Genomic DNA, 57,671 nt, shown 5'->3' with positions numbered 1-57,671 from the left:
TCCCGCAAGGACCACGCATTTGAAACGGCGGACCAGCTATCCGGTAAGCTCGTCGGGGCGCAGCTCGGCTCGATTCAAGATCTGTTCGCGGAGACGATCGCCGGAGCCAAGCTGAAGAAGCTCAATAAAATCGCGGACCTCATTCAAGAGCTGAACTCCGGGCGGATAGACGCCGCCATTGTCGAGGATGCCGTCGCGATCGAAATGGTAGGCGCGAACCCCGGCCTCGTCATGAACTTCCTGCCTGCCGAAGGGAATGATAACGGTTATGCGATCGCTTTCCCGAAGCAGAGCGGACTCGTGGGCGATTTCAACCGCGTGCTCGGACAGATGAAGGCAAACGGACAGCTGCAGCAGATCGTGGATAAATGGTTCGAACGTAAAGAAGCCGCCCCTGCGGAGCAAGCCGACGGTCTGAATATCGATCTTCGCGTGTTGCAAGGGTATGTGCCTTATATTCTCAAGGGCGTCTATGTGACGCTGCTGTTCACCCTCGTCTCCGCCTTGCTGGGACTATGCTGGGGAGTCGTCCTCTCCCTGTTCAAAATATCCGGCATCAAGCCGCTGCAATGGTTCGCCACCGCCTATACTTCGGTATTCCGCGGAACGCCGCTGCTCGTCCAGCTGACCATTATCTATTATGCGACTCCGCAGTTGACCGGCTTCGATATTCCCGCTTTGCTCGCGGCAGGGCTAGCCTTCGGGTTGAATTCGGCAGCTTACTTATCGGAGACGATTCGCGGTGGCATTATGGCGGTGGACAAAGGTCAGCGGGAGGCTGCGATCGCCCTCGGCATTCCGTACCGCAAAATGATGGTGCGCATTATTTTCCCGCAGGCGCTTCGCCATATTTTGCCGGCGCTGGTGAATGAATTTGTCGCGTTGCTGAAGGAGTCCTCGCTCGTGTCCGTCATCGGGGTGACCGAATTGATGCGCCGTGCCGATGTCGTCCGAGCCAGCACCTTCCGCGCCTTCGAAGCGCTGCTGCTCGTAGCCGCGATCTATTACGTGCTCGTACTCGTCCTCACATCTCTTGCTCGCATGCTGGAAGGGAGACTGCGCCGCAGTGATTAAAGTAACGGATTTAACGAAATCGTTTGGCAAACATCAGGTGCTCCAGGGCATCTCGACCGAGGTGGAGAAAGGAGAAGTCGTCGCTCTAATCGGGCCATCCGGCTCCGGCAAATCGACCTTCCTGCGCTGCCTGAACTTGCTGGAGACTCCGACCTCCGGTACGATCGCCATAGACGGAGTGGAGCTGACGAATCCGAAGACGGATATCGCTAGCATTCGTCAGCGGATCGGCATGGTGTTCCAGCACTTTCACCTGTTCCCGCACATGACCGTGCTGGATAATATTACTTTCGCCCCTATCGAGGTCAAAGGGATGTCTGCCGAAGCCGCGCGAACCAAAGCGCATGAGCTGCTCGCACAAGTCGGTCTTGCCGAAAAAGCGGACAGCTATCCTTCGCGGCTGTCGGGCGGACAGAAGCAGCGTGTCGCGATTGCCCGAAGCCTCGCCATGGAGCCCGATATTATGCTCTTCGACGAACCGACCTCGGCGCTCGATCCCGAGATGGTCAAAGAGGTGCTGAATGTCATTCGCAGCCTTGCGAACAGCGGCATGACGATGCTGATCGTCACCCATGAGATGAAATTCGCCAGAGAAGCCGCGAATACGGTTTATTTCCTCGATCACGGGAAGCTCGTCGAACGGGCGACGCCGGAGCAATTTTTCACCCGGCCGCAGAGCGAGCGTGCCGTCCGTTTTCTGGAGCAGGTGTTATAAGAACGCGTACAACCCACCTCTAGGTTAGCAGCCGAAGGTGGGTTTTTGCTATACCGCTATTCACAGCCGTGCGCTTGGACCGATTGGAATCATCAGACGATAAGATACAAGATGGCCTGGCGTATACCGGTTGAGAGCTCGACCCAACGGAGTGAACCCGTACCGTTCCAGCATCCGCAGAAGCCTGAAGCACTCGGTACTATCTTCCGCCGTACTTTCCATGGCCGCAAATAAGGTCGGTTCCGTCATTTCGGTGACCGCTCCGGCTGGAATACGTTCGATAGCGCCCCGATGGAACCGGAAACCGACTTCGCCGACCATCCGGTTCCCTCTTGCTTGCCTGACCCTGACGAAGCATTCCGTCACAGGTCCGACCCCCCATTCGGCTACAGTCGCGGCATCTTGCTCGATACATTTTGCGAATGGATGGATACACCTCTCGACCGTATGCTCAAACCACACGACGACCCCCGGCTCATCCCAGCTAACCAAGTATATAACCGGCCCCGCCGATTGGAGGCCACCTAAATATTGCGAAGCCGAGCGCATGAGTGCAAGGCGGTTTTCCAAATCCCGCTGCCACCCTGCAAGCAATCCCGCTTGTTCTTGCTTGTCCGCGCTCATAAACCGGCGAATCTCTTGCAAGCTTACTCCCGTTCGACGGAGGGAATGAATCATTAGCGCCTGGGCAATTTGATCATCCGTGTAGACGCGGTATCCATTGTCCATTCGGCCGCCAGGGGGAAGCAAATTTTTGCGATCGTAGAAACGCAATGTAGTTGGCGGCAGCCCGGTACGGATAGAGAATTCCTGGACAGTCATGCCCACAGGCAGGCCCCCCTGCTTTTCTTCAAAATATCCATACATTGATGCGATTACCGTCCGGATCGAACACATAATACGAAGCCCAGCTTGACGGATCGCCGTTTATCTCCGAAGTTGTTGCGCCCAGTTCGATAAATCGGCTGTGTGAACGAATGAAATTGTCCGCCCCTCGCACGAGGAAGTACAAGCGCGCCGCCGGATTCGTCTCCCGGTAAGGCTCATCTTCGGGGATTTGCTCCAACCATGCCAAGTCGATACAGCCCTCGTAGGAATGATGAGCTTGAAGCAGAGCGAACTGTTCTCCGACAGCGAATGCCGAACGCTCCATGCCCATATGATCCCGGTACCATCGTACAGCACGATCTATGTTTCGTACGCCAAGGCGGATCGGTGTCGAATCGAACGAAATAATCCGCGAATCCGGGAATTTGCCGTTCCATTCCGGGTGGACGATCAAGGTTAATCTCAAACCGCCGCCTGCTTGGATATCGAATGTCTCGCGGCCGTCCGGAAGCGTCGTTCGTTCTCCGTAACGAATACCATGTTTCTCGAAGTATTCGAGATTTTTATCCAGATCCGCAATTCGGAAGCACACTCGGCAATGTCCGTCATAACGGCTCTGGTGCTCCTCATTCGCCCAAGTCGTAAAGTTGGCATGTCCGCCGCCCGGCATGACGAAAGCCGCCCTTTTCGAACGATCATTCAAATTTTCGTGCAGAAAAGTCCAGCCCATGTGCCGATCGAACCATTGTATCGCTTCTTCATATTCGTCCCATTGCAGCATCATGTCGCCGCCGTCAAACTCGAATTTTACCGACTCCACCTGCACCATCCCCCATCATTCGTTGTAAGCCCAGTATAAGGGTTACACTTGGTGCAAGGTCAATCCGGAATTCCGGATGAACTTCAACGACCAAAAAAGCCCAGCGAGTCCCCTTGCTGCGGCTAAATTTTGCACGCTCTAATTCAATTCTCATTGATATAGTCGACCCAGACATGACCTTCCGGAAATTGCTTGTTTAACGAAGCTTTAAGCCATTCCTTCGCCTGCGGTGTTAGTAACGGATAAACCGTGAGAAAGTCTTGATGATCTTTTTCTCTGATTTCCGAACTGCCGCCCTTGTACAGAAGCTGAATCTCTGGTTTTAAATACGGGATACCTTCTTTGGTCCGTGCTATTACATCCGTTCGCGGTCTGCGGATAGATTTTTCCCTGCCGTAAACCCAGGAATCTTGATTCACATCTACCAGCATGATTTGGAAAGCCCATGGAGAGCTATTGTCTTTAGTGACCCATATATCCTTAGTAACGGTGAGAAACTCCCCTTCTTCCCAACGAGCTAGCTTTCCTTTTTCGGCTTTGTATAGCTGCCATTCCTTCGATATATATTGGAGTGCGGTTAATTGTTCATCGCGCAATAGGGTTACGTCTATATCCTCGTGTTTCCTCGACTGCTTGCCGCAATACAAGTCCAATGCCCAGCCTCCGGCGATATACCATGTTACCGGGATTTCTGCGAAAATCGCGACTATTTCAGGCACGGATAAAGGCGTCCAGTTATAGATGTCCGTCCTCAACGTCTTCCCCCTTATCATTTCAGCCTGTTTGTTTCCAGAATCGGAACCAAAATGTCGGCACTATATTTGCTCTCTTCTTCCCCGAATCGAAAACTTTCAAGAGCAAACAAATTCGGATTGCTCTCCATTCCGTTCTCGCTTAAATAGGTATGTATAAGTCTGTAAGGGTCTTCGTCCTTGGATCTTGCTTTTGCATATCGGCTGCTTGGCACCGTAAACCCGATCATGCCGCTTGGAATCGTATCCAGTACAGAAACTTCCATGCAATACAAATATGTGAACACAACTTCGTTAGCGAAATGAAGACATACATACTCATCCGCCTTCACCACGTGTTGAATCTCGTTTCGGCTTTCCTCGAAAAATCGTTTGGCCTCGCCAATACCCGCTACGTTTTGAAAGGAACAGGTTATGGGTACTCCGACAAATTTTCTCTCTTCCAGCCTCACTAACTGAACCGGAGCATTGCTCGTCTTCCTATTCTCCATATTCCGATCATCCTCCTTATATCCTTTAATTACTTGTAAAGCTTTGGGGATGACGCTGGGCTTATACCCATCGAAATTTCGATCATGCTTCGTATTTGGATTCAAGTAAAAACCTCCTTGCCCTGAAGTCCCTATGTCATAAATTTACCATACTCTTTCTGAAGCGGTGTGTCATTTTTTATCATTATAAGCTCTGATCGATCAATGCACGCGCTTGTTTTACCCTATCTATTGTTTTCTCTTCTACTGCCCAAAACCGATTCCCATACGGATCGCAAAACATCATTATAGGTTCACCTCCACCTCCATAGGGAATAATCTCACCGACGGCTACACCGCTTTTAATTAACTCTGAACGTAATTCCTCGATATTATCTGTAGAAAATTGCATGCTGTAATGCGGACAAAACTCTTCTTAAGCATGGGCGACGACGTGGCATTTTTACAATGTTGATTCCGCGTGGTTGTTGCAACTGTTTTCAACCAATTCTTGTTTGCAAGCTGTTGAATGAAAAGCCCAAAATGGGCCGCAACAGGTCACCTACTCACCACCTGTCACAGCCCTCCGACCCGCGTCCGACGCGGCCTTTCAGCTCTTACTCTTCTCCAGTCGCAATCGGATTCCCCTCAAAACTAATCCAATCGCTCCAACCATACAGCTTGACGTTTGGGATGCCCGCTTCCACCAACGCGAGGAGATGTGGGAGAGGATTGCTCTACATTTTTTTGAGCATCAGCATGCGTACAATAGACGAGGCAGCCTCCGCGCGTGTCGATAGCGCTTGCGGCGCGAATTTTTCGATCGGCTTGCCTCCGACGATGATGATACCGGTTTCTTCGGCCGTGTTGGCCGCGGCTCTCGCCCAGTTCGGAATTTCGCCGTCGTCCGCGTAACCGGTCTGTTTCGCCTCGTTCGTCCCCATACCGTATGCCCGCATGACCATCGTAATCATTTCCGCGCGGGTAATATTCGCGTTCGGTCGGAAAGTGCCGTCGTCGTAACCGCTGATAATGCCTAGGTCTACCGCTTGTGCTACCTGCTGAACCGCCCACGTTCCGATGCTGTTCTTATCCGTAAAGTGAAGATCGCCGCCATCCGATTCCGGCTTCAATCCGTTCATAAGCATAACCGTAAATTCGGCGCGTGTTATCGTACCGTCCGGTTTGAACGATTGGTCCGGATATCCATTGACGATGCCTTGCGCCCTCGCCAGCGATAGCTCCGCATTCGCTTGGTGACCGTCAATATCCGTCAAACCGGACACGACGGTTACGACGCATGCATTCGTATACCCGCCATCCTGCGTAGTTACGGTAATGGTCGCCTTACCTGGCGATTTGGCCGTAATGTTTCCGGTTCTGTCGACGTCGGCCACTTGCGGATTGTCGCTGCTCCAGGTAACGTTCTGATTCGTCGCGTCGACGGGAGCGACGATCGCCGTAAGCTTCCGGCTTGTTCCCGTGACTAACGTCACGTCCTCATCGCTGATATAAACAAAACTTACAGCGATTTTATCCGGGCCGCCACCTGTGTTGCCGCTGATTTGTTTGGCGCCGTTTTCCTGCTCCAGCTGCAATTTCTTCGCAAGGTTCAATGCCGTTTCGCGCTGTAAGATGAGTTGCTGCAGTTTCCCTAGGTCGAGCTCGGACTGTTCGTCCGGATGAACCCGGACAATCGTGGGATCGATAATACGGATATCTGCTCCGAGATTGGGCTGGACCAGCTCCATATCGGAAAATCCGCTCACCGTTACGACACAAACGGCGGTAAATTGCCCGTTATCCGTCTTCACGGTTATTCGCGCGGTGCCGGGCGATTTGCCGGCTACGCGGCCGTTGTTGTCAACATCGGCTACTTCTTTGTTGTCGCTGCTCCACGTCACTTTCTGATTGGCCGCGTTGGTTGGCGAAATCTTCGCTGTGAGTGTCCCGGTCGCGCCAACTCGCAAGGACATGGCGGTTGTGTTCATCTTTACGCCAGATACGGCTATCTGAATAAGGTCGCTGACGTTGTTCGCGTAAGATTTCAGGAAATTATAATCGGCTCCAATGGTCGAAATCGGTGCGGTGAGATCGACTCCGAGCAAAGCGGACGGTTTGAGCGGCACCGTCGTAATCGCGATGACATTTAAGGTTCCAGGCCGAAGGTATTCCGGCAAGTCATTGTTCTCGATAATCGGCGCAACGGAATAATGGTATATCGTGCTTTTATTAGGATTCGTTTGCGTATCGAGGTAACGAAGAGGGCCGATTCGCTCCATCGTATCTTTTATCGTAAAGACTTTGGTTCCGTCCGGACCGGAACGGGTGATTTGGTAGTAGGACTCCATGTTCGAACGATCGTTCCAGGTCAACGTGACGGAACCATCCTTGTTCGGTACGGCAACCAAATCGGTCGGGTCGCCCGGCTGCAAAACTTTATAAGGCCCGATTATTTTCTCGGAGTAGGTCTTCGACCCGATCAACGGCGAGAAGTAGGCGCTGGCGCGAATTTTGACCGATACCAGTCCCGGATCGATCGGCAGTACAAAATACTTGTACCATAATGCACCCGTTGTGACGGTAATCGGCAGGTCGATCCAGGTTGCGCCGTTATCGGCGCTGTACTCATATTTGACATACTCGACCGAAGTTGTGAACGCTTTGTCTGATTCAATGACAGGGTAGTATTCTTTGCCCGCGATTAAAGTGGAACCGGCATCCAAAATGTAGAAGCGTGTAATCTGGGCGGCAAAAGCGTTTTGCGCCGGCCAAATGGCCATCAATAGCAACATCATGGCGAGAAACAATCCGGTTTTTTTGGCTGTCACCATAACGGCACCCTCCTCTCGGATTTCAAATAAACTATCGTGACCAAAGCCTCCCATTAATGCTCGAAAGATGGACCAACCCGTAGATAAAACATCGGTCGGATTCGCCTGGTGCAATCTGGATCATCTGGGGATTTCTCATACATTAACCTTAAATTATTTCACCATTCAGTCAATAGCCGAGTGGATCTATAGCCGAAAGACCCGATTTTGTCGTCATTTGGTGATTTATGTAAATCCCCGGCAATCCGCTTGGCAAAAAAACACTCTATGTCCGGCATCTGCGGCGGAACCTTACTGCTTTCTTCGACTTGGGTTTGCGAGTCATTGAACGGAAGTCAAAAAGGCTGCTACAGCCTGCCTCCCGGCAACCCGTCACAGCCCCCAAGCCCGCGTCCCACGTGGGGTTCCTCCGTTTTTACTCTTCCCCCGTAACGATCGATTGTCCTTATAGCTGATCCAATCGCTCCAGCTTCTTTTGCCGCAAAATCGGTAGCCTGTTCCGTAATTATAATAGCGAGGTTACGAACTTCACCTCCGGAAAGCGGCTATCGGGTCCTTTCATTAAGATTCCGCCTTGATTTTTTAAATACATATCGAAGAAATCCAGCATATAGGCATTGATAACGGAGTTCGCTCTTTCGGGCGCAATCTTTCCTGTAATGCCGAGCATTTTGAAAATCGGAGAAATGAACTGTACGTCGGAAAAATTCAAATGCTCCGTATTGTCGATATAGAGGAATTGTCCCCCTGCGGCAACCGTTTCGCGCATCCGTTCAAGCTCTAACTTTTTGTCTTCCGTTACTTGATCCATCCACTCTCTTGTGTTGCCCATACGGTTAAGCTCTGCATCCGTGTAGACCCGGTTATCCATCACCATTTTTAAGTTTTCGAATCCGCTTTCCGAGTTCATGAACAAAAACGGCTTTCGCAGACCCTCTCTGTCACGCAGTCGATAAAGCCCTCCATCAATGTCTATTCCAACCGCGATACGCGGGTCGTAAGAAGCGTCATAGGCCGTCGCTCCGCCGATGGAATGACCGAACACCCCGACATGGCCGAGATCAATCCTCCCTTTTAGCTGACTTGGAATGTGCCCCGATTGGATCAGCTCGAATTGGTCCAGCGCAAACGCCACATCGTCGGTTAACACTTTTCCCAACTTGTCGCGGTTTCCGCTTTCCGTCCGGTAATCATGGTCGGGCGAGAATAAGTCGTTGGTTGTGCTGGTCGTGATTCGACCGTCCGGAAACTCGGTTGCAAATGTATTGTAGGTGTGGTCGATCACTGCCACGATATATCCGTGACTCGCGAGATTTTCGGCTTGCGACGTGTGGAGGAACCTGGAGGAACCGAAGCCGGGATTCGCAAGGATCAGCGGGTATGAAGTCTGTGCCGAAGAGAGTTCGGCCCCCGAATAAGCATGACTGGATACGTACTTCAGGTGTTGAAAAGTAAACCCGGGAAGGCCGTAGTTCGCCGCCATATAACGTAAAATCCGGGTATCGGGGATAATGGGAGCGTACTTGCCGGTGCCAGCTTGAGCCGGATACCATACCTGAACCATCAATTCCCTCTTGCCTGTCGCGGTTTTGCCAAATGTCTCCTCCCGGCTTGGATCGACGAAATGAAAGACTTGCGTGCCTACCTTCAACTCGCCGACTGGCGCCGGAGGGTCGAATACGGGAAACACATAGAGGAAGCATGCCGTTGCGATTAGCCCAATCACGATAAAAAGGCGGCCCAGCACCCTACGGATTCGCGAGGCAGGCCGAACGGCTTTCTGCGTTATGAAAACGTCTGTAAGCGAAAGCATAAGCATCAGGATCGTAAATCCGTATAAAAATAAAAGCTGAACCCTGTATCCTTCGACAAGCAAATGTATCAATAAAAAAATGGAGCCGGCTCCGCTTGTCAGGAGCAAAGCTGATCTTCGGATACGTTGATTGAAAATGAACAGGAGTGCCAACAAACAAGCACTTGAAAAGAATAGCAGCATTTCAAAAAGCCTCACGCCAACTCCCCCTAAAAAATAATCCTATCAATGAATTAGTTTATAGGGGCAACTAGGTTGATACCATTGATCTAGATGACAATTTCTTACACTCTTGTAAGGTTGCGCGACATCACCGTTAAATGTCGAACACAGCATGTCATCCACCTGTGGCCATAGTACGGTCTGAAGGCGACCGCCTAGTATCATGCGAACGGCGATCAGTTGCTTCCCACCCTCATCCAAAAAGTCCAGCAAGCAGCATATGACATTTCGATAGGCTGTTTTGAGACTGTCGATTACTTACTTAGTAGCGAGCCTACAACAAACAGGGCCGTCTCGATCCTCATCTAAAATAACTTGGAGACGGCCCTGTTTATACGATTATTCCACCGGTACGACGGTTGTGCGATATATTTTGCTGAACGAAAGGTTCATACAATCGATATCGAATATTTGCAGCGGGATCGCCGCAAGATTTTTCGGCAGCCAAACCTTGCGAATCTCCTCGCACAATCGCGTAGGTTTGTTCTTTTCGACGAAGAAATCAAGCAAATCTTATCGAATATAAATCCGCGTCGCGCATCCGCGCGGTCAATACTACTTCTTTGTCTGCAAATTTTGCAAGCTCACCCTTATCAAAGGTTATTACTCGGTCAATGGAATCACCGAAAATCTCGCAGCTTTCAAGTGTTTCTCCCGTGGACGACCGCAAAGTGAAGTATATATAACCCCGTGCCGATGTCGAAAAGTTAATCCGCATCTCACCGCTTGTAAAGGTAAACGGCTTGGTGGTTATTACTTTTTCGGTATAACCAGCGTGCAGCGAAACGAACCCATCGCAGCGTATGGTATACCGCCACAATTGTGCCGGCACACCCATCCAATGATTGTCATAACTGTATAACGACAACTCGGGCGGTTCGCCTTCTACAAGGGGAGGCGTTTCGATAAGCCCGCGTGCCGGAAAGCAGTCGCCGTAAACCCAATTCGAACCGTTTTCCTTACCGGGGCGCATAAAAGCCTCATCATACCGCGTAAAATTTAAACCGTCGCGGGAAACCATAAATACGCAGTCCGTAACCGCAAGTCCGTAGCGCTTGTGTATCTTCATGCGTTCAAGACGTTTTTCTTTTCCGCAAAGCTGCTCAAAACTGCCGCTCCATTCGGGGCGTTCCACATATCTCGACGGAAAACCTATATACATATGCGGTGCGCGGACATACGGCGAAACGCAGTTTGTATAAAGCGGATAATCCTCCGAGTCTCCAAAACAAATCGGTTCGGAGTCGCTCCATTTTTTGCCGTCTTCTGACCAAATGTAACGTATATCGCGTATTCCGGCGTTCCAGTCGTCGCCTATGATATTGTGGAACCCGCGTATATATCCGCGATATATCCCCGCAAGCTCGTCCCAGAAAACAACGTTGAGAGAATCCATATATCCTTGTGTAGTGATAATATCCCCCATTGTAAAGTGAAGTCCGTCGGGGCTTGTGAACATTCGCAGCTCAATTCGCTGCCCAAACTGCGGATTATTATATTTTCCAACGCCTTTATATTTCTCGGACGCGGGAACGGCAGGGTTATCATCGCGGAAGACCATAAAGTTATCAAAATTGTTGGTATTTTTGTCCAAAATAATATTGTTCTCGCGCGAGCCTTCCCATTCGCAGATTCCGAGCGCAGGCTTTGTCCATGTAATTCCGTCGCGGCTTTCGGCATAACAAACACGAATACCATTCGTCGTGTGATCCTTTTTGTCGGGGCTAAACATCTGCCAGGCAAGATAGTACATCCTGTATATTCCGTTGTCATGTAAAATATTGTGGTAATTGCAACCGTCGCCCTCCCACGGTGCATCATGGTTTATTGCGATATCGCGGCGAGTCGGTTCATGCAAGCGGAATTCTGCTGTCGTTTTGGCATTGTCAATCAAATAGTCGTCGAAAAAGCATTCGCGTTTTGATGAAATGTTTATCATGTTATACTCCTTTATTGTCCTATATTTTAATTTTACCCATGAAGCTTTGTTTCTGCCGCAGAGCCATTTTCGGCCCACCATGTCGCATGAAAAAAACGCCGCTGTTCGTCCCTTACCGTTAGACCGATGTTTTTCTTTGAGATGGGTCCCGTACCGGTCAAGCAGATCACAACGGAATCATTGTAAAACGTCTCTTCATTCTCATCGGACCATCTCCCCTTATTGCTTCCCTTCATCATATCGATCCCGGCCCCGGACGCCGGAACAATTTCAACCTACCCCATCATCGGCAATCTTTTCAATCACAATATATTAAAATCGTTGCAGCGAGCGGCTTCCGGCCCCAAGTTCAACGAGTTGAATATTGTGATACAAAAAAATATCCCCCCTGCTTCATCATTTTCACGGGAAGTGAAAAAGCCGACAGTGTTTCCTGTCGGCATGCGAGTATGGACTGATCGTTCAGCTATCGGCGAGTTGCGGCTTTTTCTCCATGTTCCGCGTAACAACAGCTCTCTGTACTCGGAAGCAGTGATGCCGGTGTGCATTTTGAATACTTTGGCAAAAATAACTGTTGCTGTTGAAGCCTCTCGACTCTTACTCTTCTCCCGTCGCAATCGGGTTCTCACTGTAAGAGATCCAATCGCTCCAGCTGCCCCCGTATAGCTTCACATTGGTGAAGCCCGCTTCCGTCAAAGCCAGCACGTTCGGGCAGGCGGTTACGCCGGAGCCGCAATAGACGACGATCTCTTCATCCGGATTCAGCCCGGCGAAGCGCTCGCGCTGTCCTTCCGCTCGCTTCCAACGGCCCGCCTCGTCGAGTGATTGCTTCCAGAAATGGTTAACTGCTCCGGGAATATGGCCGGCCACCGGATCGATCGGCTCCTCGAGCCCCAAATACCGTCTCGGCTCCCGCGAATCGATAATCGTCGTGCCGGCTGCGCCGAGTCGCGACTTCACGTCCTCCATCGACAGCAGCATGTCCGGCTGTGGTACTGCGCGGAATACGGTCTCCGCCACTTTCGGCGTTTCCGTCGAGACCGGATGGCCGGCCGTTTGCCACGAGCCGAACCCGCCGTCCAGCAGCTTCACCTTGTCGTGCCCGACATAGCGCAGCATCCACCATAATCTCGAAGCCATCGCACCGCCTTGATCGTCGTATACGACGACCGTTTTCGACGAGTCGATGCCCGCTTGTCCGAGCGCTCTGGCAAACAAAGCGACGTCGGGAAGCGGATGCCGCCCCCCGTGCTCGCCGATCGGCGCCGACAAATCCCGCTCCAGATCGAAATAGACGGCGCCCGGTATATGCCCGCTCTCATAGGCCGTCCTTCCGGTATTCGGCTGGCCCAGCGCAAACCGGCAATCGGCGATGATGACGTTCGAGTCGTTCAAATGCTCCAGCAGCCAGCTAAAATCTACTATAGTTCCCATCCGAGATCGCTCCTCGCTATTTTTATTAGGCGGTCCGCTCTCGATTCCCGAAACGCCGACCGCTCCTTAATTGCAAAAGACCCCACATCCGTGGAGCCCCGTGGCGAAGCGGTATTCGGTACCTCTTAAGGTACCCAAGATTGCTTCCAAAAACGCCGGGGAACGTTCCCCGGCGTCTTCCGATCGTTTATACTTTAATGTCCAGAAAGCTGCTCAATCCGGACGGCTGCTGCATTTCCCGCATATTTTTGGCCGGATCGTTCTTGACTTCATTGATCTGCTGCTGCACAACTTGCTGGGCCGTGGATTTTCCCGACGAAATCGCCTGAACAATGATCCCTTCCACGCGGTTTCCGGCGATATTGAAGCTCATCCGACTATCCCTCCGTGAATTAAGCATTTTCCTTATCATACCATGCCGAGCCGCGCTTTTCTACGGGTATGGATAGGTCCAAAGCATCAAAAGAAAATGGCGGATAGCCATTTTTCCCCTCTTCTTCAATAGCTGATTAATGCCGCCATCAGAAGCCCGGTCGCCACGCTCAGACGGGATGCGAAAATACCGACGCTTACGTTGCCCTTCGGAATTTCCGACACGACGCGGAACGGCGTAACGAGCTCGAAAATATAAAACACGACGACTTGGAATATAATGCCCAGTATGCCCCACATCGCCAAGTCGAGCAAAGAAACCGAATGGAACACCGCCGACGCCAGCACCAAAGAGAGCCCGATCACTTTGCCTCCCAAATCGTGGGCGGCCGCCTTGGCCGCGTTGATTTTGCGCGGATCGTCCGTGTCGGCCCCTTCCCGGATCAGCTTGTATTCGTTATAAGGAGTCGTCACCATAAACGCCAAAATGCCGAAAAGCAGTATCGGCAGCGTCACTCCCAAATACGTAATAAAATTCAACAAGTTGGCCAACTGCTCGTTCATGTAAATCCTCCCCGCATCTACCCTGTAAATTCGCTGAATCTACAGTTATTCCGCATGCCCAGCGGACATAAGCATCTTGCGTTCCATTTGCCCCGTGTCCCGCCGTTCAGGATCGCTCCATTCCGACAGGGACGAAATAAGCGAGGTTGCCGGTTATGCGTCCCCCGGCGCGAGCCACGATGGCCGAAGCGCGACCCCCGATCCAGAACGAGCCCCAGAGCAGCCTTGCACCAGCCGTACCTCCCTCGCGGCGAACCGTTACGGTCGGCAGCTCGACGCGCTGCTGGTAAATCATCGGCTGCTCCCAGTACAGCGCCTCACCATCGCGCTCCAGAAACGTTCCGTCGGCTTCATACAGCGTGACCCCGCCGCCCTCGCGGCCCAGAATCGGCTTCGTCACATAAGCGCATCGTCCCTCGAAACGGTTCTCCATATAGGTCGGCAGCATATAGGACCGAATCGCTTCCCGCTCCGCTTCGTCGTAAAATTCGCCGGCTTCATACAAGTTCCAGATGAGCGCCTGCAGCGCTTTCGTCTGGGCGATCAGCGCGGACGGCGGGTTCAACACGGCCAGCTTGCGCTCCGCGATGAGGTCGAGCACATGAGACCCGGTCGGGTAACCGTCGGTATCCCGGTCTTCGGCCAGCTTCTCCATGGCGTGGAGCCGGTACAGCAGATCGATCGGCTCATGCTTGCCGTCCCGCAGCAGACACAGCCGGCCTTCGTATAGGCGCAAGTCGGCAAGCGCGGCGAACCTCGCTCCTTCAAGCCCCGACTGCCGCATGAGATAACGGGTTGTTCCCGCGTCTTCTTCATGCCAGTCCAAGGCGCTGAAGACGATGCTCCCGGTCCGGTATCCGTCAAGCCGGTATGCCTCCACCGCTTCACGGAAAGCTTCCCCGATATGCGCCGCCATCCCCTCATTCGGATCGGCCATTCCGTACTCCGCGGATATGCGGCCATTCACATGGTACGCTTCGACGATGCTGGTAGGCGTATCGGCATTGAATTCGAGCATCTTCAGCCCTTCATCCGTCCAAGCAAAATCGAATCGCCCGATTACCGTCGGCAATTGCTCGGATACCGCGATACGGACCGCACCCCAGGTAGCCTCCGGCAGCCCGAGCTCTTCGAACAGCTCTTCCCCGCTTTGCCTGACGATCCGAACCGTCCGCGTAAATACCGCTCCGAGCCGCTCCGTCGCCTCCGCAATTTCCCGGCGTTCCCGTTCGGAGATCGGCAAAATGGTCGCGAGCGCGTATTCTTCGTCGTACATCCGGTCCCACGTGAACAGCCCTTCTTCGCGAAGCGGCCCGTACAGCCGCTCCCTCCACGCTTCGTAACCCAACAGGCTTCCTCCCTTTCCTTGCGGCATCAGCTGCTGCTGGACCCCGATGAGCTGCCGATGCCGCCCTTCGACACCCCGCTGGATATGCCGGATGAAGCTTTATAACTCCCGTCGGACTTCGACACGCCGCTTCTCGGGTATACTTTGCTTCCGTTCACATAATAATAGCCGCTTCCGCCTCCGCCGCCTGCCACACTGCCGTCGTCATCGCAATACCCGTCGTCGTTTCTGTCCCAGCAGTCCCCGGCGGACGCCTGGCGGCTGCCGCATCCGGGCGCGGCGATCAAAGCCGCCGCAACGAACAAACTGACAAGCTTGCGGGTTTTACCGCTCTCCCCGCCCAAAGCCACTCCTCCTTGCCGTTTCGTGTTGAACATCAGGACACCGGCTCCGCATAATATACGTACACCTTCCGGTCTTCGTCGACTTCCGCCGACGTCTTCTCCCATTCGACTCCGTCCCACATCAAAAAGTCGCTTTGCAGGTGAAGCAGCGCGTCGTCATCGTCTTGGAACTGGTACACGTGAATGACCGGGTAGTGGGAAGTCCCTTCCCTATATTCCCTGAGCTCGATCCGAATTCCTCCCCGGAAGCCCGGAAGCCCCGTCCCGACCGTCGACGCCTGTTCGTCCTCCGCCACCTTCACATAAATGACGTACGTCCTCGGCTCGATCGCGCATGACGTCTTCTCGTATACGACACGGTCCTTTACCAAATAGTCGCATGCGAAACGCAGCGAGATTTCGTCCTTATCGATAAAATCGTAGTAGTACAATACCGGAAATCCGCGTTGCTCATCGAACAGCCTATACTCGAGTCTGGCCATCGAAGCCCTCCTTTTCATACCCAAGCTAACGATATATACGCACTTAATTGAAAAATGGTTCCCATTTTCCGTAAACTTTTCGGTACAATGGGAATACATGAAAAGGAGGCGGTAGCCAAATGGAACAATCCGAGCCAAAGTGGCTGTTCGTTCCGATGGAGGAGGAGCACGGCAAACAAATCTGCTTATGGCGGTATCCCGAACCCTACTCCGTCTTCAATTGGTCCCCTTGGAAGGAGCTCGAAGCGCGTTCCGAGGAATTCGGGGATCCCGGGATCCGCAAGGAACAGTTCGAAGCGGTTCTGGACGATACCGGGGAATTGTGCGGGTTCGCTCAGTTTTTTCCGCTGGTCGGATGGACGCGTCTCGGCCTCGGACTGCGTCCCGATTTATGCGGACAAGGACTCGGACCTTCCTTCACGGGCGCTATCGTCGGCCGGGCCATGCAGCGGCAGCCGCAGAACAGAATCGATCTGGAGGTATTAACCGCCAATGTCAGGGCGAAGCGTGCGTATCTCAAGGCAGGCTTCGCGATCCGCGACACCTATGTCCGGAATACGCCTACAGGACCCGACGAGTTCCACTGCATGGTTTATGAAGGCGGCCCAAGGCCGACTGTGGTATAATAAAAGCTTACAATAATCATTTTTCGAACGATAATAACGGGATTTTCGAATCGGAGCTGATGGAAGCCTATGCTGAAAACGCAAATTACCCGTGAAGAGCTCGAACGGCTCGGCGAAGAAATACGCCGCCACTTCGAGCTGCATACCGTCGAACGCGGGCTCGAATTCCAGCAGAAAGGGTACGTGTACAATACCGAGGTGCTGCCTGGCCGGGCCATCGTGTCCAAGGTTCAAGGCGGCGAGGTATACGACGTCAAGCTGGATCTCGACTTCTTCGGGTTGAGCGAATGCAGCTGTCCTTATGAAGGGTGCTGCGAGCATATGGCTGCCGTGTTTTTTTACGCCTATTCGGCATACGCCAGGCCGGATTTTTTCGTAAAAGATTGGAAGCTGAGGCAGGAAGAACCCCGCGTCGCCCGAAGCGGTTCGAAGCTTCACCGGCAAACCGCACTGCTCCCTTCCGCTCAGCCCGCCACCGTCTCCTTGAAGGAAAGCGCCGCGCCGGAGGAATGGTTCGCCCATATTGAGCGCGAGTTCGCCGCCTTCTCCGAACGGCATAACCAGTGGAAGTACGATATCGAGGAGTATTACAGCGCGGCCGTGCAGACGGCTATCCGGCCGTCTACCTGGTGGCTGCCGGGGACGAAGAAGCTGCTGACGGCCATGGGCCTGTTATATGCGCTGCAGAAGCTCGAGCGAGACTACGATGCAGGAGGACAGGGAACCGCTCCCCGCCTTCTGAACTATAGAGAAACGGCCGAAATGCTGGAACGCCGGCTGGAGGAAACCGCGGACGAGATCGATGCCGTGGAGACGGCCCGCCGCTGGCCCGACCATCTTCACAGCTTGGGCGCCTTCGCTTCCGAGGCGATGACGGCCAAACCGGCCGTTCCGTATGTCCGCTGGCTGGACGTATACCGGCTGCTGTGGACCCGGCTGCTCCGGCAGGAAGCGTGGATGGAGCAAGAAGCCGCCCGCCTCGAGCGGATTCTCGCCGATTTCGCCCCTTTAACCGAATCGGCAAGAGACGACTTGCTGAAAGCGAGAGCCCACTTTGACGTGTTGACCGGACTGGACAAGGAAGCTTGGAGCCGGTTAGGCAAAACGGCGTCCTTCCATCCGGAGGAAGGCCTGTTCTATGCGGGCGAGTTCCGCCGTACCGGACAATGGGAGCGGCTGTGGCTATGGCTCCAATGGCTCCTGCCGCAGTGCAGGAAGACCGATCGGGATTTGTTCCAGAAGCTGTGCTCGTATGCGGCGGAGGCGTCCAAACCTCTCGGGCGCGAGGACGAATGGGCGCGTGCGCTCGTGTCGATGCTGCCGGCAAGCTACTACGTATACACCGAATTTCTCGTGAAAACGGGAAGATTCCGGGATTGGGCCGAGTATCATCTGGCCGAGCGTGTCGCCGTATTCGAGCTGTACCCGTCCGACCTGCGCGCCGCCGAGACGCACGATCCGACGCTCGTCTTCCCGCTGTACCATCAGAGCATCGAACGGTGCATCCTGCAAAAAAACCGCACCGCCTACAAGGAAGCGATCCGGCTCATGAAGAAGCTGGCCTCGCTGTATACTCAAGCCGGCCAACCGGAGCGCTACGAGCTGTTTTTGCGGAAGCTGTCGCAGCAATACTCGCGGCTGCGCGCTTTCCGGGAGGAACTGACGAAAGGAAAGTTGCTTCGATGACGATGACGAAAGCGCCGATCACGGTTCACTGCAGATGGATGACGTCCGGTTCTTTTTGGCTGCGGGCCGAGCAGGGAGGCCGCCCGCTGGATGCGTTCGCCCTTAAGTCTTTGCTGTTCGCTTGGCACGAGCCGTCCTTCTATGGGACGTTCATCGACAGTCTGGAGCTGGACGGCAAGGAAGGCGTGCTGCTTCCGGCCGCCGAAGCGCCCGGCTACATCGTCTCCCCATCCTGGAACGGCCATGCGACGGTGATATGGAGCGAAGACGCACAGTCGCTCTCCGAGCTGTCGCTCGTCATAGCGGAAGCGCTCCGGGACGGCACCCTCATCCCCGACTTTGCCAAATGGAAAGCCGGGAGCTGGGGCTGGCGGCTGAAAGGCGCCGACTACGGCATGACCGGGTCGGGGGAACCGCTGCCGCCTTTCTGGGACGATTGGATTCAGCTAATCATGGAAGAGCGGTACCCGGACAAAGATATCGTGCTGCGCGGCGAGGAACGAAGGCGGCGTGCGGCCAGGTCCGGGGCGGCTTTCGCCGATGCGGACGACGCTGCGGACCGGCTTGCCGAGGGTTCTCCCGACGTCCAAGCCGGAAGCGATCGCGAACCGGAAGACGACTCTTCCGCCACACTCCAGCCATGGTCCGACGTGCTGTGGACGGATGAGGACGATTGGCTCGTCTCTATCGGCTGGAATCCGGACGACGCCCCGTTCCGGCCCGCTCTGCGCTTGTCCGAACCCGATCAGGGAGAAACTTGGTCGCTCGCGATCGTGCTGCAGGACCGGGAAGAGCCGAACCGGATCGTCGAGTGCGACGCGTCCGGCTATCCGGACAGCGACTGCCCTGCTGGATGGCTACCTTACGTATCCCGCATCCGACAGTCTGTCGCACGATGGGTCGCGGTCATTCCGTGGCTACGTTCCGCCGGGCCGGACGAGGCGCCGACCATCCGGACGGAGATCGACTATGCCGAGGCTTGGGATTTCCTTACCGACAAGAGCATCATGCTGGCCGAATTCGGCCAAACGGTGCTGCTCCCGGCATGGTGGGAGCAATTGCGCCGGACGAAGCCCCGCCTGAAGGCGAAAATCCGCCCGGGCTTCGGCTCCTCCGGCGAATCGCTGTTCGGACTGAACGGTATCGTCCAATTCGACTGGCGGATGGCAATCGGCGATGCCGAGCTCGCCGAGACCGAATTCCGCAGTCTGGTCGAGAATAATCGTCAGCTCGTGCGCATCCGTGGCCGCTGGGTGCTGCTGGACCCGGAAGTGCTGCAGCAAGTGCAGCAGTGGATCAAGCAAGTGCGCAAGAAAAAAGGGCTCTCGTTCCGCGACGTGCTCGAAATGCATCTGCTCGGCGCGCGCGACGGCGAGGACGAGGCGGAAGCGGACGCGGAGTCCCGCGACTACGCGGAAATGCTGCGCGTCGAAGTCGAGTTGAACGAGCATTTGCGCGGCTTCATCCGGCAGCTGAAGAACGCCCAGACCGTTCCTATGCTGGAGCCGCCTGCAGGATTCCGCGGCTCGCTGCGGCATTACCAGGTGCTCGGCTCGTCCTGGCTGCTCTTTCTGCGCCGGTTCGGCCTGGGCGGCTGTCTCGCCGACGATATGGGCCTCGGCAAAACGATCCAGTGGATTACGTATTTGCTCGCGGTCAAGGAGAAGGAGCCGCCGCAAACGCCTTCCCTGCTCATCTGTCCGACATCGGTGCTCGGCAATTGGCAGAAGGAGCTGAAGCGGTTCGCCCCTGAATTGAATATACGGCTGCATTACGGACCGAACCGGGTGAAGGGAGACGCTTTTCCCGATGCGCTGCAAGGCTGCGATCTCGTGCTCACCTCTTACGCTTTGGCGCATCTGGACGAAGCCGAGCTGAGCCGGGTCCGCTGGAGCTCGATTTGCTTGGACGAAGCGCAAAATATCAAGAACGCTTATACGAAGCAGTCCACTTCCATCCGCAAGCTGGAAGCGGATCACCGGATCGCCATGACCGGCACGCCGATCGAGAACCGGCTCACCGAGTTGTGGTCGATCTTCGACTTCATCAATCCGGGATACTTGGGCAATCTGCGCGCGTTCAACCAGCGTTATGCGAGCCGGATCGAGAAGTCGCAGGACAAGGAGCTGATCGATCAGGTGCAGCGGCTGGCGCAGCCGTTTCTGCTCCGCCGGGTCAAGAACGATCCGGCGATCGAGCTCGATTTGCCGGAAAAGATGGAGTCGAAGACTTACGTGTCGTTGACGGTGGAACAGGCGACACTGTACGAGAACGTCATCGCCGATCTGTTCGACCGGCTGGACCGGCTGCCCCCGATGGAGCGGCGCGGGCTTATTCTCGCCGTCCTGACGAAGCTGAAGCAAATATGCAATCACCCGGCCACCTATTCGAAGGAAACATCCGCTTCGGCCGACCGGGGCAGCCGCTCGCAGAAGCTCGAACGTCTGCTCGACATGGTGAAGGAGCTGCGTCAGGAAGGCGACCGGTGCCTCATATTCACCCAGTTTGTTGAAATGGGACGTTTGCTGCAGCGGGCAGCAGCGAAGGAACTCGGCGAAGAGGTCATGTTTCTGCACGGCGGGACGACGAAAGAGCAGCGTGACCGGATGATCGCCCGGTTCCAGGGCGAGGACGACTGCGGCATCTTCCTGCTGTCGCTTAAGGCGGGCGGGATCGGTCTGAACTTGACCGCCGCCAATCACGTCTTCCATTTCGACCGCTGGTGGAATCCCGCCGTCGAGAATCAGGCGACCGACCGCGCCTTCCGAATCGGCCAGACGAAACGGGTGCAGGTGCATAAGTTCGTTACGCTCGGGACGCTGGAAGAGAAGATCGACGAAATGATCGAGCGCAAGTCGCTGCTGAGCCGCCAAATTATCGGCAGCGGAGAACAGTGGATTACCGAGCTGTCGACCGACCAGCTGAAAGATTTGTTCGCCCTTCGCCGGGAGTGGATTGAAGTTTGACCTTCCCGCGCTGCGCGGTGAAGCCGTCCGTATGTTCTCCGGAACGATGCGGACGGCTTTTTCGGCATGTCGTTGAACGTTCGTTCGCGTTATTTTACAATAAGGATGTAAGCGGTCTCCTAAGGGACCGACTCGCCGACTGGCGTGAGAGGAGCATACCGGATGGAGCACCACTATTCGTTGCTCGACATATTTGCCTACCGCAAAGATTACAAGATGGCTTCGAAGTTCCACAGTCATCCCGAGTATGAAATTTATTACGTGCACGACGGAGGCTGTACGTATTTGGTCGGCGAAACGTTCATGGAGCTTGCGCCCGGCGATCTTCTCATCATGAACGGCATGAGCCAGCACGGCCCGATCGGCATGCAATCGTGCGAGCGCACGATGATCCGGTTCGACGAAGTCAGTACACTGCCGTTCGTCCAATCCCCGGGCTCCATCGATTTGCTGCTGCCCTTCCGCACGATCCGCAACCGCCGTTGGCGGCTCGCGGGCGACCGCAGAGCCGAGGTGGAGCACATTTTGATGAAGCTGGACCGGTTTACGCAGCAGCCCGGCCCTCTCGGCTTCAACCGGCTGCGCAATGCGTTCTGTGAGCTGCTGCTGTTCATCTGGGAGTGCAGCGAGGCGGATCTGGCCGAGCAGTCGCCCCTCTTGATCAAAGAAGCCAACGTCCGCAACGTCCTCTCCTACATCGAGCAGCATTACATGGAGGAGCTGAGTCTGGAGCGGGTCGCCGACAACGTCCACCTGAGCAAGTTTTATATGGTGAAAATTTTCAAGGAACTGACCGGCATGACCGTATTCGAATATATCAACAAACGGAGAATCAGCCAGGCGAAGCTGCTCTTCCTGTTCGATAAGAAACGGACCGTAACGGAGGTCAGCTTCCAGGTCGGATTCAAGCAGTTGACCCATTTCTCCCGCAATTTCAAACGTCTCGTCGGGATGACGCCCGAGCAATTCCGCAAGTTCGTCTGACAGGCAGCACTCGCGCAAAAAAGAAAACAATTTCGGATAAACGGCACGGCGATGTCGACACGCACGAAGCAAGACGCGTATCGGCGGCCGTGCTATATTTTTTGTGAAAGCGCTTTTAAATAAGAGTATAGATCGGGAGGGATTTTAATGGACATGAACAAACGGTCCGAGAAGGGCCAAGCAGCGGAATTCGGAGGAGACGAGGGGAACGGCGACGCCGTGCGGATTCCGCAAGAGACGGGCCGCAAGCTGATCGGCCGCAGAAAGCTGCTCGCTTCCGTAGGAATCGCGGGAGTAGCCGCGGTAACCGGAGGGCTGTTCAATCTGACGAAGGTGGATGCCGTCGAGGCGACGATCCCCTCTACGGACGTCACCTACCAACATTCCACCGGGCCGGTCCGCACCCTCACTGCCAAATTGGCCGAATGGGTCAGCGTCAAAGATTTCGGCGCCGTCGGCGACGGAACGACCGACGATACGGCGGCCATCCAGCTGGCGTTCAATCAGACGCCTACGGGCGGGGCCGTGTTTTTTCCGGCCGGTACCTATCTAGTATCTCCTGCAAGCCCCTCCGCGTATATTCTTTCTATTACCAACAAGTCAACCTTCTCCATATGCGGCCAGGGTGTTTCCTCCGTCATCAAGGTCAAGAACGGCGCGGGAAATTACAGAGGCATCATCGGCCTTGCCAATACTACCGTCGAACTGGCCGGCTTTCACGCCGACTCGCTGTCGTTCGACCACAACCGCCAGAACAACGTGCTTGCTTCCGTTGCGGAGTATGAAGGCAAGCTTAGAGCCACGATCAGCAACTACTCGTCTACGGCGGGATATAACCAGATCGTCATCACTGATTGCACGATCCGCAATGCCGACGGCGTGGTCAGCTTCTATTTTCCGAAAGGGACGAGTAACGGCAAGCATGTCAAAATAACGAACTGCACTTGGCTGTCCGGCGGCAATGGCAACGGGAGCGATTTCGACCAGTCGTTTATTAACTCGACGTGCGACTCCTTGATTATAACCGGCTGCCACTTCGAAGGCGCCAGTTGGGCTTTCGCCCCGAGAACGGCCATAGAAACCCATTCTTCCAGCTGCGTACTGACGGGGAACACGATTTCCAACTTTCAGATCGGCGCGAATTTGACCGGAATTTCCCAATCCGGGACGAACGTGAACCAGATTTGCGCCAACAATACATTCGATGTATCGAGAGAGGCGATTTTGATCTGGTCGCAGTCGTTGAGCCCCGCCAATGCGACGGTTGGCTTCAAAAATATGATCGTCACGGGAAATACGATAAACATGAACCCGAATCAGTATAATTTCAGTTCGGTTGTCGGCGCCTGCAGGGCGATCTCGATCTACGGCGGCGCCACTTCGATTTCTTACGAGAATCTGGCGATCACGAACAATACGATCCGGTATGAAAGAGAAGTCGATACGTCGTACATCAGCAAATTTCCTTTAAAATCGTTCGGCGCAATCTCGAGCTACGAGAACGGCAACCAGACGAATCTTGCCGTCAATTTCTCGATCGTAGGCAATAAAATCGTCAATTGTCCGTCATCGGGCATCTTCTTCGATCTGGGCAAAGTGAAAGGGCTGACGATCTCGAACAACGAGCTGGTCGACTGCGGGACAACGATCAGCAGCACGGCCCAGTTCAGCAACAAGGTTCCGCTTTATCTCTCCCCTTCCTTGGAGAGCGACTGCACGATCCAGAACAATGTCATCATGCAGACGGACGCGGCTCCGACCATTACCGATTTCATCTTTATACGGGACAGGGCGAGCAGCAACTATTCTTATAAATGCTTCCACAATACGTTCGCTCTGAAGGACGGGGTCAATCCGGCCGCTATTACCGATTATGTAGGGGTCTACAATGCCTCGCAAAAGCTGCTGTTCGAAGGGTCCGTGCCTCTTGAAGCGATCCGGCTGCCCGTCATGGCCGGCGGTATCGGCTCCAGAGTATCGATTGCGGACAGTGGAAGGGTCGCGGTCAAGACGAATGCATCCGGCTTTTGGAAAAAAGAGGGTTATGGCGCTTCGGCTCCCGCTTCCGGTACTTGGAATATCGGCGATGTCATCTATAACGAGGCTCCGGCGGCCGCCGGTCATCTCGGCTGGATATGCGTCGCAGCCGGTACTCCGGGAACCTGGAAAGCGTTCGGGGCGATCGAGGCGTAAACGGGGACGCCCGCATAACCGCAATATGGGATAAACGGCGCGGCCATGTCGACACGTTGGTGGCAAGACGCTTATATCCTCCCATGCTATGCTTTGTGTATGCAAGCCATGAACATAAGGGGGTCACTGCAATGAAACGTAGTAGAAACATAATAATGTCCTGTACGATCGCCGCGCTTCTGCTCGCAAGCGCTTGCGGAAGCCAATCCTCCTCCGCGCCGGACGGCACCGCGAAACCGAAGGACGACGCCAAGGCGGCCGCCCCGGCGAAGCCGATCGACCTCGTCTTCTATCATCCGAGCGCAGACTGGGATGAGGCCCGATTCATGAAGGAGTTCGGGGACCCGATCAAGGCCAAATACCCGCACGTTACGCCGAAATTCATCAAGTATAACGGAAAAGCCGATCAAATCACCGAACTCGTGACGACCGGAACGCAAGTCGATATCATGTTCATGTCGATCGGCCAAATCTACAACTTCCTGCTGAAGTCCAAGATGGAACGGGACATTACGCCGCTCATCCAGAAAAACGGCTTCGATCTGAACCGGTTCGAGGCGACCAGCGTCGACATGCTGAAGCAGATCGGAGGCGGCAAAATATACGGCGTTCCGATGTATACGCTTCCGGCCACGATCTATTACAACAAAGACCTGTTCGACAAATTCGGGGTTCCGTATCCGAAAGACGGCATGACCTGGGACGATACGTACGAGCTTTCGCGCAAGCTGACGCGGCAGGACGGCGGAATCCAGTACTACGGAACCGTCATGTCCCCTTCCCACCTGGCGATGCGCAACCAGCTGTCCTTGAACATGATCGACCCGAAAACCGGCAAGGCCACCCTCAACAACGACCAATGGAACAAGTTTATGTCGGACGTCTCGCGCTTCTACACGCTGCCGGGATACGATTGGACCAATGCGGAAATGCAGGTGGGCAAGCAGCGCGACATGTTTACGAAGGATAAGAGAGCGGCCATGTGGATGCCGGTGAGCACGATGCATACCGAAGCGGAGCTGCAGGGCATGAACTGGGACATCGCCTCCTTCCCTACCTTGAAGGAAGCTCCCGGCATAGGACCGCAAGCGTATCCGTTCTACTTCTTCATTACCGCGACGAGCAAAGTGCCGGACGAAGCGTTCGAGGTGCTGTCCTACTTGTCCACCGAGCCGTTCCATTTGGAGAAATCGAAGCAGGGCTTGTTCCTCAGCCTGCTGAAAAGCGACGCCGTCCGCAAGGCGTTCGGCCAAGAGTCGGCCATGTACAAAGGCAAAAACACGAAGGCGATGCTGCCCGAGAAGTTCGCCGCCCCTTCGTTCGTCAGCACGTACACGAGTACCGCCGCAGGCAAAATATTCAGCTCTCTCGTCAACGTCACGACCGGCAAGCAGGATGTGAACACGGCGCTCCGCGAAGCCGAGGAATCGATGAACAAGACGATCGAGGCGGATGCGGCGAAGTAAGTCTAAGAAAACGAAAGCCCCTGCTCCTTCACGGACGGGGCTTTCGCGCGTTTTTATTTCGCTTTCTCGGCCGCAAGCATTTTGTTGATTTCATCTTCCCCTTTGCTTAGAGCCGTATTCACGTCGATTGTTCCGGCCAAATACTCCTTGAAATATTTGACCGCGATCGCCTCGGATTTGGACCGGTACGGAGACGAGTTCGGATAAGGAACCGGCTTGCTCTTGAAAATGCTCTGGATGCGCTTGCCCTTCAAAATGTCGAGGCTTTTACCGTACTCCGCCTGAATTTCCGGCTTAAGCAGCGGGGAAATACGCCCTTGCCGCGAGCTTTCCAGCTGCACCTCGTCGGATGTCGCCACGCTGATGACCTGAAGCGCCTGATCTTTATATTTGCTCTGCTTCGTAATCGTCATAATGTTGACGCTGGCGTTTCCGTAAATGTTCGGCCGCTCCGGATAGCTCGGGTATTGAGCGACGTCCCAGTTGAACCCTTCCTTCGTCGGGACTTCCAATTGGGAGAACATGTTCGTGTACATGATCATCGCCAAGTTTTTTTCCTTCAGGAAGTTGTCTATGGCGGTCCCTTTCTGCTCGTTGCCGGGAATCGTGTACATCGCCTTGACAAGCTCGAACACTTTCTTCCACTTGTCGTTATTGAGCGTCGCCTTGCCCGTCTTATAGTCGTCCGCCTCGATCCCGAGCGGCTGGTAGATCCACGATATGCCGCTACCCGGATCGATACCCCGATATTGCGTTCCGCCTTCGTTGCGCGTTACTTTTTTGGCCAGATCGAGAATTTGGTCCCAGTTCATCCCGTCCTGCGGATACGCCACCCCGAATTTATCGAAAATGTCTTTGTTATAATAGAACGCGTGAAAGTTGCGGCTGTAAGGGATGCCGTACAGCTCGCCGTTCGCCGAACCGACCTTCGTGTCGGTTATCATCTGCGGCTCGAAGCGGCTTAAGTCGAACTTATGGGTCTTCAGCAATTCGTTCATATCGTACAGGATGCCTTTGTCTTGATAGGACGTCAGTCTGCCGCTGTAAGTGAACACGATGTCGGGAACCGTCCCGGTAGCGATCAACTCGTCCAAAGTCGATCCTTTCGCCGGCTGAACAATATTCAGCGTAATGTTCGGATGCTTCTTCTTCAGTTGATCCTTGATCAACGCCTCCAGCGCACTGTCGATAATAACCGCGTCGATGGCGGCGGTCAGCGTGACGGGCGCATCGCTTACTTTGCCCGCAGCTCCGTTCTCCTTGCCTGCTTCAGCGCTCCCCGCCGGGTCATTCGTCTTGCCGCACCCCGCGATAAAGACGGCGAAAACCGACAGCAGTGCGATTCCGTAGATGAAACCTTGTTTCCGTCTCATGCCAATCCCCCCGATTGTTCATTGATTAGGAACTTTAACGGAATTACCGCCCTGACTTACGACAGGGGCTCTGCGGATCGGCAAGTCCCGGTCGTCAGAGAGCGGAAACGTTATTCCGTTAAAGTTCCTTACCCCGCAAAACGTTGCTTACTCGCAGCGGATTTCCATGATCCGCGCATGGTCCAGCCCGTTAGTCGCGATCACCTCCAATCGCAGGCAATCGATCCCCGTCAAGCTCACGTCGAACTCCAGCTGCCGGCGGTAATTGTCGTGAACGACGGCTGCTTCCTCGAAACGCCCCGAGGACCGGGCAAGGATACGGAAGTCTTTCAACGTCTCCGGTTGAGGCCCCCACTCCATTCTTGAATGGTGGCCGTCCGAATGCGTTAACGCCAAATGGCGGTGAAGCCCTGTATCGAGTACGATGACGATGCGCGAAACGTCCACCGGCCGGTCCCAGCGCAGCTCCAGCCACGGCGCCTTATCCGCCGTGTCGGACATCCACCGGTGCGTCCCCGGTACGGTCAAATCCGGCCTTACGCCCCTGGGGCCGTGAACGGAGCGGGTATGTCCGTCGACAACCTGGGACGCGCTGCCCCTCTCCTGCTCGGACGAAGCGACAATCGCCGCCTCTGCCGAAAGATTTCGGTCCGCAAGCCGTTTTGCCGGCAAATAGGCACCCTGCCGGATGAGCTGCTGCTGCGCCCTCTCCACAAGCTCCGCATCCCGCCAGCCGTCGTGCGGCTTGCCTTCCCGGATCGCGATCGCGGCATACGTGCCGAGCCCTTCTCCCATCAGAGCGCACGTAGCCATAACTCTTGTGCTCGAGAAAGCCACATGCGTGGCCGATATGTTGCGTCCGGCAAACAGCAGATTGACGATATTGAGGCTGACGAGGGACCGCAGTGGAATCCCATACATGTACGGCGTATAAGGATGAATATTCGGCTTTTCTCCCGTCGCCTCGATTCCCCCCGGGTGGTGAATATCCATCGACCATCCGCCATAAGCGATGACATCGGCGAAATCGACCGCTTGCTCCAGATCGCTCTGCCTCAGCACATGCTGGCCGATAAACCGGCGCGATTCGCGCTTCCCGGGCAGAAACCCGAACCAGTCCAGCGCCCAGTTGGCCGATTCGGGATGATGCCCGCTGTTCTTGATATGGTCCCAAACCCCGAGCATGATCGCGAGCAGCTCGTCGCGAATCGACTCGTTATCCTTGATCGTATCCCTCATGCCGCCGTATTCGACCCACCAATAGCCGTATTCCCAGGTCGGATGGGAACGGAAGCGCAGATCCTCCTCGGAAAACCGCCGTATCCATTTCGGCGGGACGAACGGCATCGGGCGCCCCATGTCTTTGGAGGTGAACAGCAGCGACGAGCCTAACCGGTAAGCGTCCCGGTCGTCGGAAGCGAACGATTCCCCGTATTCGGCGGTAGACTCCCGGCCTGTCGTATACTTGGCGCCAGCCTCGTACCCGAGCCGCCCGTCGCCCGTGCAATCCGCGAATAGCTCCGCCTCGATTTCGTAAAAATCTTCGGTGCTTTCCCGGTTCACGTAGGCCGATACGATCCGGTCGCCTTCCATCCGGACCCCGACTACGCAAGAATTTAGCATAAGCGTCAAATTCGGCTCCTCCCTGCATTTCTCATACAGGATCAGATCGAGCATATTGGCGCATCGCTGCGGGTTGCGCACGGCACATTCCAGCATGATCTCTTCGACAATGCCGCTCTCCCTCGATTCCGTCTCCAGCTCCCTCCCGCGGACCGAGGAGCCGCTCACGTTCATGCGGATCTCCGAAGAGGCGTTACCTCCCAGCACCGGGCGATCCTGGCACAGCACCGTCCGCACTCCGTTTCTTGCGGCGGCGAGAGCGGCGGCCACCCCGGACATTCCTCCTCCGGCGACGAATAGCTGCGTTCGGATCGTTTGTCTGTCCGCATTCCGGTTTCCATTCATTTCGAATCTCTCCTTCGTATTCCGAAAATCGTCTCTTTTTTTTCGCGCGGTATTCCGCTATTGTAATATCAAAGAAAATTCCGAACAGGCGGTGCACGCGCATGCCGGTATATCGTCCGAAAGAGCTCGCTCCCACCATTCATACCGTTACCTGGTGGAGCAATAAAGCGCAGTTCGAGAAAAGCGAGGATCAAAGCCCTCACTGGGTGCTGTTCGTCGTCGAGAGCGGCAGCTTCCGTTTCGAAATCGGGAAGCGCGAAGGCATCGCCGAGAAGGGCGACCTTCTGCTCTGTCCGCCGAATGTCGTACTCAAGCGGGAAATGCTGCGGCCTTCCACCTTTCTCGTGATCTACTTCTCCTGGACGGACGGCTCGGAAGAGATTCGCGCCGAAGACCAGCTGTCGCCCAATCCGGTAGGAAAAAGCTCGATCCGGGACAAGTACCGGTTCTCCTCCACCTACGGGTATATCGCCATGCTCAAGCGGCGAAACGATCCGCCCGCAGTTGCCCGCAGACAGTTTCTATTCCGGGACCTGTGGGAGCAGTTCGATTGGGAATGGGAGACGCATCGGCGCGAAACCCGCCCGGTTCTCGAAGACCCGCTGATGAGAAAGGTCGGCGACATTCTCAAAGAAAACGCTTTCGAAACAATCAGCCTAAATCAGCTTGCTTCGTCGATGGGACTCAGCACGGTTCAGTTCAGCCGCCGCTTTCGCAAAATGTACGGCGTCAACCCGAGCGACTACTTGAGCGAACTCCGGCTGGACAAAGCCCGTTCCCTGCTGCTGGAAAACCGTCTCACCTTGGACGAAATCGCCGTACTGTGCGGATACAGCAACGGCTTTTATTTCAGCCGGGTATTCTCACAAAAAATGCATATCAGCCCTTCCGAGTACCGCCAAGCGTACCGAATATGACTCCGTCCGGATCGGTCCGTTATCGTTCGCGCATGGCTGCAGCCGGTTGGTCCTTGTCTTCTTCTTCATCGTATCACGCGGTTCCGAACGGATACATACAGGAATCGCTCATCTTCCATATACTTTTCTTCACGCTGCAACAATTTCCCATTCCGTCGCGTTATATACGTACAAACCAAATCGATCCAAAGGCAGGAGGAATGAAGATTGAAAAAAGCGATGCTCACCGCCATGCTGCTGCTGGCCATGTCCACGACTGTAACACCCGGACAAGTAGCCACATCTGAGGTGCACGCGGCGGCGGCGGAAGTCGGCGGCGATATCCGGATTACCTTGTACGGCGAGCCTTTCACCGCCGAGAGAAGCCCTATTCTCGCGGACGGGGTTACCCTTGTCCCGCTGCGCGATATCGCCGAGGCGCTCGGGGCGGCGGTCAGTTGGGATGAAGGGGCCCAGTCGGTCAAGCTGCACAAGGGCGCCTCGGAAATTCGTCTTGCAATCGGTTCCACGGAAGCGGTGAAAAACGGCCAGCCGATCCGCCTGGAAGCGGCTCCGCGCTTAATGGGCAATGTGACGATGGTGCCGCTGAGATTTATCGGGGAGTCTTTCGACGCATTGGTTACTTGGAACGGGGATACTCGCACTGCCGCGATCGATCATCTGCAGAGTTTGCCGACGATCGGCAGCTACGAGAACTTGAAGGCGATGCTGGAGAAAACGAGACAACCTCTTTACGGGGCCGCCGTATCTGCCGGCTCGTCAGCAGGCGTTGGTGCCACAGTCGATGTCCAGTTGAACGCGAAAGTAGAAAAGCAGGCAAGCTCGACGGCCCCGATCGCCCCGCAAGCGGACTCCTCCGCGACGATGAAGTCGAATGCGTCGGCGGCGTCCGCCGACTTCTCCGCGACGAACACGCAGGTCGAAGGCGTAGACGAGTCGGATGTCGTCAAGACGGACGGGGCCTACTTGTATCAGGTCAATAAAGAACGGGTCGTCATTACCCAAGCCGTCCCTGCAACGGAAATGAAAGTAGCCAGCATCATCGGCTTCGACGGCAAATCGTTCCGGCCGAAAGAGCTGTATGTCGATTCCAAATATTTGATCGTTATCGGCTCGACGAGCCGGAACCTTGACGGCTCCGCTCCCGTACCGATGGCCGAAGCGGCGGACAACTCCGCTTTGACCAAAAAATTGGTCGTGCCGATACGCCCCGTGCTCACTACGGTCAAAGCGATCATTTACGACATCGCCGACAAAACGGCGCCGAAGCAGCTTCGCGAGGTCGAGCTCGACGGCAATTACGTATCGTCGCGCAAAATCGGCTCCGCCTTCTATTTGATCGCGAATAAAGGCGCAGGCTTGTACACCGTCAAACCGGCCGACGGGTCGACGGTCGACGAGGCCAAATCGAACGCTCCCGCTTACCGGGATTCGGCGGTATCGGGCGAATCGATTCCGCTCGACTACAGGGACATCCGTTATTTCCCGGATTCGCGCGAATCGAACTATATGCTCATAGGCGGCATCAATCTGGACCGGGCCGACCAGCCGATGGACGTCTCCGCTTACTTGGGCTCCGGGCAGAACGTATTCGCCTCGGAAAACAATCTGTACGCATCCGTCAGCAAATACGTGCCTCTTCGGGCAGAGCCGGCGAACGCGCCGCAAACCGATACGGGAGCTGCCGCCACTCCGGGTGCAGACGCGCTGACGAGCAAGATCGCAGCGCCAAGCTATGAGACGAAAACGGTCGTCTACAAGTTCCGACTGGAGCAAGGGAAGACGAAATTCGTGACGCAGGGCGACGTGCCCGGCACAATCCTGAACCAATTCTCGATGGATGAGCATAACGGCATTTTCCGGATCGCTACCACGAAGGGCGACATGTGGAGAATGGACGAGAACACGTCCAAAAACAACCTGTATACGCTCGATGAAGCGATGAAGCCGCTCGGCAAGCTGGAAGGCATCGCTCCCGGGGAACGAATTTATTCCGTCCGGTTTATGGGGAACCGCGCATACATGGTTACGTTCAAAAATACCGACCCGCTCTTCGCGATCGATTTGACGAACCCGGCCGCGCCGACCGTGCTGGGCGCGCTGAAAATCCCCGGATACAGCGACTATTTGCACCCGTACGACGAGAACCATCTGATCGGCTTCGGCAAAGAAACGGTGGAAATTCCGGTTAAAGGCGATACGTCCAACCCGGGGCGAACGATCGCTTATTATCAGGGCATGAAAATTTCGCTGTTCGATGTGACCGATGTGACGAATCCGGTAGAGAAGTTCAAAGAAATCATCGGCGACCGGGGTACGGAGTCGGAGCTGCTGCGCAACCACAAGGCGCTGCTGTTCTCCAAAGAGCGCAATCTGCTGGCGTTTCCGGTTACGGTCATGCAGGTTCCGAACAAAACGCCCGGCAGCCCGGACTCCGCGACTGCATATGGCCAGTTCTCTTTCCAAGGCGCATACGTTTACGGGCTCGATTTGACGAACGGCTTCAAGCTGAAGACGACCATTACGCATTTGACCGGAGAAGATAAACAAAAAGCCGGCGGCAACTGGTACAACAGCAACCGCAATGTCGAGCGGATTCTGTATATCGGCGATACGCTGTACACGCTCTCCAAGGGGCTGATCCAAGCGAACGATATGGCGTCGCTGAACGAAAAGGGCAAGTTGGCCATTCCTTGAGAAGCGGCTTGCTCGCCAAAGCGGTAAAAAGCCCGGGGACTTGGTCCGCCGGGCTTTTTACCGCTTTGGCTTAAGATGCTTTAAACGGCTCGTGTCCGCCGGCTACCGAAGTAGCGGCTTTCTTCGCACGGTCCTTCTTGATGGCCATACCGATAGCCATTACGATGACGACGATGACGGCAACGATCGTCCACTTCAAAAATCCTTCGCCGATGAACGCCTTTATGAACTTCTCGTCGACGATCATCTTGGCGGCCGTAAAAGCAAGTACGGCGGCTCCGATATACATCGTAGCCGGATATTTCTCGATCAGCTTGAGTACCAGCGTGCTCCCCCATACCATGACCGGAACGCTGATAGCTAGTCCGACAACTACTAGTGCGAAGCTGCCATGAGCGGCGCCCGCTACGGCGAGAATGTTATCGATGCCCATTACGGCGTCGGCGATGACGATCGTCCGGATCGCGGCCGCGAGCGTAGTTCCCGCTTTGACGTTGTCATGGTTTTTCTCTTCGGTAAGCAGCTTGATCGCAATCCAGACCAGGAACAATCCGCCGACAAGCAGCAATCCCGGAATGGCCAGCAGCCAAACGACGGCCAGCGTCGCGACGGCCCGGATTACGACGGCTCCGACGGTCCCCCAGATGACGGCTTTCTTCTGCTGCTCCTTGGGCAAGTTTCGTGCGGCCATACCGATCACGATCGCGTTATCACCCGCCAGCACCAAGTCGATTACGATGATCATTAAAAGTGCGGACAGCATTTCCCCGGTAAACCAATCCATCCTGATTCCTCCTTTGGTTTGTCGGACAAGCGCCGTTTGTTATATTGTGCGCAACACAGCCGGTTTTCATCTGATTTGCACAAGCAAAATAAAAACGACCTTACCCTGGCTGGTAAAGGCCGTTTTATACAAAACGGAAAAGACCTTTACCTATTCGGCAAAGGTCTTGCTAACAACGGTGACGTTGCCAACAAAGCCGAGGACGTGGTTAGTCCCGTAATGACGACTTTGCTGTAGTAGCTACTCCCCTTTGATTCGATTGACTTTATTGTATCCGATCATTGCGAATTTAGTCAAGGGAGTCCTGTTAACCCGTTAATCATTATTTCCACTGTGCGGAGCTGTAGCCGGATTCTTTCAACGCGTCATTCACTTCCTTCAGCACTTGCGAACCGCCTTTATCCATCCAATCCTTCACCATTTTGTCCCAATCGGAAACCGGTTTTTCGCCGAATATCATTTTGGTTTGCTCGGTGTACAGGAATTTGCTGAGCTCCGAATCTTTAGTTGCTCTTGTCTCGGAGAAGACGGCGTTGACCGGATTCACATAATGCTTCAAGCCTTTGTGCATCGTCTCGAATTGGGCGGCAACGTCGCGCAGCAGCGGAACCGTGTATTCCTTCGAGTAGCCGTTCGCATCGTCGCTGGGCGCCCACATGGTCCTTTCCGGCAAGTAGTTCATAGGTGCCATTCCTTTTTCTTCAAGCTCTCTTTGGACGGACCCGTTTACGATTTTGTAACCTTGGTTCTCATTGCCGTTCAGCCAGTCGAAATCCAAGTTTTTCGAATTGCGCTGATCGAGCGGGTAACATCCATCTCCCCGATCAAATAGGCGAACAACCCGAGCACCGTCTCCGAATTTTGCACATATTGCGGAACTTCCCGCATCATCTCCGCCAGTTCGGCGTCGGCTCCTTCCAGATCGCCTTGGGCGATGCAGGAGACGATTTTTTTCAGGCGCTTGACGATCGCGGTGCGGGACTGCTGCACCGACGGCTTGAGCTCATCGCTCGTAATGAACTGGTTATGGCCAAGCAGCAGCCGGTAGCTTAACAGCTCGAGCGCTTGCTGGTACGATTCGCTGATGCTGCGGTAATTTTTGCCCGGGCGGCTTAAGGCGACCGTGACGGTAAATTGGAAATAATGGCGCACCTTGCCGTTGATTTGGGCCGCCATTTCCTTGACCTTGCGTTCGGCGTCGTCGTCGATCCGGTCCAGACCGATGACGATCGCGACCTGCCCGGGAAGAGGAGCGGCGGTAATGCACGAAAAGTCGGGCTCCTGCTCGCACAGCTCTTCGCACATTTTGCGCAGCGCATACAGCATGAGCGACCGGTCCTTCTCGCGGTACGTTTCACGGAAACGGCCGAATTCATCGACGTCGACGAGGCAGACGCAAAACCAGTTTCCTTTCAGCGGGAAGCCGTATTGCTCCGTTTTGTCGTGGATATCGCGGTCGTCCATCTCGCCTCTCAGCAGCTGCTGGTACACCGTTTCTTTCAAATAAGGCAGCTGCTCGTTCAGACGATGCTGCAGCCGGTCGTTCGTCATGACGACATGGTGGATGAACGAATCGAGCGCCTCCAGACCGTCGCGCGGCGGCGTATTGCTGCGGGCTGCGCCCGAAAATTTATTGGATAGCCGCTGAATCGGGTTGTACAGCCGATTCGTCCCGAGCAGCGCTATGCTGACCCAGACCGCGACGAGCGCGGCCACGATCGTCCAGGTGAGCGTTTGAATACGCTTCGCTTTGCCCGTAAGCAGAGAGCTTTCCGTCAAGGCCAAATACGTCCAATTGTTAAAGGCGGAACGTTCCATCGATACTTGATACGATACCCCGTCCAGCTCGACTTGTCCGGATGACCCATCCGGGTCGCTCCAATACCGGTACAGCTCGGACGAATTGATTCGCGTGCCGATTTCTTCCGGGTTATGACTCGTCACGACCGTACCCTTGTCATCGAGAACGAGCAGCCGCCGGCGTTCGCCCAGTTGTACCGATTGCACGAATGAACTCAGCTTGTTCGACTTGATGTGCAGCATGACAAACCCGTCGGCCTTGTCGGTAATAAACAGCGGCACGGACCGGATGACGAGCAGCTCGTCCTGGTTCGGATACGTACGCGGCGAGATGACGACGGGACCGTTATATTTGGCGATAAGCTGCCGGGCGATGTCCGCGTAGGCGAAGTCGTTTTGACCGATCAGGCCGTCCCTGTTCGAATACACTTTGCCGTAGTGGCTATATATAATCGATATATCGTAAGGAATTTCGGAGAAATTGCGCTGCCGCTGAACGAGGTCGATCATTTCCAAAGAGATGTCCAGATGCTGCATCGAAGGTCCCGCTTGGACCGATTTCTCGACGATCGAATTGTTGGCCAAGTCGATGGACGATTTCTCCAGCGTCTGCAGGAAACGGTCGACTTGGAACTGGATTTGCCGCAGGATGATCTGATGATTGTGGTCCACTTCCTCCTGCACCATCCGGGAAGCGATCGTCGAAGATAACGTCCCGAGAACGAGCACCGGTACGAGGCACAAGAGGAGCGAGTACAAGTACAGCTTCCGCTTGAACGTCGTGTTCTTGAACAGCCGCGTGAACTTGCCTGCCACCGTACCCACCCCCGAAAAATAATCCGCTTGCAAAAAAAGAAGCAGTCCCCATTCGTAACTTGAGCGGAGCTGCGTCGTTTCTTGTCGAAATTGTAGTATAGGCTCGGCTTCGTGTCAATGTCAGGAACCGGAAAAGCAGAGAACGGAGTGAGGCAGGAAATATTATCCTATTTTCAGTCATGAAAAGGGAGATATGCTCCATTCGCTGTATCTTCATTGTAGTTTCTTTTCCCGCTTATTTCAAGCGATGCCGGTGTGTGGATGAATTTTTCCTTCATAATATTATTATGAAAGGGAACTTTTCTCCAAAGTATGTTATACTCAAGGTAGTTCATTTCTTAATATGGATAGGATGACTTCAAACGTGAGGAGAAATTTCCTATGGAGCAAATCCCTTCGCTTGCCGGGAAATTGAAAGCGTATTTGGACGGCTTGCTGCGGCATGACGAAGCCGGGCGGCTATACGTATTGGACGACGAGCTCGGCGACCGCGCGAGCTGCTGCACGACGGCGCAAACCGCCTGCCTGTACGTGCTGGAATCCAAGCTTGCCGGCGCTGCCGGCTCGGATACCGCCGCCCGGTTAATAGACGATGTCATGCGGCGGCAGCTGCCGTCAGGCGCGTTCGGCCAGCCTTATTATGTCAAGAAAGGCGAGTCCGGAACCGTGGATATCGCCGAGATCGGGGCTTCGGCCAACAGCCTGTACCACGTGTATAAGGCTACGGGCAACGAATCGGCCAAGACGAGTCTGATCCGCTCCGCCGACTATTTGCTGACCCAGGTGGCGGAAGAAAATCCCGGCGCCATCTATAAAAACCCGAACGCCCGCATGCACGACGTGCTGAACGGCGACATTTACGCCGCGCATACGCTCGGAAGGGCTTATGAGCTGACCGGAAACCCAGTCTACCTCGAGCAGATCGAGCGAACAGTGGCCCACGTGGCCGACCGGTTCGGACGCCACACCCCCGGCTGGTGGCCGTACACGGAAAATTGGGACGGCAGCGTCGGAATGGGGAACAGCGTGGCGTACCAAGTGACGATTATCGCGTTCGCTTCCCCGCTGCTTCCGCTGTTGTCCGAGCCGCTTCGGGAAAGGTGGAAGCACATCGAGGAAGAAGCGGTGCAAACCGTGCTCCAGGCGCTCGTCGACGGACCGAACGACAGCAACGAGGCGCCATGGTGGTGCCGCGACTGGGCGAACGTGCCGGAAATCACGCTCGCGCTCTCCCGCGTCCCTCATATCGAGCAGGCGCAGGCTTATGTTGCAAGGCGACTTGCGGAAGTCGAGGACGGCCTGACCCGCGACGGCATCTCCTACTTCCGGCCCAAAGTCAAAAACGATGACCCCGAGCGTTCTCCGGTTACGACTACGTTCCGCAAGGCGGCCACGTTTGCCGGCCTTCTGTGCGCAATCGGTCTGGACCACTCGCAGGCGTAACCGTTCATTACTCATCCAGATAATCAAGGAGTGTTCATCCCATGAAACCGATATTTGCCCAAAGAGGATTGATTGTGTCCTGCCAGGCATTGCCGGGCGAGCCACTGTACTGGCAAGGAACGATGGCGCGCATGGCGCTTGCCGCCGAGCAGGGCGGAGCGATCGGCATCCGCGCCAACGGACCGGACGATATACGCGAGATCAAGGCTGCGGTGAAGCTGCCCGTTATCGGACTGCTGAAGCGCGACATTCCCGGCTCGGACATCTACATTACGCCGGAGCTTGTCGACGTGCAGGCGATTATCGACGCAGGCGCCGACGTCGTCGCCATGGATATGACGAACCGGGAAGACCGCGCCGAGCGGGTCGTCGAGCTGATTCGCCATTGCCATGAGGCGGGCGTGGCGGTCATGGCCGATATTTCGACTTTGGAGGAAGGGCTGCTCGCGGAATCGCTCGGAGCGGATCTCATCTCCACGACGATGTCCGGATATACACCGTACAGCCCGAAGCAGGAAGGTCCCGATCTGGAGCTGGTCCGGCAGCTGGCGAAGCAATTGAAGAAGCCGCTGGTCGCGGAAGGTCGGATCTGGAGCCCTGCCGAAGCGGTCGAGGCGCTCGAGGCCGGAGCCGAATACGTTGTCGTCGGCGGCGCCATTACACGGCCTCAGTTCATTACCCAAAAATATGCGGACCGACTCGGCCAATGGCTGAAGCAATCCAATTAGGAAGTGATCCGATGTCACAGGTGATGAATAGCGACATCCTCATTATCGGCGGAGGGCTCGGCGGCTGCGCGGCGGCCATGGCGGCGGCCAAAGCCGGCAAGCGCGTCATCCTGACCGAAGAAACCGATTGGATCGGAGGCCAGGTGACGAGCCAGGCCGTCCCTCCCGACGAGCACCGCTGGATCGAGCAATTCGGCTGCACCCGCACATACCGCGCTTTCCGCGATAAGGTGCGGGACTATTACAAGCGCAACTTCCCGCTGACACCTGAAGCGACGGCCAACCCCCGCCTTAACCCGGGCAACGCTATCGTCAGCCGCTTATGCGTCGAGCCGCGCGTTGCGCTGGCCGTGCTGAACGAGATGATGGCGCCTTATGTGCACAGCGGGGCCGTCACGATTTTGCTGAACCGCAAGCCGGTCGCCGCGCAGACGGACGGCAATCGGGTCGTTAGCGTAACGGTGCGGCACACGCCGGACGGCGAAGAACAGATTTTGCATGCCCCCTATGTGCTGGATGCAACGGAATGCGGCGACCTGCTGCCGCTGGCCGGCATCGAATACGTGACAGGCGCGGAATCGAAGGCCGAAACCGGCGAGCCGAGCGCGCTCGAGGGAGATGCGGAGCCGGACGACATCCAGTCGTTCACGGTCGTATTCGCCATGGACTACCGCGAAGGCGAAGACCATACGATCGCGAAGCCGGACGAGTATGAGTTTTGGCTCACCTACCAGGCTCCGTTCATGAAGGATCGCCTGCTCAGCTGGGCTACCTCCAGCTTCAGCCCGTTCAAATCGTACAGCCTGTTCAAGACCGGAGAACCCGGCATATTCCCGCTGTGGGACTACCGCCGCTCGACCGATAAGTCCAATTTCGTGCCGGGGACGTTCGATAGCGATATTACGCTCGTCAATTGGCCGCAGAACGATTACTGGCTCGGCAGCATTATCGACGTGGACGAGACGGAGCGGGAGCGGCAAATCAAGCGGGCGAAAAATTTGAGCCGCAGCCTGCTCTACTGGCTGCAGACGGAAGCTCCCCGGCCGGATGGCGGCAAAGGATATCCCGGCCTGCGGCTGCGCAAGGATGTGCTGGGCACGGAGGACGGGATGGCCAAAGCGCCGTATATTCGCGAATCGCGGCGGATTCGCGCCGAATTCACCGTGTTGGAGCAGCATGTCAGCCCAGCCGCCAGAGGACGGGATGATGCCGAGAAGTTCGTCGATTCGGTCGGCGTCGGCTGCTACCGCATCGACCTTCACCCGACGACCGGCGGGCGGGAAGGCTGCTACGTTCCGGTCAGCCCGTTCCAAATTCCGCTGGGCAGCCTTATTCCGGTGAGGGTCGACAACTTGTTGCCGGCCTGCAAAAATATCGGCGTGACGCATCTGACCAACGGCTGCTACCGGCTCCATCCGGTGGAGTGGAACATCGGCGAAGCGGCTGGATATTTGGCCGCCTACTGCCTCGACAACGGACTCACGCCCCGCGAGGTGCGCAATACCGAGCCGCATCTTCGCGATTTCCAAGCCCGGCTTGTCCGGGCCGGCGTGGAATTGGATTGGCCGGTTATCTCTCCGGTGTAAGAGACGGACAGTAAGTAACTATGCAGAAGAACCTCCAAAACCGCTTCGCAGGCGGGTTGGAGGTTCTTCCTTGTAAACTCGATTAAACCTATTCATCCTGGAACAGCGCCGTCGACAAGTAACGCTCACCGGTATCCGGCAGAAGAGCGACGATCGTTTTGCCTTTGTTCTCCGGACGTTTGGCGATCTCCGTTGCGGCATGAGCGGCGGCGCCCGACGAAATGCCAACGAGCAGCCCTTCCGTCTTGGCCAGCTTGCGTGCGGTTTCGAAAGCGTCCTCGTTGTATACTTTGATAATTTCATCGACGACTGCCGCATTGTACACGTCCGGCACGAAGCCGGAGCCGATGCCTTGAATTTTGTGGAAGCCCGGCTTGCCGCCCGACAGCACTGGGGAATCGAACGGTTCGACCGCAACGATTCGGACGGACGGTTTCTTCCGCTTCAACGCTTCCCCGACTCCCGATACGGTGCCTCCCGTTCCGACCCCGGCAACGAATATGTCGACTTCCCCGTCGGTATCCCGCCATATTTCCTCGGCTGTCGTCCTTCGATGAATGTCGGGATTCGCCGGATTGCCGAATTGCTGCGGAATGAACGCATGCGGGATTTCGGCGGCCAGCTCCTCCGCCTTGCGTATCGCCCCCTGCATGCCTTCCGAAGCCGGTGTCAGCACGAGCTCCGCGCCCAGCGCCTTCAGCAGCTTCCTTCGTTCGACGCTGAACGCCTCGGGCAGCGTAATGATAAGCCGGTACCCGAGCGCCGCCGCCACGAACGCCAAAGCGATGCCGGTATTGCCGCTCGTCGGCTCGATGATGACCGAATCCGGACGGAGCACGCCTTTCTCCTCCGCGTCTCTGATCAAAGCATACCCGATCCGGTCTTTGACGCTTCCCGCCGGGTTGAAATATTCCAGCTTGGCGATCAGCTTCGCCCCGAGCCTCTCTCGGCCGGCATAATTGTTCAATGCCAGTAAAGGCGTATTTCCGATCAAGTCGGTCAAATTGTCGGCAATGTTGGCCATGTTCCATCATCCTTTCGAATCTGTCCCTCTATCATAACTCATAAGAGATCCTATTGGAAAACCCGGTTATTGCCAGCGACGCCTCCAAAACAAGTAAAGGCGGAACGCCCGGGAGCAGTTCCGCCTTAGTTTCTTGAAAATGCGATCAGTGGCTAGGCGAGGCCGCCTGCCACGCCAGCTTAGCGGCGCCTGCCAAGCCCGCTTGCTCGCCGAGCGCGGCGGGCACGATACGGACCGGCGCGTAGGCCGGCATCATTTGCCGTTCCGCTTGGGCGCGAATCCGGTCGAACAGGAAATCTCCCTGCGCCGTAACCGCCCCGCCGACGACGATCGACTCGGGATTTAAGATATGAATCAGATTGGTCATGCCGATCGCCACGTATTCCGCATATCGGTCTATCACGTCAAGCGCCGTCCGGTGTCCTTCGCGGGCGAGCTCGAACAGCTTCTTGGCCGAGCCGCCGGTAAGCGTCTCGTCGACGCCGGCTTCGGCGGCAAGCCGCATGAGCGCCCGTACCGAAGCGTACTGCTCCCAGCAGCCGCTCAAGCCGCAGTTGCACGGCTGACCGCCGTGGCGGATCACGATATGGCCGTAGCCGCCCGCATAACCGTCGCGGCCGAAATACGTCCCGCCGTGCTTCGTCACCCAGCTTCCGCCGACGCCCGTACCGAGCGTTACGCACAGAAAGCCCTCGAGCGATTTGCCCGCACCGATCCACGCCTCCCCGATCGCGAACGCATGGGCGTCATTGACGAGCGCTACCGGGAGGCCGGTCTCGCGCGACATATTGTCCCGCAGCGGTACGCCCGTCCAGCCCGGCAAGTTGGAGGTCGCGTAGCCGATACGCCCTTCCCGCGCATGAACATACCCGGCCGTCGCCACGCCCATGCCGCGCGCGTCCCAGCCTTCAGCCGCAGCCCGCTCCTTGTAGCGGCGGGCGATGTCGTACAGCTTGTCGAGCAGCGAATCCCGCCCGGCTTGAGCATCCGTCGGCGTATTGTCGGCGTGCAGGATGACTCCCTCTTGGTCGACGATCCCCGACTTGATGTTCGTTCCTCCGATATCGACTCCGAATACGACTTGTCGTTTCATCGATTCCGCTCCGTCCCGGCTTGCCCCGCAGCGTCAACGCCCCACAAGCCGTTGTCGCGCAGGAAAGCCATATAGTCTTCGTACAGCCGCACCGACGTTTCGTGACCGGCGTGAACCGGGCTGCCCGGCTTGTTCATCATGCCCAAGTATTGATAGCACAGCACTTTATCCGAATATTTCGATAAAATCTCCAATTGGCGCCGCACCCGCTCGAACGGCCCGGGATGCAGCACCTTTCCGGCGAACTTGAACAGCTCGAGGTCCGACCAGAGCGGCTTGCCCGCACGGTCATGAGCTTCGCGCAGCCGGGCGAACGTCGCATCCACCGCTTCGAATGTCGTCCGGTCGACGCCGATCTCGTCCTGATAAGCGATGTAGTCGACCTCGAGCGAGCGAAGCTGGGCGACGAAACGGTCATCCCCCGTAACCGAGCGTGTGCCGTACGGCGCGATAAGCACCTTCTGCGGCCCGATCTTGCGCAGGAAGTCGGCCATTTCGTTGGCGTAGGCGATATAATGGTCCGGAAAGTGGGTGAAAATCGCCGCTTCCACCGGCAAATACCAGCCTGCGAACGAAGCATGGTGCCCATACCGGGCCGCCAATTCCTTGGCGAAATCGAACCGCAGCGACGATGTATCGCCGGTCGTCGACAAGCTGCCCATAATCGGCGTCGTGTAGAAGCCGTTGCCCACATAGATCGTCATTCCGAGCCGATCGCCGGCCGCAAGGACCGCCTCCAGCGGGTCCAGACAGACCGTATCCCAACGGTACGACCAAATGTCCGACGGGTAGAAGGCTTTACCGTGCAGCGCCACGTTCAGCAGCACCAGCGTATCGAGCCCGGCTTCGGCCATTTCCGCCAGCTTCGAATCCCAGTCCGCCTCGGTAAAGCGCTGCGTCGTGGAATTCCAACAATCTCCTTCATACGGATTCGGGTGATAGAAATCGAACCACGATCCCGTTATGCGCATGAGTGCCATACAGGTTCCTCCGATTCGTCTGAGTTAACGGCACGATCGGAATAGAGGAACTTGGTTCCGCTATTCCGTGATTTCCCGGTATTTCCCGAAGATTAGAGGAACTGGCTTCCGTTAACCGACCGTGAATCGGGCGGCTTTGCCCCGACAAGATCAAATAGCGGAATGCAGTTCCTTTATTGGCATCGCGCCACGGCTTTTAACAGGGAATAAGGTACTGCAGTTCCGCTATTGCAAATTACGGTTCAGCCCCGCAGAGCCTCCCGCACGATTCCCCCGGCCCCCTCGAGCCGCCGGAACGCCTCTTCGGCGGATACGCCCGCCAGCAGCATAACGATGCTCGCCTTCATCTGCTCGCCCGTGGCGGTCATCGCCGCCTCCACTGCCGCCTCGTCGGCACCGGTCGCCATCGCGACGATCCCTCTCGCCCGCTGGCGAAGCTTGTCGTTGCTCGGCTGCATGTCTACCATGAAGTTGCCGTACGCCTTGCCGAGCTTCACCATCGTCGCGGTGCTGATCATGTTCAGCACGAGCTTCTGCGCCGTGCCCGCCTTGAGACGCGTCGAGCCGGTCAGCGCCTCCGGCCCGACCGCCACCTCGATCGCCCGGTCGGCGAGCGCGCCGATCACGGAGCCGCGGCTGCACGCCAAGGCGACCGTCGACGCTCCCGCCGAGCGAGCGTATTCGAGCGCGCCGACGACGTACGGCGTGCGGCCGCTCGCGGCGATGCCGACGACGACGTCGGCCGCCGTGAGCCCGCGGCCGGCCAAGTCGGCGGCGCCCAGCGCGGGATCGTCCTCGGCCGATTCGTCGGCCCGGTCCCGCGCCACGCCGCCCGCCACGAGCGCCTGTACGAGCTCGGGTGGGGTGCCGAACGTCGGCGGGCACTCATATGCGTCGAGCACGCCGAGACGTCCGCTCGTGCCGGCGCCTACATAGAACAGCCGGCCGCCGCCGCGGAGCGCCCCGGCGATCAATTCCACCGCCGCCACCACGGCGGGAAGCGCCTCCGCCACGGCTGCCGGAACGCGCCAGTCCTCCTCGTTCATCAGCGTCAGCAGCTCGAGGGTCGAGCATTGGTCCAGATTCCGGGTGCGCGGGTTGACCTGCTCCGTATCGAGACCGCGTATATTCGCGTCCGCTTGCATCCTTGTATCTCCTCTCGAATCGGAACCGGCATCGGTTCCCCTTCGAAGTATTTTTCCATAATAACAAATAAAAAAAGGAACTCGTCTCCACAAGCTTATTATAGAAGACCTTTCCGCTCCCTGTAAAGCTTAAAAGTGATTCGGGCGACGGGGACGTCCGTTCGACCGAAAAGAGGAGAACGAATGAGAAATCGGGAGCTTTCGTTTTCTGAAAATGTCCTTGTCCGGCATCAGAATCGTCTATTCGCTTTCGGCGAAAAAGGCGAACACTTGTTTTTACCGTTTGACCCTTGCGAAATTCGACTGCTACGATAATGGCACTTTCCAATTTCCGGGACGGTGAATGTACGTTGAAGCTGATGCAGTTGCAGTTGCGTTTTCCCGAATGGTTTGTTTTTTTCGCGAAACAGTTCGCCCGTTCCAAACGGTCGGTCGTGCTCGTCGCGCTCTTGACCGCTGCTGCCTCCGCGTGCGGTGCGGCAGCTCCGCTGCTCATCGGCAGGCTGATGGACGCGATCACCTTCTATGACGGGGACGGAATGGCCGGGATCGCCGCTCTCCTGTTGGCCGCGCTTCTGACGATGGAGCTGTGCATCGCCTTCCGCGCTTACGTTTCGGCCAAAACGATGATCCGGCTGTCGTACGAGCTGACCGAGCATACGCTATCCGCCGTGCTGCGGACTTCCTCGTCCTTCTTTGCCCGGACGGCCAGAGGCGAGCTGCTGCAGCGTTTGACACAGGATACGCGGGTTATCCAGCAGTTCGGCTTGTCCACGATTCCGGGCTTCGTCCAGGAGCTGCTGCTTGCCTGCTTGGCTATTGCGGTCATCAGCCGCTGGAATTGGCCGTTTGCGGTCGTGCTTGTTGCCGCCTATGTCATTCTGTTCATTCCGGTTCACATCTTCGGGCGTAAGCGGGGACAGGCGCGCAAGGAGCTGGCGGCCCACGACTCCCGGCTCCGGCAAAGCCTGCTGGAGAAGCTGGAGACGGTCAAGCAGATCAAGCTGTACGGAACCGAGCGCCGGGAGTACGAGTCGGTCGCAGCCGAACAAAGCCGATGGGCCGACTTGAAGTTTCAAGAGAGCATCGTCGACAGCCTGTACCGCACGTTTCCGCGCATTCCGGATTCGCTCGCGCCCGCGCTCGTCTTTCTGTTCGCCGGGTGGCAAATGGTCGCGGGAGAGTCCACCGTAGGCCAATTGGTGACGATTATCGCTTATATCCCGGCACTCAATGCGCCTGTCCGTTCTTTCTTCGGGCTGTATGTAAACTTCGCGGATATTAAAGTGAGGGTTCACGGCATCCTGGAATATTCGCGGCTGCCTGTCGAGCCGGGACTGCAGGACGGATTGCGCCCGCTCCCCGATTACCGCGGGCTTCCGATCTCGTTCCACGGCGTACGGGTTGCCGGAGAACGAGGCGACTTGCTGCGCGGCCTCGACTTCACGATCCATCCCGGCGAGCACGTCGCGATCGTAGGGCCGAGCGGAGCCGGCAAAAGCACGCTGCTGCAGCTAATCGTGCGGCTGCGGGAGCCTACCGGCGGCGACATCCAGATCGGCGGCGTTCCGCTCTGCGAGCTGGATGCCGCGCACCTGCGCTCCCGCGTCGGATATGTGATGCAGGATGGAGCCTGGTTCAGTGGAAGCTTATCGCGCAATTTGACTTATTTGGCCGACTCGGACCGGGATACGCTGGATCGATGGATGCAAGCTTTCGGCGCCTCGGACATCGTATCGACGCTTCCCGAGGGGTACGATTCCGAGATCGGTCAAGGGGGCGGGCAGCTATCCGGCGGACAGCGTCAATTGCTCTCGCTCGTGCGGACAATGGTCAAGAAGCCGGATATGCTGCTGCTTGACGAGGCCGTCTCGTCGCTGGATCAAGCTGCCGAGACCGGCGTATACGAGGCGCTGCACGCTTATGCCGGCGGCATCACGCGGATCAGCGTCACCCACCGTCTGCGCGGGGCTGCCATGGCCGACCGTATACTCGTCTTGGATCGGGGAGAGCTGGTCGAGCAAGGCACGCATGAGGAGCTGCTGCTTCGGCAAGGCTTATACGCCGAGCTGTGGCGCCGGGAACGCGAACTGGATTCGGACGGGCTTTCCGGACAAAACCTTGACTACGGATCGGAAGGAGGTCCCGATCTTGCGCGCAAACTTGCCGCTGCCCGCTAACCGGACAACCGTCCTCGCTTACATAAGAAAGCACCTTGGGCCGCGCTGGCTGAATCTGCTCCTGATCTTCATGAAAAATGTGATCGGCAGCCTGCTCTATATGGTCCCCCCGCTCATGTCCAAGTACGTGCTGGAGAGCGTGCTTCCCGCCCGCGACTGGAATTGGCTCGTCCTTGTGGCCATCTGCATGGTGGCCGCCCCGATTACGGGAAGTGCGATGATTATCGCCGAGGATTATTTCGGCCGATTCATGATCCGCTTGTCGGGACAAGGACGGGCGGAGCTGTACGACGGCCTTCAACGCCGGCCGCTTGCGGAGCTGCGCCGCCGCCGGGCGGGCGATCTGATTACCCGCATCCTCGACGACACCCGTTCCATCGGCGATCTGGCGAACGGGAACATCGGATTCATGTGCTTCCATGTCGTCACTATCGCCGTCGGTTCGGCGCTCCTGCTCTATCTGCACCCCGGCTTGGCGGCTGTCGTGCTGCTTTTGTGGGCCGGACAAGCCGCTCTTATGACCGTACTCGGCGGACGCGTCAAGCGGAGATCGGCGGAGACGGCGAGGCACAACTCGCAAGTCGCCGAAACCGTGCGCGAGATCGTATCCGCCGCCGCCTTCCTTAAAGCGGCCGGTCAGGAAGCCCGCGCGCTCGGTACGATGCGGGACTGCTTGCGCCGGGAGTGGAGCCATACCCGGCTCGGGACGCTCACCGAACACCGCATTCAAATCGCGAATGCCGCTTTGAACGGGAGCTTTCTCGTAGTGATGTATGCGATAGGCGGATCGTTCGTATTGAGGGGGCATATGACCGTCGGATCTTTGGTCGCCTTCGTGGCCGTCTATAACTGGCTGCGGCCGTTCGGCGTATCGCTGATCGGAATGGCAATGGCGGCCATGAAAGTGCTGCCCGCCATCGACCGGGTGGCGGATATCGCTTATCCGGCAGGCGGGGAAGGCGGCACAGCCGTACCGGAAGGACCGGCCGTGCTGGAGGCGGACCGCTTGTCTTTCCGGTACGCCGAGAGCGAAAGCGGCAGGCTCTCGCTGCACGACGTCAGCTTCCGGATCGCCCCGGGCTCCGTCGTGTCCATCGTAGGACACCGCGGATCGGGAAAGTCGACGCTCGCCGACCTGCTTCTCGGACTGCGCGAGCCTTCCTCCGGAATCGTAAGCTTGGGCGGCATCCCGTTCCCGCTCATCGATCCCGCCTGGCTGCGCCGACATATGCTTTGCGTTACGCAGGACGTGATGCTGCGAAGCGGCACGATTCTGGACAATCTCGTCTACGGCAGCGAAGAGGCCGATCTGGAATCCGTCCGCGAAGCGGTTCGGCGAGCCGAACTGGAGGAGTGGATATCCCGGCTGCCCGAAGGCTGGTTCACCCGAGTCGGGGAACAAGGGCTGCAGTTGTCCGGCGGAGAGCGCCAGCGGATCAGCATCGCCCGCGCGCTGCTGCGCAAGCCGTCCATCCTGATCTTGGATGAAGCGACTTCGGCGCTTGATATGGGAACCGAGCATCGGCTGCTGCGCAGCTTGACGGCAAGCCTGAAAGGCTGCACCCTGATCTTTATCACGCACCGACTCTCGATCGCAAAACGATCCGACCACATCCTGGTCATGCACGACGGCGTCATCGCGGAGAGCGGAACGTACGAGGAACTGGTGGCCGGTCCGACGCTGTTCCGCAGCTTTTGCGAGCATGCGGCAGACGGAGCGTCGCATCGGAGCGGTCATTTTAGATGAAATAAAATCGGCAATACTTGCTCTACGCCGTAACGCTCGTGGATTCGCTGCTCTCTCTCGGCTCCGTCTCTTGTTTTCGCCGGTACGTGGCGAACAGCACTCCCCCGATGATGAGCAGCGAGCCGATCCCTTGCCGGATCGTCACCGGAGTGCCTAATACGGCATAGCCGAGCGCCATCGCGACGAACGGCTGCAGGTTAAGAAATACGGCGGCACGTCCGGCACCTACTCGCAGCATTTGCCGGTTCCAAATAAGTCCGCAGACGACCTGCATGACAAGCGCGGTGACGACGAGCATCACCCACGCCCATGGATCGGTACTCATGTCCGACACCCGGTCCCGGGCGAATGCTACCGGGACGAGCATAACGGTTCCGATGATAGTAGAGTAGGCGGTTACGAAGAACGCATCCCGGCGCTCCAGCAGCTTCCGCGTCAAAACCGTTGCGATCGTGAATGACAGCATCGCGCCGAATATCCACAGCTCGCTGACGGACAAATGGATAGAGCCGCCCTTGCTCACGACGAAAAAAACGCCGGAGACCGCCACGACGGACCCGGCCGCCATACGGAGCGTCAGCCGCTCCCCCAAGAAGGCGGCGGCCAACAGCCCGATCACGATAGGCGACAAGGACAGCAGCAGCGAAGAGGACGTCGGATCCGCGTCCTGCATGCCGATATAGAAGCACGATTGATTGATGAGAACGCCCATCAAGCCGATCGGCACGAGCAGCTTCCAGTCTTGCCGGGTCGGCATCTCGAACCGCCGCGATGCGGCCGCCATCACGACGTATACGGAACAAGTCAGAAACAGCCGGGTAACGGCCAGCAGCATCGGCGGGAAGTTGTCGACGAGAATCGCGCCGAACACGAAGTTGCTCCCCCACACGGTCACGCAAAACAGCAGCAGCAAATACGAACGAACCATGAGCCAGTCCTTTCTTCCATCCGGGGAACATCTTTCTCTCCCATCTTACTCCCCGGAGCCGGGAAAAGCGATGCAGCTTAAGCCCGATGCCGTCCTTTCTCCCGCGGAAACCCCGGTCTTTTCCCGGGATTGCTGCCCGTACCGTACCCGCACGTTCCTCTAAAGATTACCCCTGGCCGAGCTGCTTCATATAGGCTCTTCTCGCCAAAGCGAAGTATAGGAATTGCATGGCGATATAGATCCCCATTATGGTCAGCCCGTAATGCCATACGGTCGTACCGAGTATGTTGCCGAGCGACTTGTAGGCGAACGCCGCGTGGATAATGCCGACCGCCACCGGCAGGAAGAACACGATTCCGATCTGCGTCCCGGTAATTTTGCGGATTTCTTCATCCGACACCCCGATTCGGGTCAGCGCCTTGAACTGCGCCTGGTCGTCCTGGATTTCCGTAAACAGCTTGAAGTAAAGCATGCTTCCCGAAGCGACGAAGAACAGTACGCTTACGAGCAAACCGATAAACAGCGTCAACGAGTTGAACTGCTTATAGTCCAAATAAGGTCCCACGCGCGATTCGAACCGCTCCCGCTCCTTCTCCGGTATCGTGCCCGCGATTTGCTGCGAAGCCGTCAACGATTCCGTCCAATTCCGGGTTTCGAAGCCGTAATAAGCCATCAGCCTGCTGTCCGGAACTCCTTTGCTCCGTTCGGCGTATTCGGCGTCGTCCACGACCAGCATTCCGGAATAATCGACGTTGGAATTGATAATACCCCCGTTGATTTGTCCGTCCACGACAACCGACAGCGGCTTGCCGTCCGCGTTCGTCTCCAGCCTGCTTCCTTTCGGGAAAAACTCGACCGCTACCTCCTTGTAAGGGAACACGTAGTACGCATGCCCCGCTTCTACCTGCAAAGTCTTGCGGTTCAACTGCTTCGCGATCCGGTTATAGGCCTGTTCCGGCACGAGCATCGCTTCCGTCTGACGGTTGTTCATCTGCGTCAAAGTGATCGGCACCGGCATACCGGTCAGCCTCACCTCATAAGCGATCTCCTGCCCTTTCTCCGTCAGCAGCCGCTTCAGCTCGTCCGGATGAATCATATCGTGCGTCGCCGCTCCGCGCTCGGTATACCCGAACGATTGCGGGTATGAATCGACCATTTTGTTGGTCGTATCCAAGTACATAACATAGAACGTACCCGACGCCGTCAAAATAACCGCGCTTAAGATCGCTACCATAAAGAATGTGCGCGCATTATCCTTCATCTTGAACACAAGCTGCGCCACCGTAACGAGGTGCGTATGCCGGTAGTACAAGCCGGGCGTTTTCTGCAGACGCCGCAAAATAGCCACGCTTGCTTGAGTAAACAAAAAATAAGAGCCGACAATAACCGTCGCAAGGATCGGCACCATGTAGATCAAAATCGTGTGCAGCTTCGCCTGAAACGCCATATAGTACCCGGCGGCAAGGCAGACGACGGACAGCAGCGTCAGCCATTTCGAGGAAACCGGTACGCTCTTCGGCTTCTTCGCCGCCTTCAGCAGCTCGACGATCTCGCTGCGGCCGACCGTACGCAGCGTAAACAGCGTAATGAGCTCGAACAGCGCGAAAAATCCGACGACCGTCATCCAAATCGCCTTCGGCGCGAGGATGAAGCGGATGGGGCTGTCAACGTGCAGCAGCTCCGCAAGCGCCATGAAGAACAGCTTGGAGAACAAGGCGCCGAAGCCGATTCCGGCCGCGATGGCAAGCAGCGCGATCAGCGTGTTCTCATACAGGACGAGCTTGGCGATCTGCCGGTTCGTCATGCCGAACAAGCTGAGCAGCCCGAACTCCTTCTTGCGCGACTTCAAAAAAGCCGACATCGAGTACAGCACGAAGAAAAAGGAAAAGATGACGATGATGTACTCGCACAAAATCATGCCCTGCCGCACTTTGTCGGCGGCGCGAATATTGCCGCTGATCACGTCGGGGTGGAACAGAAACGCCGCATAGATGAAAAAAATCATGACCGAAAACGTGCTGCTCAGGAAAAAGGCGACGTACCGGTGCCAATTGCCTTTCACATTACTCCGGGCGAGCTTGCGAAACGTCATCGAAGTTCCCTCCCAGCACGCTCAGCGCGTCCAGAATTTGTTGAAAGAACGCCTGCCGGTTCGTCCCCCGGCGAATTTCCGAGAACAGCTTGCCGTCCTTGATGAAGACGATCCGGCGGCAATAACTTGCGGCGAACGGGTCGTGCGTAACCATCAAAATCGTCGTTCCCCGCTCCTCGTTAAGCTTCCGAAGCGACTCCATCGCGTCCTTGGCCGCCTTGGAATCGAGATTGCCGGTCAGCTCGTCGGCCAGCACGATCGCGGGGCGGTGAATGATCGCGCGCGCGATCGCCGCCCGCTGCTGCTGTCCGCCGGACACCTCGTAGGTCCGCTTGTCCATAATATGGGCGATGCCGAGCACATCGGCGATTTCGCGCAGCCGGCTCTCGATTTCCTCGACCTTTACGTTGTCCAGGACGAGCGGCAGGACGATATTTTCTTTGATCGACAACGTCTCGAGCAGATTGAAGTCCTGGAAAATAAACCCAAGATGCCGGCGGCGAAACATGGCCAGCTCCTTGTTTCGGAGCACGCTCGGATCGGTGCCGTTCACTTCGATCCGGCCGGATGTCGGCCTGTCGATCGTGGACAGCAGGTTCAGAAGCGTCGTTTTGCCGCTCCCGGACGGGCCCATGACGCCGACAAACTCCCCAAGGCCAACTTCCAGATTAAATTGGTCGAGCGCCCTGTATGTCACCTTGCTGTTATTCGCTCCGTACAGTTTCGATAGCGCCTGCGCCTTCAAGACGGTGGTCATCGTTCGTTCCTCCATTTGACTTGATGTGTCGAACCCGCTTCTTGTTTCCAGTTTACCCGAACGACCCGGCCGGCCTCTATCGATAAAGCTTTCAATCGGCGGAGCGAACCTTACAATGTTGTCATATTCGTTACGGCAAATAACTCGCGGTTATGTACGCGAGTTGGCAAAGATTCCGTTTGCACAGCATGTAAATATGGTATACTATTAATCGTTCCGTCTAGACCATACGAATTGTAGGGTGATAACATGCAACAATTTTATGTAACCGACCTTCAACAATCGGATTCCAACGAAAAGCTGGGGCATTTCCAGTTTTTGGTCACCTTTGCCGACAAATCAAAGTGCCGGATTTTTTACGACAAAAATCCCGACTGGAAAATCAGCAACATCACAAGACTCCTTACCGTACCTTGCCCGATCTGCCGCAGAGACTATTTTTGCAACTGCCTGGATCGCTTCACCGATGAAATTCACCGGGAAATCCAAGACAGCGGGCTGCTTCCCGAGTAAGGAACTGTCACGTAATAGATTCGTTATTACGTGACAGTTCCTGAGGGGAGCAACTCCGAAGAGGGCATCCGCCCTCTTTTTTTGTCCATCAACGGCTGCCCCCGCTTCATTCAGTGCAGCGCATGAATCCCCGCCTGCCGCGGAACGATCAACGTCACCGACGTTCCTTCTCCGAGCACGGACGATACCTCGAGCCGATGTCCCAGCCGGCTGCACACCTGCTTGGCCAAATAAAGCCCCATCCCGGTCGATTCCGCCACGCGTCTCCCGTTCTCTCCGGTAAAGAAAGCGTCGAATATGCGCGGTAAATCTTGCTCGGCGTTCCCGATGCCTTCATCCTTCACGATCATTCTGCATTCGCCTTCCGTTTCCCGGATCGACACGTTCAGCGTCTTGACGCCTTCCTTCGGCTTCGAATATTTGATCGCGTTCGTCACGAGCTGGTTCAGCACGAATACGATCCATTTCTCGTCGGTTTCCGCCCATACCGCATCGGCGTCCGTCTCGATCTTCGGGAAAATGCGATACCGGATGCACGCCTTCTTGTGCTCGTTAATGACGCTTCGCACCGCCTGGATCAGCTCCACCCTTTTGATGTGAAGATCGAGCTCGAACTTCTCCAGCCTGGCCGTATGCAGCATCATATCCAAGCCGTGCGCGAGCCGTTCGTTCTCCTCCTGAATGCTGGCGAGCAGCGCCTTCGTCTGTTCCCCGCCGCTCTGGTCCGCCTGCTGGACGAGCAGATCGATCACGGATACCGGCGTCTTCATCTGATGAACCCACTGGCGGACGAACGTTTGATGGTGCTCCTGCTGATGCTTGTAATGATCCAGCCGCTCGATATATTTCCGGTAGCTGTCCACCGCGATACGCTGCATCGCCTGCTGTTCCCGCGTCACGGCACCGTGCAGCAGCAGCGCGTCTTCCAGCTCCGCATCGGAAGCGCTCAGGCGGTCGAGCTGCCGACGGAACGGACGGCTGCGGATATAGTCGACAACCAAATAAAGCGTAATCCCGACGACGGACAGCAGCGCGATGTAGAGCATATTGTCCCGGCTTAAGGATACATGCTGCCCGAGCAGGTCCAGCTCGACGACCAACACCACAAGCAGCAGATTCGCCAAGTAAACGGCCAAGTAGCCGATCCGGTCCGCTGCGAAATGTTTGAATTTCAAGGCGCGTCCCTCCACGTGACGAGCAATCGGTAGCCTTGCCCGCGAACCGTATCGATCGCCCGGTCGATTCCGATCTCCTCCAGCTTCCTGCGCACCCTCGTGACGTTGACGGTGAGCGTATTGTCGTCCACGAACGTCACATCGTCCCAGAGCGCTTCGAGCAGCTGCTCTCTCGTCGCAATATGCCCCGCCTGCCGCATCAGCACCTCGGCCAGCTTCGCTTCATTGCGGCTCAAGTCCGTTCTCCGCCCGTTCCATTCGAGCGTCCCTTTGCTCCGGTCGAGCGTCAACCCTTCCATATCGATCATGTCCGTCATCGTTTGCTGCACGGACGCGTATTCGCCGTAAGCCCGGCGCAGCGTGCTTTTGATTTTGGCCATCACGACTTCGAGGTGGAACGGCTTCGTGATGTAGTCGTCTCCGCCGTTCTCGATCGCCATCACCTGGTCCATCTCGCCTACCCGGGCGGATAGAAACAAGATCGGCACGTTCGAGATCGTACGGATTTGCCGGCACCAATAAAATCCGTCGAACTGGGGCAAGTTGATGTCGAGAATCGCCAAATGCGGCGCAAGCTCGACGAACGCCTGCTTCACATTGCGGTAATCCGTAACGCGAACCGGCTCATATCCGTATTTGTCCAAATAACCGCCGAGTATCGCCGCGATTTTGTCGTCGTCCTCAACAATCATAATTTTGTACAACGCCTATCCGCCTCTCTTTCGTTCCTTGCGCCTGAATAGGCCAAGCAGCGCATATATGCCGACGCTTTGCAGGATGATCACGCAAGGAAAAATATCGAACCGGTACCGGGTCTGAACTTCGATGACAACGTGCAGCGCCGCATAGCCGAGCAATAGAAGCAGGAAGAAGGACGCTTCGGCGCTAACGCCGCGCCATGCGATAACCGTCATGGCGACCACGCCGAAAAAAGCGAGTAGGATGTACTCGATCCGCTCGGCTTGGACGAGCCGCTTATATAGCGACGGCCGGTCCAACTCCGGCAAACTCCACATCGGAGCCGAATCTTCCGCGCCCCACATCACCTTCGTCTTGCTTGCAAACAGAGCGGCAACTTGCCGTTTGTTCTCCAAACGCTCCTTCAGCAGCTCCAGCTCGACCCGGTTCCGCTCCTCGCCGATCGGGTATTGCAGCACGTAAACCGTATCGTCGTACGACCAGCCGCCGACCGTAGCGGGGTTAAGGCCGATCATGAATTTCCAGTAAGGCTCGCGGTTCGCTAACGGATACGGCGTAACTCCCGTCTGCACGAGAGCAAAGCTCGCCGCCTGCTGGACGAGCCAATATACCGCGATAACGCCGATGCATTTGGCGGCGAGAGCGGGCCAGCTCCGTTCGCGGATGCGGGGCATGAGCAGGAACAACGCCATATACGCAACAAACCCGACCAAAAAGAAGCTGCCTAGCGGCCGCATCAGATTGCCGACCCCGAAGCACAGTCCGATCAACAGCCAATCGTATTTGCCGACGAACCTTTTGCGAATGAGAACATATAAGCCTAGAAAGTACAGGAACACGGAAATATGCTGGTTTGTCAGCACCGAGCACATAATAATATTCGGAACGTAGACCGCATACAGCAGCGCAGCGGCTCTCCCGCACTTCTCGCCGAACGCTTTGGCCGCCGACTTGTACAGGACGACAGCGGTACCCATCTGAAACAAAATATTGAACAGCTGAAGAACGATCAGGGAGCTGCCGAACAGCTTGATGACGAGCGACTCGTATAAGGTGAAGCCGAGCTGATAGACCCAGCGGGTGAAGTACTCGTTCGTGCCGAAGGAGAAATCCCCTCTTGCTGCGCTTAGCGCTCCCGAATGCATATCGAAGAAGTCGGACACCGGCTTCGTCTCGATCGCCACAATCCAGACTAGACGGAGCGCCGCGGTAAGCAGCAGCAGCACGGCCGCGAACGTCTTCGGTCCTATATAGCGGCCGAGTATACTGCCGAGCAGCAGCACCAAGACAGCGGCCGCCAGCACGAGCAGCGGGACCACCCAGTCCGAAGTGAAATGGGTTGCGGCATTCGCATGCGAATACCAAAGCATCCAACCGAACAACAGGATGCCGAATATGCCCAGAAGTCTGGATAAGACCCGTTCTCCCGGACCTCTTGCGAACAGTTCCATGCTTTCTCCTCTCCTGCCGGACCGATCGTTGTCCTCCTCCATCTTACCTTCCTTCCCCGTCTTAAATCAATTCGCAGAACGGCAAAAAGCCCCCGAAGGGGCTTTCCCGGTACTCCGATAAGTTGCTGCGCGCCATGTCCGCCGCGTCCGCTAGCCTTTGATCGCGCCGATCATGACGCCTTTCACAAAATACTTCTGCAGGAACGGGTACAGCAGCAAAATCGGGATCGTCGCCACGATGATCGTCGCATACTTGATCGTCTCGCCGATCGGCATCTTGTCGCCGCCGCCGACGCCCGTCATCATCGAATCGGTGCTGTTCGTGATGAGGATTTCCCTCAGGATCAGCTGCAGCGGGTATAAGTCGCGCGTCCGCAAATAGATGAGAGCGGGGAACCAGGAGTTCCAATGCCCGACGCCATAGAACAAAATCATGACCGCGACGACCGGCATCGACAGCGGCAGCACGACCCGGAACAAAATCGTGAAATCGTTGGCGCCGTCCAGCTTCGCCGACTCCTCGAGACTGACCGGAATGCCTTGGAACGAAGTCCGCATGATGATCAGATTGTAGGCGCTCATCGCGCTCGGGATGATCAACGCCCAACGGCTGTCAAGCAAGCCTATGTTGTTGATGAGCAAGTACGTCGGAATGAGACCGCCGCTGAAAAACATCGTGAATACGATCAGGAACATGATCGGATTTTTCCACATGACGCTTTGTCTCGATAAGGCATAAGCACCCAATGACGTCATGAGAATGTTGAGCGCCGTACCTACTACTACGTAGAACAGCGTATTGGCGTAACCGGTCAATATCGAAGGATTCGCGAATACGAGCTTATACGACTCCAGATTGATGCCGTGCGGAAACCAGATCAGTCCCCGCATTTGCACGACCCATGCCGGGTCGCTCAAGGAAGCGAACAGGACGTACAGGAACGGATATATGGTGACGACCGACAAACCGGTCATGAGGATGACATTCGTTATGTCGAATGCGCGTTCTCCCAAGCTTCGTTTGATCATGAGCTCCGTCCCCCCTTACCAAAGCTTCGTATCGCTCGTGCGTCGGCTGATCGCATTGGCCGATATGAGCAAAATGAAGTTAATGACTGAATTGAACAAGCCGACCGCGGAGCTATAGCTGAAATCCGACTCCAAAATCCCTTTGCGGTATACGAACGTTCCGATGACATCGGCCGTCTCGTAAGTCGTACTGTTGTACAGCAACAATATTTTTTCGGTGCCTACCGACATGAGCGTACCGATCTGCAGAATGAGAAGGATAATTACGGTCGGCATAATTCCCGGAAGCGTAATGTGCATCGTCTGCTTCCAACGGGATGCCCCGTCCACCTTTGCGGCTTCGTAAAGGGACGGATCGATGGCGGACATCGCCGACAAGTAAATGATCGAGCCCCACCCGACGCTTTGCCAAATGTTCGAGGAAACGAAAATCGTCCTAAACCAGCTGCTTTCCCCCAGGAAAGCGATCGGTTCGACGCCGAACCACGACAGCACGATGTTGATCAGACCGTCCCGGGCCAGAAAATCGACCAGCATCCCGGAAATGACCACGATGGAGATGAAATGAGGCATATACGTAATCGTCTGCACGGCCCGTTTGAATACGACGCTGCGAAGCTCGTTCAGCAGCAAAGCCAATATGATCGGGGCCGGGAAGCCGAACAGAAGCTCGTAGAAGCTGAGGAGCAGCGTATTGCGCAGCAGCCGCCAAAAATAATAGCTGTTGAAGAAGCTCTCGAAATGCTGAAAGCCGACCCATGGACTTTCCCACAAGCCCAGCCCCGGGGAGAAATCTTTAAAAGCGATTTGCAGC

At 56.3% G+C, this 57,671-nt stretch carries 46 protein-coding genes and 1 pseudogene (2 of these 47 running past the window's edge); 16 read left to right on the top strand and 31 right to left on the bottom strand.

Going from position 1 to position 57,671, the window contains the following annotated elements:
* Positions 1-1,074: the 3' portion of an ABC transporter substrate-binding protein/permease gene (locus FE783_RS19830; protein WP_238403163.1), read on the top strand. The gene continues 405 nt to the left of window position 1, outside the view; 1,074 of the gene's 1,479 nt are visible here — the last part of the coding sequence; the start codon falls outside the window, past its left edge; it ends in the stop codon at positions 1,072-1,074.
* Positions 1,067-1,789: an amino acid ABC transporter ATP-binding protein gene (locus FE783_RS19825; protein ID WP_138881112.1), complete on the top strand. Its 723-nt coding sequence runs from the start codon at positions 1,067-1,069 to the stop codon at positions 1,787-1,789. The genes FE783_RS19830 and FE783_RS19825 overlap by 8 nt, the downstream gene beginning before the upstream one ends.
* Before the next feature lie 60 nt (positions 1,790-1,849).
* Here FE783_RS19825 and FE783_RS19820 read toward each other — a convergent pair whose 3' ends face one another.
* The 14 genes and pseudogenes from FE783_RS19820 to FE783_RS19755 form a co-directional block, all read right to left on the bottom strand.
* Positions 1,850-2,611 (bottom strand): MerR family transcriptional regulator, encoded by a 762-nt coding sequence (locus FE783_RS19820; protein ID WP_238403168.1) that lies wholly within the window; start codon positions 2,609-2,611, stop codon positions 1,850-1,852.
* Between the two features lie 28 nt (positions 2,612-2,639).
* Complete coding sequence (locus FE783_RS19815) at positions 2,640-3,437, bottom strand: VOC family protein (RefSeq protein WP_158301919.1); 798 nt, start codon at positions 3,435-3,437, stop codon at positions 2,640-2,642.
* A gap of 143 nt (positions 3,438-3,580) precedes the next feature.
* Positions 3,581-4,192: a nucleotidyltransferase domain-containing protein gene (locus FE783_RS19810; protein ID WP_138881109.1), complete on the bottom strand. Its 612-nt coding sequence runs from the start codon at positions 4,190-4,192 to the stop codon at positions 3,581-3,583.
* A 14-nt stretch (positions 4,193-4,206) separates the two neighbouring features.
* Positions 4,207-4,680: a GyrI-like domain-containing protein gene (locus FE783_RS19805; RefSeq protein ID WP_138881108.1), complete on the bottom strand. Its 474-nt coding sequence runs from the start codon at positions 4,678-4,680 to the stop codon at positions 4,207-4,209.
* Between the two features lie 596 nt (positions 4,681-5,276).
* Positions 5,277-5,384: pseudogene (locus FE783_RS38355) on the bottom strand (sulfurtransferase); the annotation flags it as partial.
* A gap of 12 nt (positions 5,385-5,396) precedes the next feature.
* Entirely contained in the window at positions 5,397-7,493 is a 2,097-nt protein-coding gene (locus FE783_RS19795) for an Ig-like domain-containing protein (protein ID WP_158301918.1), read from the bottom strand.
* 505 nt (positions 7,494-7,998) lie between these two features.
* Complete coding sequence (locus FE783_RS19790) at positions 7,999-9,504, bottom strand: alpha/beta hydrolase family protein (protein WP_138881106.1); 1,506 nt, start codon at positions 9,502-9,504, stop codon at positions 7,999-8,001.
* A 526-nt stretch (positions 9,505-10,030) separates the two neighbouring features.
* Positions 10,031-11,467, bottom strand: a complete 1,437-nt coding sequence (locus FE783_RS19785; RefSeq protein ID WP_138881105.1) for a glycoside hydrolase family protein — start codon at positions 11,465-11,467, stop codon at positions 10,031-10,033.
* A gap of 597 nt (positions 11,468-12,064) precedes the next feature.
* A complete protein-coding gene (locus FE783_RS19780) occupies positions 12,065-12,901 on the bottom strand; it encodes a sulfurtransferase (protein WP_138881104.1) in 837 nt (278 codons plus the stop codon).
* A gap of 187 nt (positions 12,902-13,088) precedes the next feature.
* Complete coding sequence (locus FE783_RS19775) at positions 13,089-13,274, bottom strand: hypothetical protein (RefSeq protein WP_138881103.1); 186 nt, start codon at positions 13,272-13,274, stop codon at positions 13,089-13,091.
* A 125-nt stretch (positions 13,275-13,399) separates the two neighbouring features.
* A complete protein-coding gene (locus FE783_RS19770; RefSeq protein ID WP_138881102.1) occupies positions 13,400-13,837 on the bottom strand; it encodes a DUF350 domain-containing protein in 438 nt (145 codons plus the stop codon).
* A 106-nt stretch (positions 13,838-13,943) separates the two neighbouring features.
* Positions 13,944-15,212, bottom strand: coding sequence for a glutathionylspermidine synthase family protein (locus tag FE783_RS19765; protein ID WP_138881101.1), 1,269 nt, complete (start codon positions 15,210-15,212; stop codon positions 13,944-13,946).
* Entirely contained in the window at positions 15,212-15,562 is a 351-nt protein-coding gene (locus FE783_RS19760) for a hypothetical protein (protein ID WP_138881100.1), read from the bottom strand. The genes FE783_RS19765 and FE783_RS19760 overlap by 1 nt, the downstream gene beginning before the upstream one ends.
* Positions 15,562-16,011: a hypothetical protein gene (locus tag FE783_RS19755; RefSeq protein WP_138881099.1), complete on the bottom strand. Its 450-nt coding sequence runs from the start codon at positions 16,009-16,011 to the stop codon at positions 15,562-15,564. Before FE783_RS19755 ends, FE783_RS19760 begins: the two co-directional genes overlap by 1 nt.
* A 119-nt stretch (positions 16,012-16,130) precedes the next feature.
* Here FE783_RS19755 and FE783_RS19750 point away from each other — a divergent pair, with 119 nt between their 5' ends.
* The 6 genes from FE783_RS19750 (at position 16,131) to FE783_RS19725 (ending at position 25,932) form a co-directional block, all read left to right on the top strand.
* Positions 16,131-16,637 (top strand): GNAT family N-acetyltransferase, encoded by a 507-nt coding sequence (locus FE783_RS19750; RefSeq protein ID WP_138881098.1) that lies wholly within the window; start codon positions 16,131-16,133, stop codon positions 16,635-16,637.
* Positions 16,638-16,706: 69 nt separating this feature from the next.
* A complete protein-coding gene (locus tag FE783_RS19745) occupies positions 16,707-18,323 on the top strand; it encodes an SWIM zinc finger family protein (RefSeq protein WP_138881097.1) in 1,617 nt (538 codons plus the stop codon).
* A complete protein-coding gene (locus tag FE783_RS19740) occupies positions 18,320-21,289 on the top strand; it encodes a DEAD/DEAH box helicase (RefSeq protein ID WP_238403162.1) in 2,970 nt (989 codons plus the stop codon). Before FE783_RS19745 ends, FE783_RS19740 begins: the two co-directional genes overlap by 4 nt.
* A gap of 162 nt (positions 21,290-21,451) precedes the next feature.
* The gene (locus FE783_RS19735) at positions 21,452-22,273 is read left to right on the top strand and encodes a helix-turn-helix transcriptional regulator (RefSeq protein WP_138881096.1); all 822 of its coding nucleotides are present in this window, start codon (positions 21,452-21,454) and stop codon (positions 22,271-22,273) included.
* A 147-nt stretch (positions 22,274-22,420) separates the two neighbouring features.
* Positions 22,421-24,466, top strand: a complete 2,046-nt coding sequence (locus FE783_RS19730; protein ID WP_138881095.1) for a glycosyl hydrolase family 28-related protein — start codon at positions 22,421-22,423, stop codon at positions 24,464-24,466.
* A gap of 131 nt (positions 24,467-24,597) precedes the next feature.
* Entirely contained in the window at positions 24,598-25,932 is a 1,335-nt protein-coding gene (locus tag FE783_RS19725; protein WP_158301917.1) for an ABC transporter substrate-binding protein, read from the top strand.
* Positions 25,933-25,985: 53 nt separating this feature from the next.
* On the opposite strand, the gene FE783_RS19720 is transcribed toward FE783_RS19725, so the two are convergent.
* Both FE783_RS19720 and FE783_RS19715 read right to left on the bottom strand, forming a co-directional pair.
* Positions 25,986-27,305: an ABC transporter substrate-binding protein gene (locus tag FE783_RS19720; protein ID WP_138881093.1), complete on the bottom strand. Its 1,320-nt coding sequence runs from the start codon at positions 27,303-27,305 to the stop codon at positions 25,986-25,988.
* Between the two features lie 147 nt (positions 27,306-27,452).
* Positions 27,453-29,273 carry an FAD-dependent oxidoreductase gene (locus tag FE783_RS19715; protein ID WP_138881092.1) on the bottom strand — a complete coding sequence of 607 codons (1,821 nt, stop codon included), beginning with the start codon at positions 29,271-29,273 and terminating at the stop codon, positions 27,453-27,455.
* Positions 29,274-29,374: 101 nt separating this feature from the next.
* Between FE783_RS19715 and FE783_RS19710 the strand changes: the two genes are divergently transcribed.
* On the top strand, positions 29,375-30,190 hold the full coding sequence (locus FE783_RS19710) for a helix-turn-helix domain-containing protein (RefSeq protein WP_138881091.1): 816 nt from the start codon (positions 29,375-29,377) through the stop codon (positions 30,188-30,190).
* 207 nt (positions 30,191-30,397) lie between these two features.
* Positions 30,398-32,887 (top strand): beta-propeller domain-containing protein, encoded by a 2,490-nt coding sequence (locus FE783_RS19705; RefSeq protein ID WP_158301916.1) that lies wholly within the window; start codon positions 30,398-30,400, stop codon positions 32,885-32,887.
* A 70-nt stretch (positions 32,888-32,957) separates the two neighbouring features.
* Here FE783_RS19705 and FE783_RS19700 read toward each other — a convergent pair whose 3' ends face one another.
* The 3 genes from FE783_RS19700 to FE783_RS19690 form a co-directional block, all read right to left on the bottom strand.
* Positions 32,958-33,671, bottom strand: a complete 714-nt coding sequence (locus FE783_RS19700) for a TerC family protein (protein WP_138881090.1) — start codon at positions 33,669-33,671, stop codon at positions 32,958-32,960.
* Positions 33,672-33,993: 322 nt separating this feature from the next.
* On the bottom strand, positions 33,994-34,353 hold the full coding sequence (locus FE783_RS19695; protein WP_202916217.1) for a hypothetical protein: 360 nt from the start codon (positions 34,351-34,353) through the stop codon (positions 33,994-33,996).
* 77 nt (positions 34,354-34,430) lie between these two features.
* Positions 34,431-36,287, bottom strand: coding sequence for a PDC sensor domain-containing protein (locus FE783_RS19690; protein WP_138881089.1), 1,857 nt, complete (start codon positions 36,285-36,287; stop codon positions 34,431-34,433).
* A gap of 381 nt (positions 36,288-36,668) precedes the next feature.
* On the opposite strand from FE783_RS19690, the gene FE783_RS19685 reads away from it, so the two are divergent.
* Genes FE783_RS19685 through FE783_RS19675 form a run of 3 tightly spaced genes read left to right on the top strand, consistent with a single transcriptional unit; the run spans position 36,669 to position 40,044 of the window.
* The gene (locus FE783_RS19685; protein ID WP_138881088.1) at positions 36,669-37,730 is read left to right on the top strand and encodes an AGE family epimerase/isomerase; all 1,062 of its coding nucleotides are present in this window, start codon (positions 36,669-36,671) and stop codon (positions 37,728-37,730) included.
* A 41-nt stretch (positions 37,731-37,771) separates the two neighbouring features.
* Positions 37,772-38,458, top strand: coding sequence for an N-acetylmannosamine-6-phosphate 2-epimerase (locus FE783_RS19680; RefSeq protein ID WP_138881087.1), 687 nt, complete (start codon positions 37,772-37,774; stop codon positions 38,456-38,458).
* A gap of 11 nt (positions 38,459-38,469) precedes the next feature.
* On the top strand, positions 38,470-40,044 hold the full coding sequence (locus FE783_RS19675; RefSeq protein WP_138881086.1) for an FAD-dependent oxidoreductase: 1,575 nt from the start codon (positions 38,470-38,472) through the stop codon (positions 40,042-40,044).
* Positions 40,045-40,132: 88 nt separating this feature from the next.
* On the opposite strand, the gene cysK is transcribed toward FE783_RS19675, so the two are convergent.
* The 4 genes from cysK to murQ all read right to left on the bottom strand — a co-directional run bounded on the left by cysK (position 40,133) and on the right by murQ (position 44,286).
* Positions 40,133-41,068, bottom strand: coding sequence for a cysteine synthase A (cysK, locus tag FE783_RS19670; protein WP_138881085.1), 936 nt, complete (start codon positions 41,066-41,068; stop codon positions 40,133-40,135).
* A gap of 145 nt (positions 41,069-41,213) precedes the next feature.
* Positions 41,214-42,161 (bottom strand): ROK family protein, encoded by a 948-nt coding sequence (locus FE783_RS19665; RefSeq protein WP_138881084.1) that lies wholly within the window; start codon positions 42,159-42,161, stop codon positions 41,214-41,216.
* Positions 42,158-43,141 carry a DUF4434 domain-containing protein gene (locus FE783_RS19660; protein WP_138881083.1) on the bottom strand — a complete coding sequence of 328 codons (984 nt, stop codon included), beginning with the start codon at positions 43,139-43,141 and terminating at the stop codon, positions 42,158-42,160. The genes FE783_RS19665 and FE783_RS19660 overlap by 4 nt, the downstream gene beginning before the upstream one ends.
* 242 nt (positions 43,142-43,383) lie before the next feature.
* Positions 43,384-44,286 carry an N-acetylmuramic acid 6-phosphate etherase gene (gene murQ, locus FE783_RS19655; RefSeq protein WP_138881141.1) on the bottom strand — a complete coding sequence of 301 codons (903 nt, stop codon included), beginning with the start codon at positions 44,284-44,286 and terminating at the stop codon, positions 43,384-43,386.
* Between the two features lie 359 nt (positions 44,287-44,645).
* On the opposite strand from murQ, the gene FE783_RS19650 reads away from it, so the two are divergent.
* The gene (locus tag FE783_RS19650) at positions 44,646-46,466 is read left to right on the top strand and encodes an ABC transporter ATP-binding protein (RefSeq protein ID WP_238403167.1); all 1,821 of its coding nucleotides are present in this window, start codon (positions 44,646-44,648) and stop codon (positions 46,464-46,466) included.
* Positions 46,438-48,213 carry an ABC transporter ATP-binding protein gene (locus FE783_RS19645; protein ID WP_158301914.1) on the top strand — a complete coding sequence of 592 codons (1,776 nt, stop codon included), beginning with the start codon at positions 46,438-46,440 and terminating at the stop codon, positions 48,211-48,213. Before FE783_RS19650 ends, FE783_RS19645 begins: the two co-directional genes overlap by 29 nt.
* A 22-nt stretch (positions 48,214-48,235) precedes the next feature.
* Here the strand turns inward: FE783_RS19645 and FE783_RS19640 are convergent, their stop codons facing one another.
* From FE783_RS19640 to FE783_RS19630, 3 genes are all read right to left on the bottom strand, one after another.
* Positions 48,236-49,141 carry a DMT family transporter gene (locus tag FE783_RS19640; protein ID WP_138881080.1) on the bottom strand — a complete coding sequence of 302 codons (906 nt, stop codon included), beginning with the start codon at positions 49,139-49,141 and terminating at the stop codon, positions 48,236-48,238.
* 166 nt (positions 49,142-49,307) lie between these two features.
* Entirely contained in the window at positions 49,308-51,233 is a 1,926-nt protein-coding gene (locus FE783_RS19635) for an ABC transporter permease (protein ID WP_138881079.1), read from the bottom strand.
* Positions 51,205-51,990, bottom strand: coding sequence for an ABC transporter ATP-binding protein (locus FE783_RS19630; RefSeq protein WP_138881078.1), 786 nt, complete (start codon positions 51,988-51,990; stop codon positions 51,205-51,207). The genes FE783_RS19635 and FE783_RS19630 overlap by 29 nt, the downstream gene beginning before the upstream one ends.
* A 249-nt stretch (positions 51,991-52,239) precedes the next feature.
* On the opposite strand from FE783_RS19630, the gene FE783_RS19625 reads away from it, so the two are divergent.
* Positions 52,240-52,503, top strand: coding sequence for a hypothetical protein (locus FE783_RS19625; protein ID WP_138881077.1), 264 nt, complete (start codon positions 52,240-52,242; stop codon positions 52,501-52,503).
* A gap of 110 nt (positions 52,504-52,613) precedes the next feature.
* Here the strand turns inward: FE783_RS19625 and FE783_RS19620 are convergent, their stop codons facing one another.
* The 5 genes from FE783_RS19620 to FE783_RS19600 all read right to left on the bottom strand — a co-directional run.
* Complete coding sequence (locus FE783_RS19620; protein WP_238403161.1) at positions 52,614-53,678, bottom strand: sensor histidine kinase; 1,065 nt, start codon at positions 53,676-53,678, stop codon at positions 52,614-52,616.
* The gene (locus FE783_RS19615; protein WP_138881075.1) at positions 53,675-54,382 is read right to left on the bottom strand and encodes a response regulator transcription factor; all 708 of its coding nucleotides are present in this window, start codon (positions 54,380-54,382) and stop codon (positions 53,675-53,677) included. Before FE783_RS19615 ends, FE783_RS19620 begins: the two co-directional genes overlap by 4 nt.
* 3 nt (positions 54,383-54,385) lie before the next feature.
* A complete protein-coding gene (locus FE783_RS19610; protein WP_158301913.1) occupies positions 54,386-55,828 on the bottom strand; it encodes a glycosyltransferase family 39 protein in 1,443 nt (480 codons plus the stop codon).
* A 150-nt stretch (positions 55,829-55,978) separates the two neighbouring features.
* The gene (locus tag FE783_RS19605; protein ID WP_138881073.1) at positions 55,979-56,857 is read right to left on the bottom strand and encodes a carbohydrate ABC transporter permease; all 879 of its coding nucleotides are present in this window, start codon (positions 56,855-56,857) and stop codon (positions 55,979-55,981) included.
* 15 nt (positions 56,858-56,872) lie between these two features.
* Positions 56,873-57,671, bottom strand: the 3' portion of a protein-coding gene (locus FE783_RS19600) for an ABC transporter permease (protein WP_238403166.1). It continues 56 nt past the right edge of the window; 799 of the gene's 855 nt are visible here — the last part of the coding sequence; its start codon lies off the right edge, out of view — the gene reads right to left on this strand; the stop codon is at positions 56,873-56,875.

The organism is Paenibacillus mesophilus, assembly GCF_005938385.1.
In the GTDB taxonomy this organism is placed as follows: domain Bacteria; phylum Bacillota; class Bacilli; order Paenibacillales; family NBRC-103111; genus Paenibacillus_AB; species Paenibacillus_AB mesophilus.
This window is presented reverse-complemented; position numbering and strand designations above follow the sequence as displayed.

Excerpts from the sequence above, each read along its gene's own strand:
- murQ (WP_138881141.1), bottom strand. The coding sequence starts at position 44,286 with ATGCAAGCGGACGCGAATATACGCGGTCTCGATACGGAGCAGGTCAAC.
- FE783_RS19770 (WP_138881102.1), bottom strand. The coding sequence starts at position 13,837 with ATGAACGAGCAGTTGGCCAACTTGTTGAATTTTATTACGTATTTGGGA.
- FE783_RS19735 (WP_138881096.1), top strand. The coding sequence starts at position 21,452 with ATGGAGCACCACTATTCGTTGCTCGACATATTTGCCTACCGCAAAGAT.
- FE783_RS19675 (WP_138881086.1), top strand. The coding sequence starts at position 38,470 with ATGTCACAGGTGATGAATAGCGACATCCTCATTATCGGCGGAGGGCTC.
- FE783_RS19650 (WP_238403167.1), top strand. The coding sequence starts at position 44,646 with ATGCAGTTGCAGTTGCGTTTTCCCGAATGGTTTGTTTTTTTCGCGAAA.
- FE783_RS19610 (WP_158301913.1), bottom strand. The coding sequence starts at position 55,828 with ATGGAACTGTTCGCAAGAGGTCCGGGAGAACGGGTCTTATCCAGACTT.
- FE783_RS19695 (WP_202916217.1), bottom strand. The coding sequence starts at position 34,353 with ATGAACTACTTGCCGGAAAGGACCATGTGGGCGCCCAGCGACGATGCG.
- FE783_RS19745 (WP_138881097.1), top strand. The coding sequence starts at position 16,707 with ATGCTGAAAACGCAAATTACCCGTGAAGAGCTCGAACGGCTCGGCGAA.
- FE783_RS19780 (WP_138881104.1), bottom strand. The coding sequence starts at position 12,901 with ATGGGAACTATAGTAGATTTTAGCTGGCTGCTGGAGCATTTGAACGAC.
- FE783_RS19630 (WP_138881078.1), bottom strand. The coding sequence starts at position 51,990 with ATGACCACCGTCTTGAAGGCGCAGGCGCTATCGAAACTGTACGGAGCG.
- FE783_RS19785 (WP_138881105.1), bottom strand. The coding sequence starts at position 11,467 with ATGATAAACATTTCATCAAAACGCGAATGCTTTTTCGACGACTATTTG.
- FE783_RS19710 (WP_138881091.1), top strand. The coding sequence starts at position 29,375 with ATGCCGGTATATCGTCCGAAAGAGCTCGCTCCCACCATTCATACCGTT.
- FE783_RS19635 (WP_138881079.1), bottom strand. The coding sequence starts at position 51,233 with ATGACGTTTCGCAAGCTCGCCCGGAGTAATGTGAAAGGCAATTGGCAC.
- FE783_RS19760 (WP_138881100.1), bottom strand. The coding sequence starts at position 15,562 with ATGTTCAACACGAAACGGCAAGGAGGAGTGGCTTTGGGCGGGGAGAGC.
- FE783_RS19605 (WP_138881073.1), bottom strand. The coding sequence starts at position 56,857 with ATGATCAAACGAAGCTTGGGAGAACGCGCATTCGACATAACGAATGTC.
- FE783_RS19740 (WP_238403162.1), top strand. The coding sequence starts at position 18,320 with ATGACGATGACGAAAGCGCCGATCACGGTTCACTGCAGATGGATGACG.
- FE783_RS19700 (WP_138881090.1), bottom strand. The coding sequence starts at position 33,671 with ATGGATTGGTTTACCGGGGAAATGCTGTCCGCACTTTTAATGATCATC.
- FE783_RS19625 (WP_138881077.1), top strand. The coding sequence starts at position 52,240 with ATGCAACAATTTTATGTAACCGACCTTCAACAATCGGATTCCAACGAA.
- FE783_RS19640 (WP_138881080.1), bottom strand. The coding sequence starts at position 49,141 with ATGGTTCGTTCGTATTTGCTGCTGCTGTTTTGCGTGACCGTGTGGGGG.
- FE783_RS19805 (WP_138881108.1), bottom strand. The coding sequence starts at position 4,680 with ATGGAGAATAGGAAGACGAGCAATGCTCCGGTTCAGTTAGTGAGGCTG.
- FE783_RS19775 (WP_138881103.1), bottom strand. The coding sequence starts at position 13,274 with ATGAGCTTCAATATCGCCGGAAACCGCGTGGAAGGGATCATTGTTCAG.
- FE783_RS19660 (WP_138881083.1), bottom strand. The coding sequence starts at position 43,141 with ATGGCACTCATGCGCATAACGGGATCGTGGTTCGATTTCTATCACCCG.
- FE783_RS19715 (WP_138881092.1), bottom strand. The coding sequence starts at position 29,273 with ATGAATGGAAACCGGAATGCGGACAGACAAACGATCCGAACGCAGCTA.
- FE783_RS19725 (WP_158301917.1), top strand. The coding sequence starts at position 24,598 with ATGAAACGTAGTAGAAACATAATAATGTCCTGTACGATCGCCGCGCTT.
- cysK (WP_138881085.1), bottom strand. The coding sequence starts at position 41,068 with ATGGCCAACATTGCCGACAATTTGACCGACTTGATCGGAAATACGCCT.
- FE783_RS19665 (WP_138881084.1), bottom strand. The coding sequence starts at position 42,161 with ATGAAACGACAAGTCGTATTCGGAGTCGATATCGGAGGAACGAACATC.
- FE783_RS19750 (WP_138881098.1), top strand. The coding sequence starts at position 16,131 with ATGGAACAATCCGAGCCAAAGTGGCTGTTCGTTCCGATGGAGGAGGAG.
- FE783_RS19720 (WP_138881093.1), bottom strand. The coding sequence starts at position 27,305 with ATGAGACGGAAACAAGGTTTCATCTACGGAATCGCACTGCTGTCGGTT.
- FE783_RS19795 (WP_158301918.1), bottom strand. The coding sequence starts at position 7,493 with ATGGTGACAGCCAAAAAAACCGGATTGTTTCTCGCCATGATGTTGCTA.
- FE783_RS19730 (WP_138881095.1), top strand. The coding sequence starts at position 22,421 with ATGGACATGAACAAACGGTCCGAGAAGGGCCAAGCAGCGGAATTCGGA.
- FE783_RS19755 (WP_138881099.1), bottom strand. The coding sequence starts at position 16,011 with ATGGCCAGACTCGAGTATAGGCTGTTCGATGAGCAACGCGGATTTCCG.
- FE783_RS19765 (WP_138881101.1), bottom strand. The coding sequence starts at position 15,212 with ATGCCGCAAGGAAAGGGAGGAAGCCTGTTGGGTTACGAAGCGTGGAGG.
- FE783_RS19680 (WP_138881087.1), top strand. The coding sequence starts at position 37,772 with ATGAAACCGATATTTGCCCAAAGAGGATTGATTGTGTCCTGCCAGGCA.
- FE783_RS19820 (WP_238403168.1), bottom strand. The coding sequence starts at position 2,611 with ATGACTGTCCAGGAATTCTCTATCCGTACCGGGCTGCCGCCAACTACA.
- FE783_RS19685 (WP_138881088.1), top strand. The coding sequence starts at position 36,669 with ATGGAGCAAATCCCTTCGCTTGCCGGGAAATTGAAAGCGTATTTGGAC.